This window comes from Flavobacterium fluvii (assembly GCF_900129545.1).
Lineage (GTDB): Bacteria > Bacteroidota > Bacteroidia > Flavobacteriales > Flavobacteriaceae > Flavobacterium > Flavobacterium fluvii.
Genome location: NZ_FQWB01000004.1, coordinates 346029 through 403699, shown reverse-complemented (window position 1 = coordinate 403699; position 57671 = coordinate 346029). Strand labels below are relative to the sequence as shown.

Annotated in this window: 50 protein-coding genes (2 of these 50 cut by a window edge); 44 read left to right on the top strand and 6 right to left on the bottom strand. The window is 36.7% G+C overall.

Annotated features, from left to right (window positions below):
- Positions 1–1189, bottom strand: partial view of a hybrid sensor histidine kinase/response regulator transcription factor gene (locus BUC16_RS11615; RefSeq protein WP_084546164.1) — the start only. Its footprint begins 3191 nt before the window's first position; only the first 1189 of its 4380 coding nucleotides appear in the window; it begins with the start codon at positions 1187–1189; its stop codon lies beyond the left edge, outside the window.
- Positions 1190–1761: 572 nt separating this feature from the next.
- Here BUC16_RS11615 and BUC16_RS11610 point away from each other — a divergent pair.
- The 40 genes from BUC16_RS11610 (at position 1762) to BUC16_RS11415 (ending at position 48253) form a co-directional block, all read left to right on the top strand.
- Positions 1762–2802: a pectinesterase family protein gene (locus BUC16_RS11610; protein WP_073370742.1), complete on the top strand. Its 1041-nt coding sequence runs from the start codon at positions 1762–1764 to the stop codon at positions 2800–2802.
- 88 nt (positions 2803–2890) lie between these two features.
- On the top strand, positions 2891–6031 hold the full coding sequence (locus BUC16_RS11605; RefSeq protein ID WP_073370740.1) for a pectinesterase family protein: 3141 nt from the start codon (positions 2891–2893) through the stop codon (positions 6029–6031).
- 66 nt (positions 6032–6097) lie between these two features.
- Positions 6098–6457 (top strand): hypothetical protein, encoded by a 360-nt coding sequence (locus tag BUC16_RS11600; protein ID WP_073370739.1) that lies wholly within the window; start codon positions 6098–6100, stop codon positions 6455–6457.
- Positions 6458–6917: 460 nt separating this feature from the next.
- Positions 6918–7958: a pectinesterase family protein gene (locus tag BUC16_RS11595; protein ID WP_073370737.1), complete on the top strand. Its 1041-nt coding sequence runs from the start codon at positions 6918–6920 to the stop codon at positions 7956–7958.
- 36 nt (positions 7959–7994) lie between these two features.
- A complete protein-coding gene (locus tag BUC16_RS11590; protein ID WP_073370735.1) occupies positions 7995–10526 on the top strand; it encodes a glycoside hydrolase family 95 protein in 2532 nt (843 codons plus the stop codon).
- A 94-nt stretch (positions 10527–10620) separates the two neighbouring features.
- Positions 10621–10899: a rhamnogalacturonan endolyase family protein gene (locus BUC16_RS17950; protein WP_073370733.1), complete on the top strand. Its 279-nt coding sequence runs from the start codon at positions 10621–10623 to the stop codon at positions 10897–10899.
- Positions 10899–11285, top strand: a complete 387-nt coding sequence (locus BUC16_RS11580; protein WP_073370730.1) for a T9SS type A sorting domain-containing protein — start codon at positions 10899–10901, stop codon at positions 11283–11285. The genes BUC16_RS17950 and BUC16_RS11580 overlap by 1 nt, the downstream gene beginning before the upstream one ends.
- 605 nt (positions 11286–11890) lie before the next feature.
- Positions 11891–15178, top strand: a complete 3288-nt coding sequence (locus BUC16_RS11570; RefSeq protein ID WP_073370781.1) for a SusC/RagA family TonB-linked outer membrane protein — start codon at positions 11891–11893, stop codon at positions 15176–15178.
- Positions 15179–15188: 10 nt separating this feature from the next.
- Positions 15189–17210 carry a RagB/SusD family nutrient uptake outer membrane protein gene (locus BUC16_RS11565; protein WP_073370727.1) on the top strand — a complete coding sequence of 674 codons (2022 nt, stop codon included), beginning with the start codon at positions 15189–15191 and terminating at the stop codon, positions 17208–17210.
- Positions 17211–17233: 23 nt separating this feature from the next.
- A complete protein-coding gene (locus BUC16_RS11560; protein WP_073370725.1) occupies positions 17234–18820 on the top strand; it encodes a DUF5123 domain-containing protein in 1587 nt (528 codons plus the stop codon).
- A gap of 442 nt (positions 18821–19262) precedes the next feature.
- Entirely contained in the window at positions 19263–20003 is a 741-nt protein-coding gene (locus BUC16_RS11555) for a sensor histidine kinase (protein ID WP_073370724.1), read from the top strand.
- The gene (locus tag BUC16_RS11550) at positions 19969–20688 is read left to right on the top strand and encodes a LytR/AlgR family response regulator transcription factor (protein ID WP_073370722.1); all 720 of its coding nucleotides are present in this window, start codon (positions 19969–19971) and stop codon (positions 20686–20688) included. Before BUC16_RS11555 ends, BUC16_RS11550 begins: the two co-directional genes overlap by 35 nt.
- A 269-nt stretch (positions 20689–20957) precedes the next feature.
- On the top strand, positions 20958–23228 hold the full coding sequence (locus BUC16_RS11545) for a cation:proton antiporter (RefSeq protein WP_073370721.1): 2271 nt from the start codon (positions 20958–20960) through the stop codon (positions 23226–23228).
- A gap of 335 nt (positions 23229–23563) precedes the next feature.
- Positions 23564–24037 carry a hypothetical protein gene (locus BUC16_RS11540; RefSeq protein ID WP_073370719.1) on the top strand — a complete coding sequence of 158 codons (474 nt, stop codon included), beginning with the start codon at positions 23564–23566 and terminating at the stop codon, positions 24035–24037.
- A 330-nt stretch (positions 24038–24367) separates the two neighbouring features.
- Positions 24368–24928, top strand: a complete 561-nt coding sequence (locus tag BUC16_RS11535; RefSeq protein ID WP_084546162.1) for a helix-turn-helix domain-containing protein — start codon at positions 24368–24370, stop codon at positions 24926–24928.
- A gap of 16 nt (positions 24929–24944) precedes the next feature.
- The gene (locus BUC16_RS11530; RefSeq protein ID WP_073370716.1) at positions 24945–28241 is read left to right on the top strand and encodes a PAS domain S-box protein; all 3297 of its coding nucleotides are present in this window, start codon (positions 24945–24947) and stop codon (positions 28239–28241) included.
- Entirely contained in the window at positions 28238–28672 is a 435-nt protein-coding gene (locus BUC16_RS11525; protein WP_073370714.1) for a response regulator, read from the top strand. The genes BUC16_RS11530 and BUC16_RS11525 overlap by 4 nt, the downstream gene beginning before the upstream one ends.
- Before the next feature lie 749 nt (positions 28673–29421).
- A complete protein-coding gene (locus BUC16_RS17615; protein WP_073370712.1) occupies positions 29422–30693 on the top strand; it encodes a DUF6600 domain-containing protein in 1272 nt (423 codons plus the stop codon).
- Between the two features lie 128 nt (positions 30694–30821).
- Positions 30822–31016 carry a hypothetical protein gene (locus tag BUC16_RS11515; protein WP_073370708.1) on the top strand — a complete coding sequence of 65 codons (195 nt, stop codon included), beginning with the start codon at positions 30822–30824 and terminating at the stop codon, positions 31014–31016.
- A 26-nt stretch (positions 31017–31042) separates the two neighbouring features.
- Positions 31043–32722: a L,D-transpeptidase family protein gene (locus BUC16_RS11510; RefSeq protein WP_073370707.1), complete on the top strand. Its 1680-nt coding sequence runs from the start codon at positions 31043–31045 to the stop codon at positions 32720–32722.
- Positions 32723–32943: 221 nt separating this feature from the next.
- Positions 32944–33303: a glycoside hydrolase family protein gene (locus tag BUC16_RS11505; protein WP_141226144.1), complete on the top strand. Its 360-nt coding sequence runs from the start codon at positions 32944–32946 to the stop codon at positions 33301–33303.
- A complete protein-coding gene (locus BUC16_RS11500; RefSeq protein WP_084546158.1) occupies positions 33303–33680 on the top strand; it encodes a glycoside hydrolase family 130 protein in 378 nt (125 codons plus the stop codon). The genes BUC16_RS11505 and BUC16_RS11500 overlap by 1 nt, the downstream gene beginning before the upstream one ends.
- A gap of 1 nt (position 33681) precedes the next feature.
- Entirely contained in the window at positions 33682–36081 is a 2400-nt protein-coding gene (locus BUC16_RS11495) for a glycosyltransferase (protein WP_073370702.1), read from the top strand.
- A gap of 217 nt (positions 36082–36298) precedes the next feature.
- Positions 36299–36772, top strand: a complete 474-nt coding sequence (locus tag BUC16_RS11490) for a Dps family protein (RefSeq protein ID WP_073370700.1) — start codon at positions 36299–36301, stop codon at positions 36770–36772.
- A 265-nt stretch (positions 36773–37037) separates the two neighbouring features.
- The gene (locus BUC16_RS11485; RefSeq protein WP_073370780.1) at positions 37038–37427 is read left to right on the top strand and encodes a hypothetical protein; all 390 of its coding nucleotides are present in this window, start codon (positions 37038–37040) and stop codon (positions 37425–37427) included.
- A gap of 39 nt (positions 37428–37466) precedes the next feature.
- Positions 37467–38225: an MlaE family ABC transporter permease gene (locus BUC16_RS11480; RefSeq protein WP_073370698.1), complete on the top strand. Its 759-nt coding sequence runs from the start codon at positions 37467–37469 to the stop codon at positions 38223–38225.
- 4 nt (positions 38226–38229) lie between these two features.
- Positions 38230–38964, top strand: a complete 735-nt coding sequence (locus BUC16_RS11475) for an ABC transporter ATP-binding protein (RefSeq protein WP_073370697.1) — start codon at positions 38230–38232, stop codon at positions 38962–38964.
- A 19-nt stretch (positions 38965–38983) separates the two neighbouring features.
- Complete coding sequence (locus tag BUC16_RS11470) at positions 38984–39832, top strand: MlaD family protein (protein WP_073370695.1); 849 nt, start codon at positions 38984–38986, stop codon at positions 39830–39832.
- Between the two features lie 4 nt (positions 39833–39836).
- Positions 39837–40064: a hypothetical protein gene (locus tag BUC16_RS11465; RefSeq protein WP_073370694.1), complete on the top strand. Its 228-nt coding sequence runs from the start codon at positions 39837–39839 to the stop codon at positions 40062–40064.
- Positions 40065–40205: 141 nt separating this feature from the next.
- Positions 40206–40439, top strand: coding sequence for a hypothetical protein (locus BUC16_RS11460; RefSeq protein WP_073370692.1), 234 nt, complete (start codon positions 40206–40208; stop codon positions 40437–40439).
- Between the two features lie 33 nt (positions 40440–40472).
- On the top strand, positions 40473–40691 hold the full coding sequence (locus BUC16_RS11455) for a hypothetical protein (RefSeq protein ID WP_073370690.1): 219 nt from the start codon (positions 40473–40475) through the stop codon (positions 40689–40691).
- Between the two features lie 2 nt (positions 40692–40693).
- Positions 40694–41113 (top strand): low affinity iron permease family protein, encoded by a 420-nt coding sequence (locus tag BUC16_RS11450; protein WP_073370689.1) that lies wholly within the window; start codon positions 40694–40696, stop codon positions 41111–41113.
- Between the two features lie 146 nt (positions 41114–41259).
- Entirely contained in the window at positions 41260–41445 is a 186-nt protein-coding gene (locus tag BUC16_RS11445) for a CsbD family protein (RefSeq protein ID WP_073370687.1), read from the top strand.
- Positions 41446–41494: 49 nt separating this feature from the next.
- Complete coding sequence (locus tag BUC16_RS11440) at positions 41495–41938, top strand: sll1863 family stress response protein (RefSeq protein WP_141226143.1); 444 nt, start codon at positions 41495–41497, stop codon at positions 41936–41938.
- Between the two features lie 18 nt (positions 41939–41956).
- Entirely contained in the window at positions 41957–42109 is a 153-nt protein-coding gene (locus tag BUC16_RS17610; RefSeq protein ID WP_141226142.1) for a lmo0937 family membrane protein, read from the top strand.
- Positions 42110–42135: 26 nt separating this feature from the next.
- The gene (locus BUC16_RS11435) at positions 42136–42414 is read left to right on the top strand and encodes a YtxH domain-containing protein (RefSeq protein WP_073370684.1); all 279 of its coding nucleotides are present in this window, start codon (positions 42136–42138) and stop codon (positions 42412–42414) included.
- 214 nt (positions 42415–42628) lie between these two features.
- Complete coding sequence (locus BUC16_RS17810; RefSeq protein ID WP_073370683.1) at positions 42629–43429, top strand: hypothetical protein; 801 nt, start codon at positions 42629–42631, stop codon at positions 43427–43429.
- Positions 43430–43739: 310 nt separating this feature from the next.
- Positions 43740–45200 (top strand): Ig-like domain-containing protein, encoded by a 1461-nt coding sequence (locus BUC16_RS11425; protein ID WP_073370681.1) that lies wholly within the window; start codon positions 43740–43742, stop codon positions 45198–45200.
- Between the two features lie 78 nt (positions 45201–45278).
- The gene (locus tag BUC16_RS11420; protein ID WP_073370680.1) at positions 45279–47312 is read left to right on the top strand and encodes an outer membrane beta-barrel protein; all 2034 of its coding nucleotides are present in this window, start codon (positions 45279–45281) and stop codon (positions 47310–47312) included.
- A 392-nt stretch (positions 47313–47704) separates the two neighbouring features.
- Positions 47705–48253, top strand: a complete 549-nt coding sequence (locus BUC16_RS11415) for a hypothetical protein (RefSeq protein ID WP_073370678.1) — start codon at positions 47705–47707, stop codon at positions 48251–48253.
- Between the two features lie 112 nt (positions 48254–48365).
- On the opposite strand, the gene BUC16_RS17745 is transcribed toward BUC16_RS11415, so the two are convergent.
- On the bottom strand, positions 48366–48518 hold the full coding sequence (locus BUC16_RS17745; RefSeq protein WP_170860868.1) for a hypothetical protein: 153 nt from the start codon (positions 48516–48518) through the stop codon (positions 48366–48368).
- A gap of 38 nt (positions 48519–48556) precedes the next feature.
- Here BUC16_RS17745 and era point away from each other — a divergent pair, with 38 nt between their 5' ends.
- Positions 48557–49438, top strand: a complete 882-nt coding sequence (gene era, locus BUC16_RS11405) for a GTPase Era (RefSeq protein WP_073370675.1) — start codon at positions 48557–48559, stop codon at positions 49436–49438.
- Between the two features lies 1 nt (position 49439).
- Here the strand turns inward: era and BUC16_RS11400 are convergent, their stop codons facing one another.
- Entirely contained in the window at positions 49440–49937 is a 498-nt protein-coding gene (locus BUC16_RS11400) for a hypothetical protein (RefSeq protein ID WP_073370779.1), read from the bottom strand.
- A 207-nt stretch (positions 49938–50144) separates the two neighbouring features.
- Here BUC16_RS11400 and der point away from each other — a divergent pair, with 207 nt between their 5' ends.
- Positions 50145–51455 (top strand): ribosome biogenesis GTPase Der, encoded by a 1311-nt coding sequence (gene der / locus BUC16_RS11395; RefSeq protein WP_073370674.1) that lies wholly within the window; start codon positions 50145–50147, stop codon positions 51453–51455.
- 103 nt (positions 51456–51558) lie between these two features.
- Here der and BUC16_RS11390 read toward each other — a convergent pair whose 3' ends face one another.
- Complete coding sequence (locus BUC16_RS11390) at positions 51559–51789, bottom strand: hypothetical protein (protein ID WP_073370672.1); 231 nt, start codon at positions 51787–51789, stop codon at positions 51559–51561.
- A 223-nt stretch (positions 51790–52012) separates the two neighbouring features.
- On the opposite strand from BUC16_RS11390, the gene BUC16_RS11385 reads away from it, so the two are divergent.
- Positions 52013–54796, top strand: coding sequence for an outer membrane beta-barrel protein (locus BUC16_RS11385; RefSeq protein ID WP_073370671.1), 2784 nt, complete (start codon positions 52013–52015; stop codon positions 54794–54796).
- A gap of 72 nt (positions 54797–54868) precedes the next feature.
- Positions 54869–55345 (top strand): DUF4890 domain-containing protein, encoded by a 477-nt coding sequence (locus BUC16_RS11380; RefSeq protein WP_073370669.1) that lies wholly within the window; start codon positions 54869–54871, stop codon positions 55343–55345.
- Between the two features lie 73 nt (positions 55346–55418).
- On the opposite strand, the gene BUC16_RS11375 is transcribed toward BUC16_RS11380, so the two are convergent.
- A complete protein-coding gene (locus tag BUC16_RS11375) occupies positions 55419–56159 on the bottom strand; it encodes a DUF2490 domain-containing protein (RefSeq protein ID WP_073370668.1) in 741 nt (246 codons plus the stop codon).
- 151 nt (positions 56160–56310) lie between these two features.
- Positions 56311–57671: the 3' portion of a TonB-dependent receptor gene (locus BUC16_RS11370; protein ID WP_073370666.1), read on the bottom strand. 1222 nt of this gene lie beyond the right edge of the window; the window shows 1361 of its 2583 coding nt (coding positions 1223–2583); its start codon lies off the right edge, out of view; its stop codon occupies positions 56311–56313.

The following is a 57671-nucleotide window of genomic DNA, read 5'->3' as shown; positions in this document are numbered from 1 at the left end:
GAGGAGGCGTAAAAGGAGTTAGTTGATGTTTGATTGGATCGTATTTTGAAAAATTGCCGCCATTGGGTTGAACCCAAATTTCCCCTTTTTTATTGGTAACCACCTGGGCTCTTGTCAGGACAGTGTTTTTTTCCGTGTTTTGGTAATTGGTATTGAAATAGAACAGTTTTTGTACCAAAAAATCAAAAAGATAGATTCCTTTTTCATTATTATTTACAAACCAAAATTGATTGTTTTTGGTAATGGTAATTGGAATAAGGTTAGTGGTTTTTAATTGTGGAAAGGACTTTGAATTATAAATTTGTATGTTACCGTTATAAATATTAATGGTACAGAAGCCTTGATGGTCTGTTATGGCAAGAATTGTATCCTCGTTTAGCTTTTCCAAACTAATTATATTGGAGTTCAATTCTAATTTTTGTGTTTTGAAGGTCTGATTTTCTTTTGAATATTTTGCAATTATTCCATTTGAACCACCGAACCAAATTTCATCACCAAGTTCAACAGCAGCGTAAAAAGATTTTTTTTGATGGTCTTGGTTAGTAAAATAGTTAATGGTTTTATCAAGGTTGTTTTTTTTTACCAAGGTTATACCGTTGTTTGTCAACAGCCATGAATTTTGTTTGTAATCTTCATATATGGCATAAACAGATGATGCATTAAGATTTTTATGTTTTTTATTATAAATTTTTGTCGAAAACAATAAATCGGTGACGAGAATACACCCTTGATCTTTAGATAATAACCAAACAAATCCCGATCTATTTATCTTTATTTTGCTTAAAGCAAATCCTTCTTTAGAAGAGTTTGACATTAAATCAGTACTCCAAAAAGTTTCGGTTTCAGGATTAAAGCAATAGGTGTTTGATTTATCAGAGTTGGTTTTAAACCAAATGCGACCATTTGAATCTTCAACAATTTGATTTATGCGTTTGTTTTTAATGAAAACTTTGTCGGAAGATGTTGGTTTGTAGTTCTTGAAAGAATAGCCATCATATTTGCTAATGCCATTATATGTTGCCAACCATATAAAACCCTTTTTGTCTTGGATGATTTGATTAATTATATTGTGCGGAAGACCATTTTCCACCAAGTAATGTTCGTAAGAATAATTTTGCTGAGCTCTTATTCCCATTAAGGGCTGAAGTGCCATGAAAAACAATAAATAATGTTTTGTAAGTAATTTCATTTAAAATGCGTTAATAATAGTTTTAGAATAATCTAAGTGATTTGAAAACTTTGTATTCTATTATATCTCTTCAAGCTAATTTGGATTTTTCCAAGGTGTTTTTTTTTTAGCTGATTAATTCAAAGATAAATGATTTTTACAAATATGGTTTACATGATTGTAATCCGTGCGGACTTTTAAATTTATGGGTTTTAGTGTTTCTTAAAAGTGCTTTTCATTCACGAATAGACTAAATAAATTGCTTTCTTTTTAATTAAAATGTGTTAATTGTTTGTTTATTAGTTGTTTGTGTTTTGTTTGGTGTTTTTTTTCATAAATTATTGAGAGACTTTTTTTTTAGTTAAATGGTCTTAAAAATTCCAATTTAATGGATTTGGATGTGAAATGCCCCCCCATAAAATGTGAATTGCCCATACTGTTGTTTGTTAATGCGGTTAGTTTTGTAACCCAATGTTTAAAATATAAAACCGATGTTGCGCAAAATTATTTTTTGTTATTACTGGCGTGCTTAACTGCTTCTTTTACTGTAGCTAAAATCAAAAAAAAAATACCTAAATCAATTATTATAATTTATGAAAACTATTTGCAAATTTATTTTGATAGCAATTATCGGAAGTTTAATTCCTTTATCCGTTTATGCTGGTCCAAGGCAAAAAAAAGTTGTTGCCCTTGATGGAAGTGGGGACTATAGAAGTATTCAAGCAGCTATTAATTCGGTTGCGGCCAACCAAGAAAAACAAACAGTCATTTATATCAAAAATGGATTGTATAATTCAGAGAAACTATTGATTCCAAGTGATAAAAAGAATATCACTTTTAAGGGCGAAAGCCGAGATAAGACAATCATAAGTTATCATATTTATGATTGTAAAGGCGGTTTAAACAATAAATGTCCGGCAGAAGATGTTGCAAAATGGACAGGGCAAGCCATTCGCACATCGGCAACGGTTTCCATTCAAGGCGATGGGTTTCGAGCAGAAAATATAACTTTTCAAAATACGGCGGGACCAGTAGGCCAGGCTTTGGCCATTTATGTCACTTCCGATAAAAATGTTTTCGTCAATTGTAATTTTTTGGGATATCAAGACACCGTTTTTTTGGCTACGGACAATACGAGAAGTTACTTTAAAAACTGTCTTGTTTTAGGAAGAACTGATTATATCTATGGAGGAGGCATTGGGTATTTTGATGCTTGTGAAATACGAAGTTTTGGAGGTGGTTGGATTACGGCACCCAGTACACCAAAAGGACAAGATTATGGTTTTGTTTTTTATAAATGCAAACTAACGTTTTCAGAAAAAAGCCCAAAGGAAAACGATAACCAGCAGTTGGTTAGCTTAGGTCGTCCTTGGCATAATTTTCCGAAAGTAGCATGGATTCAGTGTGAAATGGGAAAAGAGATTAATCCTGCAGGCTGGCCTACCATTTGGAACATGCAATACGCCTCGACAAGTGAAGATTTGCATTTGTTTGAATACAAAAATACCGGAGCTGGAGCCAATATGTCCCAACGAGCCAATTGGACAGGAATCCGTGAGCTTGGTTCGGAAGAAATTCATTTTTATTCAGTGAAAAATGTTCTTAAGGGACAGGACAATTGGCAGCCCCTTTAATTTGTAGATTAATAAAATTTATAAAAATGAACCTATATTATTAATGACTATTTAACCAAAAAACAAACCAAAAAACAAACCAAAAACCATGAAAAAATTATTAAAAAAAACAAACGGTAAAAAAGGATTACATATCCTCTTTTTTATGCTGTTAAACCTCTCCGCTTTTGCCCAATACGATAAAATTGTTGCAAAAGACGGGAGCGGTGATTTTACCAACGTTCAGGCCGCCATTGATGCAGCACCCACTGCGCGCACAACTCCCTATAAGATTTATGTTAAAGCCGGAAAGTATGTTGGACAGCTTAGCATACCTTCAACAAAACCTTTTATTGAATTAATTGGCGAAAGCCCTGCAAACACAATACTTAGTTATGGAGATGGTTTGGGCGGAACAACAACTTTTACCATCAATGCAAACGATTGTATGCTGATGGGGTTAACTCTTGAGAATACCCAGGGTTATTTATCGGACGGTCCCCAGTCTTTAGCGATAAAAACTAATGCCGACAGGGCAGTGTTTTATAATTGCAGGTTCATAAGCGGACAAGATACGGTTTATCATCCTGGAAACGGGAAACTCGTGTATTATAAAAACTGTTATATTGATGGCAATACCGATTTTATTTATGGCTCAGCGATTGCCGTTTTTGACTATTGCGTGATTTATGGAAGAGACCGAGTAGATGGAGGAAGTGGAGGAATTGTCACAGCATCCAACACACCACAGTCACAAGCTTATGGACAGATATTCAGGGATTGTATCATACCAGCCAACAATGGCGTTACTGTTTACAGCCTTGGACGACCATGGCAGAATGATGCCACTACTTTAGATGCAAATAGGGCAGGCAACAAGACCGTTTTCTTGAACACCAAGATGAGTACTTCTGTTGCTCCTACTGGGTGGTCTGTGTGGGATGCCGGAACGAATACCAGTGTTATCACTTATGCTGAATACAAGAGCGTGGGGTTTGATGGTTCACCGATAGATGTAAGTAAAAGATTATCGTGGTCAAAACAACTATCCGATGCAGAAGCTGCTCCTTATTACGTGAATTCAAATTTCTTTGGAAGCTGGAATCCCTATGCAGTTTGGGCAGATCTTCCTGCGGGAAACAACTTTACTCCCGTGATTGCCTTAACAAATTTCAGAGCCAAAAGAACGACATCTCAAGCATCATTTCTTTTCAACTTGGCTTGGCCAGTAAGCGGAGTTACCTACACTCTTTACAGAAGCACTGACAACAAGGCTTCATACGCTCCATTGAAAAGTTTTACAACAAATAACGATGTAACAATAGCCAATCAGTTTACAGATGCATTACCTCCAGTTGGAAGTGCCTATTACTATTATATTGAAGCATCCAAAGGGTCAGAGGTCAACAAAAGTGAAGTGGTGACAGTAGATCCTGCTATTCCTTTAAATGGTGATTATCGATCAAAAGGTTCGGGTATTTGGGCCAATAATATTACTTACTCTGTTGTCAAGGCAAGCAATGTGATAACAGGCATAACCGTAACAGGAAGTCCAGCAGGTTTTGATGATGCCAATCCGCCAAGTATAGTAATTAGTGGAGGCTCAGGCACGGGAGCTACTGCCACTGCTGTTGTTTCTGGGGGGAAAGTAACGGCTATTACTGTAACCAATGGTGGTACTGGTTATACCGGTAATCCGACGGTTGCTGTTGCGGTGAATGCCAATTATCCGTCATTGCCAGCATCTATCTGGGAAAAATTTAATTCTTCAAACAGTACTTGGGAAAATGTACCGTTCGGCACTTCACATTCCAATGCCAATGTTACCATTAAAAGTGGTCATACCGTTACAATTACGGCTCTTTCTAGCGTAAATGCATTGGTTGTTGAAGCAAATGCCGTATTGAACGCCACTGCAAATTCCAGTTTACGTTTTCTTTCCGATATTGTTAACAATGGAAGTATTGGTACCAATACAACAGACAGAATTAGTCTTACCTATTCAAATACTGCAGCGATCGCTTCAGCAACGATATCGGGTACCGGAACCTATTTGGTTAGCAGCTTAAATACACTTGCCGAGTTACAGAATGCCACCCTGACTATCGATCAGAATATGAATATTACGAACAATGTAAATGCCCTTTACGGTAATTCTGGCAATCAAGATGTCAATAATATTACTTTTATTATAAATGCCGGTAAAACTGTTGTCGCCAAGGCTCTGCATAGTTCAGGATCTACGGCTACTGCAGCTAATTATCCAAAATATGGTAAATATGCTTATGTAATTAATGGTACTTTAGATACAAGTGCAAGCACTAGTACCAGTGCTTTTATACCTTATGAAGCTACAGGATCTACAGACCCGACAGTAAGCTTGACTGTAAATGGAGCTTTAATACTAGGAACAGGAGGTCTTAAGGCCATAACTACAACCTCAGGTACTCCAGAAATAGGAAAAGTGTATCTAACGATTGGTGATGGCGGAATTGTGGATGCAACAAGAGCTACTACTTTTGATACGGGAAATAAATTTTTTGTTACCAATGGCAGCGGTGTTTTAAAACGAGTAGTAGGAGCTACAGATGTGAAATTTCCTGTTGGGTCAGCGGGTTCAACCGTTGCAAATCCAATAATTTTGAATAATTCAGGGGTAGCAGGAAATTTCTCTGTTTCGGTCAAAAACATACTGGATGTTCCTGTTAACAAGGCAATAAATAAGCAATGGACTGTCAATGCGGAAACTGCGGGAGCCAATCTTTCAGTGAAAACACAATGGCTTAGTGCAGACAATGGCACATTTAATGCTTCAGATGTCTCATTTTCTTTGATAAGCAAAACGGGAACTAATGCATGGGCAAGTAATACAGCGGTTTTAGGAGGAAGCGGAACACTTGCTAGTCCTTATACTGCAAGTGTATCGGGAATCACATCCTTTGGAACTTTCAGTGTGATGAGCGGAAATTCCATTACTCTGGATTTACTTTCGTTTAATTCCGATAAAAGAACACTTACAGTATTTCCAAACCCATCCATCAATGGAAAAATAATGGTTAATTATCCCATCTCCTTAAAAGGGGCAAGCTTGAGCATCAGCAGTTACGATGGTCGAATTCTTAAACAGGTATCTCCAGTTTCGGAATCCTTGCAGTCTGCCATCGATATTTCAGATTTGGCCGCTGGTTCGTATATTTTAATCTATCAAAACGGTGCAGATAAAAAAACGGTCAAATTTTTAAAACTTTAAATTTGAATTAGATGGGTCAATATCACTGGAATTTGCAGCCATATTGGTAATTGAAATTAAAAAAATATGAAAAACTCCTTATTACTATTTGTTTTCCTTTTTATTATGGCATGTCAAAAAGATGTTGAAAACATCACGATCAAAGGGATCGTTTTTGATAAATACACACACAAACCTATAAAAAACAAAATAATAGGTATTAAGATCGAATGTTGGAAATATGGCAATAGTCCTGACGAAAGCTATGCAGAACATGAAATAAAGCGTATTATAGTTGGCTCTAATGGAAATTATTCTGTAAGTTTTAACCAAGGTGCTTTTGTCACTTTTGATGTAGCAACAGATGGATATGGTAGATATATAAATAGTTTATATGTTAATAATAAAGAAGAAACTCATAATATTGACTTAATTCCACTTCATTAAAAGCGAAACCCCTGCTAAGCATATTTTTAATAGATTTGTGTTTGTCACAGGTAGGAAAGAACACTGTTTAAAATTTTATCTATCAATAGGTGACGGATAAAAAAAAAAAACGGTCAAATTTTTAAAACTATAAAATAATTTCGAGGTCAAATCTGCTGATATTTTTCATGAAACTAATTGTTTGAACTCCTGATCGTCCAAAAAACTTCTCAAGAAATTGAGAAGTTTTTTTTGCTGTAAACTGAGAATATAATAAAGTTAAGTCTTTAAAGAGTTGTGTCACGATTTATTGTTAAACTACCCCTTTATTAATGTAATAATACCCCTCTGGAATTGCGCTGGGTTTATAAATTAGCAATCTGAAATTAGCGACAAATTGATTTTGCTTTAATGATATTTTTTTAAAGCACTTTTATATTTCTGAAACTAAGTTTCATTAATACATTATTAAAAGCAAAAAATGAAAACCATTTACAGATTTATTCTATACTTATTTATAAGCAATTTTTTTACAATGGCAACAATGGCCCAATCTTCAAAAAACATTGTTGTCGCACTAGATGGCAGTGGAGATTATATGAAAATTCAAGATGCTGTCGACACTGTATTGCCAGGACAGAAGCATCGTACGGTTATTTATATTAAAAATGGATTATATAATACTGAAAAGATCTTGATACCAAGTGATAAAAAGAATATCACTTTTAAGGGTGAAAGCCGAGATAAGACAATCATAAGCTATCATATATATGATTGCAAAGGAGGGCTAAACAATAAATGTCCGGCAGAAGATGTTGCAAAATGGACAGGGCAAGCTATTCGCACATCGGCAACGGTTTCCATTCAAGGCGATGGGTTTCGAGCAGAAAATATAACTTTTCAAAACACGGCGGGACCTGTAGGCCAGGCTTTGGCCATTTATGTCACTTCCGATAAAAATGTTTTCGTCAATTGTAATTTTTTGGGATATCAAGACACCGTTTTTTTGGCTACGGACAATACCAGGAGTTATTTTAAAAACTGTCTTGTTTTAGGAAGAACAGATTATATATATGGAGGAGGCATAGGGTATTTTGATGCTTGTGAAATACGAAGTTTTGGCGGCGGTTGGATTACGGCACCCAGTACACCAAAAGGACAAGATTATGGTTTTGTTTTTTTTAAATGCAAACTAACGTTTTCCGAAAAAAGTCCAAAGGAAAACGATAACAAGCAGTTGGTTAGTTTAGGTCGTCCGTGGCATAATTTTCCGAAAGTAGCTTGGATTCAGTGTGAAATGGGGAAAGAAATTAATCCTGCAGGCTGGCCTACCATTTGGAATATGCAATACGCCTCGACAAGTGAAGATTTGCATTTGTATGAATATAAAAATACCGGAGCCGGAGCCAATATGTCCCAACGTGCCAATTGGACAGGAATACGTGAGCTTGGTTCGGAAGAAATTCATCTTTATTCTTTGAAAAGTGTTCTTAAGGGACAGGACAATTGGCAGCCCCTTTAATAATTAAAAAAAATATAAATTTTATAAAAAATAATCATGAAAAAACGAGTGTTGGTATTAATATGTTTTTTAGCATTTTTGGACACATTTGCACAAAAGGATTTAACTCTTTGGTACAATAAACCATCAAAAGCTTGGACAGATGCTTTACCACTAGGTAATGGTAGATTGGGCGCCATGGTTTATGGTGTGCCCCAGTGTGATACCATCCAAATTAATGAAGATACTTTTTGGTCTGGAAGTCCTTATCAAAACACTAATCCCAATGCAAAAAACAGTTTAAAAAAAATTCAAAAATATATTGAAGACGAGAATTATATAGATGCCCAGAAATTGACACTCAATGATATAATTGCAGATCGTAAAATTACATCTCACGGCCAAGCTTATCAGTCAATAGGAAATCTAATTTTAACTGTTCCAGGTCATGAGAAATTTACCGATTATTACAGGGAATTGGATTTGAAAACTGCTATCGTAAAAACCAAATATAAAGTTGATGGGGTTGAATATCAACGAGAAGTGTTTACTTCCTATCCTGACCAATTAATTATTATTCGCTTAACATCAAATCAAAAAGGAAAAATCAGCTTAAACACCTCTTTTGCCGGACCATTAAAAACACAAATGGTCAAAGTGATTACAGAGGTTCCTCTAGGACAAGATAAATTACTTGTAGTTAATGGAAAATGCACAAAAGATAAAGAGGAAAATATTCCCAATCTATTGAATTTTAATACGCAGGTCAAAGTTGAATCTAAAGGAGGTACTCGACTAACAGATTCAAAAAGTATTTCTATTAAAAATGCAGACGAGGTAATTATTTACGTTTCTGTGGCAACAAACTTCAAGAATTACAAGGATATTTCGGGTGATGCTGAAAAACAGGCAAAAGAGTATCTATCTAAATTTTCAAAAAAATACGAAAAGGCCAAAGCCGATCATATTTTTGCCTACCAAAAACAATTCAATAGAGTTCAATTTAATTTGGGACAGTCTGATCAAATATTGAAACCTACCGATCAACGAATTGCAGAATTTTCCAAAAATGATGACCCGGCATTAGCAGCAATGTATTTCCAGTTTGGGCGCTATTTATTGATTTCCTCTTCACAACCGGGAACCCAACCAGCCAACTTGCAGGGAATATGGAACCCCAATTCGGGTCAATATCCTGCTTGGGACAGTAAATACACAACCAATATAAATGTGGAAATGAACTATTGGCCTGCTGAAGTAACTAACTTGAGTGAATGTCATGATCCTTTCATCCAGTTAATTAAAGATGTAAGTGTTACGGGAAAACAATCGGCTTCCGAGATGTATGGCAGTAAGGGATGGACACTTCATCATAATACGGATTTGTGGCGCATGACAGGAGCAGTGGATAAAACTGCCGGGATATGGCCTACTTGTAATGCGTGGTTTTGTTCTCATTTATGGGAAAAATATCTTTTTTCAGGTGATATATCTTATCTAAAAGAGGTCTATCCGATTATGAAAAGTGCATGTGAATTTTATCAAGACTTTTTAATTAAAGATAAAAAGACCGGCTATCTTGTTGCTTCACCGTCAGTTTCTCCTGAACATACTCCAGGATTACATTCTTATGAAGATGTAAAAACTGATGGAACTATCGGTAAAGAAAGGTGTAATGTTTTTGCAGGCGTAACAATGGATAATCAAATGATTTTTGATTTGTTGTCCAACACCATTGATGCAGCCAAAATTTTAGGAATTGATGATAAATTTTCGGGAGAGTTAAAAGATATTCGTTCTCAATTACCCCCAATGCATATAGGGAAGTTTACCCAATTACAAGAATGGTTAGAAGATTGGGATAAAAAAAATGATGCTCATCGTCATGTATCACATCTTTGGGGTGTTTTTCCTGGTAGAGAAATTTCTCCAAACAAAACTCCTGAACTTTTTGAAGCTTCCAGGAATACACTTGTTGGAAAAGGTGATGCAAGTCGTGGTTGGTCCATGGGGTGGAAAGTTTGTTTATGGGCGCGTTATCTAGATGGTAATCATGCTTACCAATTGATTAAAAATCAACTTAATTTAAAGCCTGTAAACGCCACCATAAAAGACCCAGATGGTGGTACATACACCAATATGTTTGATGCTCATCCGCCATTTCAAATTGATGGTAATTTTGGATGTACTGCCGGAATCGCCGAAATGTTGTTGCAAAGCCATGATGGTGCGGTATTTTTATTGCCAGCACTGCCTGATGCTTGGTCAAATGGATCCATATCTGGCTTAAGAGCGCGGGGTGGTTTTGAAGTAGAAAATATGGAATGGAAGAATGGAAAAATAAAGTCCGTGACAATAAAATCAAATTTGGGAGGAAATCTTAGATTGAGAAGCTATACCAAATTAGGAGGGAATTCAATCTTGAAAGCGAAAGGGGAAAATCCTAATCATTTCTTTAAATTCCAACCCGTGGAAAAGCCCGTAATTTCTACACAGGCTGCTTTCAATGGAGTTAATGTTCCAAAAGTATTTGAATATGACGTTGATACAAAAGGAGGGAATTCATATGTTTTCACTTTGGCAGAATAATTTATTTTATGTTATTCATTCAAAAAAACTAAATATGTTAATCCATAAGGCATAAAAAACATAAAACAACCTGTTGACCAATAAACCAAAAAATATGTATTCAGAACTTAAAACACAAAATAAAACTAGAGCCAATTTATTCCAAAAAACAGCCATTTTGCTTTTGTTGTTATTCGGATTGTCTGTCCAAACATATGCCCAACGAACCGTTGAAAAACTGAATCGGGGTTTGGTCGCCATGCGCTTAAACGCCAGTCAAGTCTATGTTGGCTGGAGAATGCTGGGAACTGATCTTACTGACACAAGTTATAATTTGTATTGTGATGAAGTAAAACTGGCTGGAAGCCCTTTTACAACAAGCTATATACTTTAATGCACGATCCCCAATACAGAGTAGCAATTGCTTGGCAAAACTCGGCCTACAATCAGCCGTCACACCCAAGTTTCTATTTAGGTGTTGATATGGCTGCTCAAACACAACCAAATGTAGGAGCAACAAACTTTTCAACCAATGAGTTTTCAAATAATGGCTCTTCAGCCAATGCCATTCTTTATCCAAATCCAACAAGTCAAACTTTTACAATTATGGCAGAAGGAAAATTCACTTACTCAATTCACAACATTCTAGGACAAGAGTTGGGGTCGGGGAAAGGTGAAAATCAATTAGAAGTAGGGCAAATATCAGCTGCTTCAGGTGTTTTCATTATCACCGTGAAATCAGAAAAAGGAACATCATCAATCAAGTTGATTAAAGAATAAAGCAAATTTCAACATCAAGAGCCTCAAGATTTTTCTTGAGGCTTTTTTTATGTCTCGTCTTAAAAAAGTTGACTATAATTTGTCAACAGAAAGAACGGAATCAAAGCATTCATGGAAAAGAACAGCTTTTGCTTTTGCAATGATTGAATGCAAGATGATGTCTTCATCAGAATTTTTTAACTTCAGGAAAAAGCACAAAAAACAGTATCAATATTATGGTTTTGAAAAACGTAACTATTACAAGTTACAATTTATTTAACTGATTTTATGGGCTTAACAACCAGTAACGCCAAGGGTTTGTGATATACCCCCTCTTTTATTGTGTTTAGACCCTGTCCAAGTATAAGTCCAATCATAAATTTGTTTACTGAATAATTTTAATGGATATAATTAATAATAATATAAAAAAACAGATAGAAATATGATGATTTAATTAACCAACTAAAAATTAAGATCAAGTAAAATTATACTTGACTTTGAAAAAAACCAAAAAAAAACCAACTAAACTAAAATGTATGAAAAATTATTTGTCAAAGGATAACTTTGGCTTGTTTGAAGTGATAGAAAATATAATAAAAACTACAATTTTAATTTCTTTTGTATTTATGTTTTCACTCACCGTAGCAGGAAAAACTAAAGAAAGTAAGCAATCCGTTTTAGGGTCGTCAATTGCAAGTTCTGATTTGCAAAATTCTAAATCAATAAAAGCTAAAACATTATTAGTGCAAAACGAGATTACTGTTTCGGGAACTGTCGTCGATGAAAAGGGGCTTGGATTACCGGGAGTTTCCGTTATAGTGAAGGGGATGTCCCAAGGCTCATTGACCGACATGGACGGGAATTTTAAAATTTTTAAAGTGCCCTCAAATGCCACTTTGGTTTTCTCTTTTATAGGGATGAAGACACAGGAAATCGCCGTCAACGGCAAAAAAAACATCAGCGTCATAATGAAAGACGAATCTACGGATCTTGATGAAGTCGTGGTGATTGGTTATGGTACTTCCAAGCGAAAAGATTTGACAGGATCTGTGGCCTCGGTAAGTATGGAAGACTTAAAGGACATACCGGCCACATCTGCTTTGCAGGCCATAGCGGGACGCATGGCAGGAGTCAACGTGACCATTGCCGATGGTTCTCCCGATACGCCCATCAAGGTGCGCGTGAGAGGAGGAGGATCCATAACCCAGGACAACTCCCCGTTGTACATCGTGGATGGATTTCAAGTAAGCAATATAAACGATATTCCTCCGGGAGACATCGAGTCGATTGATGTTCTTAAAGACGCTTCTTCGACAGCTATTTATGGTGCACAGGGAGCAAATGGAGTTGTACTTATCACAACTAAATCAGGAAAAACCGGCAAGACCGAAATTAATGTTAATGCTTATACAGGTATCAAAAATACTTACAATTTGACTGAAGTATTGTCTCCATATGATTATGTGTATTTTCAAAAAGAGCTGGATCCAGGCGTAAGCACCACGAGTACTACCTTTTATAGTATGTATGGTTTATGGGAGGATGTCGATATTTATAAATCAAAGGTAGGTACCGATTGGCAGGAAAAACTGTATGGCAATACGGGAATCCAAAAACACTTTGACATTGGTTTGACAGGAGGCGAATCGAGTCTCAAGTACAAGGTCAATTATTCACGTGACGACGAAGATTACATCATGTTGAATTCGGCCTACAAAAGAGATTATCTCAGCTTTAGCTTGAATAAAAAAATAAGCCCCAAATTGACATTTGATTTTAATTCCAGAATTTCAAATACCGTCATTACGGGACCAAGCGTTTCGAGCGGAAGCAAACTCAGGGACGGAATCAAATATGCCCCGGTTTACAGTTTGACCAGCCAGCCCGGAAATGCATTGGGCGGGGCAGACGACATCACTTCGGCCGAGGCTTTGAGTACGTTGAACGACCCTGTTTACAACATCACCAATGAATATAAAAACCAGGAAAGGCTCAATGCAACAATCAATGCCGGATTAATTTGGAAACCCATAAAAAGCTTGACCGTTTCGTCCAAAGGCAGCTATGGTGCCAACAGGGATTATACCGACAATATCTGGTTGAACAAAACAGGGGAGGCCAGTGCCAATGGCGGACAACCCGTGGCCAGACGAATCGATTACAAAGGCTATTTGTGGACCATTCAAAACACGGTTTCGTACAATGCCGATTTTAAAAATAAAATTCATAGACTGGAATTGATGGCCGGACAGGAAATGTACAATTCCCAAGGATCGGAAATGCGCAGCGATTCCAAATTTTATCCCGTGGACTTTACGGCAAAAGACGTTTTGGCTATGTGGAATTATGGAACACCTCAACCTACTTACACCACTATAATGGAGCCATCCAGAACTTCTTCCTTTTTTGGACGTGCCAATTACACATTCTATGATCGCTATATTTTGACATTAACGGCCAGGTCTGATTCGAAAAACGTGTTTTCTCCAGAAAATCGTACAGGCTTCTTTCCAGGTGCGGCAATTGCATGGAGGGTATCTGATGAATCATTCATGAAGTCAACCAAGAACTGGTTGTCCAACGCCAAGTTTCGTTTGAGTTATGGAGAAGTAGGAAATGCTCGAGTAGGCTCTTATTGGAGACAAGAATATGGTTTTCAGTCCAACAGCAGAAGTTTGTATTATTTAAATGACCAACCACAAAGTGCCCTGGTTACTTCGAGTGTACTGAAAAATGAGAATTTAACATGGGAAACCACGGTGTCTGCCAATTTAGGACTTGATTTAGGCTTTTTTGATCAACGTCTAAAGGTAACAGTTGATGCATATCAAAATGACGTCAAAGATTTAATTTTAGGTGTTGCTTTACCTTCTAACTCAGGTTATGACACCCAATATCAAAATATAGGAAGAACTTCAAACAAAGGTTTGGAGATTACCGTATCAGGGGATATCATTAAAAATAATCGATTTTATTTATCTGGAAATTTCAATATCGCATTCAACAAGAATGTCGTGAAAGAATTGGATGGTTCCAGCGAAATGATTGCTGCCACTAACTGGGCACCAGCCGTGGGAAGAGATGATTTCAGGGCCATTGTGGGACAACCGGTTGGTTTAATGTACGGATATGTTTCGGATGGGTATTACACCTTTGACGACTTCACTTATGATAATACGCAAAAGAAATGGATTCTAAATTCTGGGGAGGTTGACGCGTCTAAAGTAATTACCACTTCAGGCAATTATTTTGGACCAGGTCATATCAAACTTAAAAAATTAACTGATGACGGCACTACAATAATTACCCCAGATAAAGACAGGAAAGTAATAGGAAGAGCACAACCCAAGCATATTGGAGGATTTTCCATAAGTACGGGGTATAAAGGTTTTGATTTGACAGCTATGTTCAATTGGTCTTACGGCAATGATATTTATAATGCCAACAAGATAGACAATACCACTTTCAGCGGTTCTAAAAGATATCAAAATATGAGCTCGGAAATGAGTATCGAAAATCGATTTACGACAATTGATCCTGCAACCGGATACAATATTATGTTTGGTGATAATGCAAATCCTCAATTATTGCAAGAAATCAATCAAGGGAAAAGTTTATGGCATCCTCTTTCCAATTCCACAATTTTAACTGATTGGGCCATTGAAGATGGTTCGTTTTTAAGATTTGGGAATTTAACACTGGGTTACACATTACCTGAAAGTGTAACAAATAGCAAGTTTGTGCAAAAAGTACGTTGTTATTTTGCCGGAAACAATTTAATGATTTGGACCAAATATACGGGTCAAGATCCAGAGGTAGATGGTATCCGCTCCACACCATTAACGCCAGGTGTAGATTGGTCTGCTTATCCAAAAGCAAAAACATTCCTTTTTGGAGTTAATGTAACATTTTAATAAAAAAGACATGAAAAAATTATTATACTATTCCAGTTTTATTTTTTTATTAGTGGGTATTTCTTGTGACAAAGAATTTTTGGACACCACATCACCATCCAAGTTGAGTTCAGAAACTGTTTTTAAAACTCCTTCAATGGCTAAAGCGGCATTGATGGGGGTATATGGAAAAATGACGGATACCAACATTTATGGACAAAAATTATCCGTAAACTGGCAAGGTTTTTCGGATATCGAGACCAATCAGGGATTTACTTCGTCATCCTATGATTCAACAACAAGTGATCAGGGAGCAGGGAATTTTTATGACGATCCGTATAATCAAACCACAAAATGGCAAGGATTGTTTCAATTGGCCGAATTGGCTTCGGCCTCGGTTGACGGTATCAGAAAATCTCCAATCCTGGAGTCTCAAGCTGCTAAAATGAAGCCAATGTTGGGTGAAGCACTGGTTCTTAGGTCATTGGCTTACTTTGAGTTGGTTCGCAATTGGGGTGATGTGCCTTACAAGGAAGGAACTTCTCAATCTGATTTATCCAATGTTTACATTGGTAAAGTGGACAGAGATATTATTTATGCAAGTTTGGTTAAAGATTTACAAGAAGCAGAAGGGTATTTGCCATGGCTAAAATCCAATGCAGAGTATGCAACTGTTGAACGTATTTCAAAAGGTTTTGCCAAGGGGCTTTTGGCAAGAGTGGCACTTTTTGCAGGTGGCTGGTCTTTACGAGACGGAAATTTGTTTCCTGAAAAAGATCTTGAACACAATACTTCAATACCTGAAACTGATGGTTACTACGTGGGAAGAGTTAAAAATTGGAGAGACTATTATCAAATAGCTTCCCAACAAACAGCTGAGTTGCTTGGAAATTCAGCAAATCCACATCGTTTAGATCTTGATTACGAGAATATTTGGAAATCAGTATGCGGATTACAACAAAATGCAAGCAATGAAAATTTATTTGAAGTTGCCTTTGGTCTTGGGAATAATGGAGACATCGGTTCTTTGATGGGATACGAAGTTGCCGGTAATTCTAAATATGGCGCTAACGGTTTTGGAGGTTCTTATGTTGGTTCCCAAGCCTATTATTTCTATTCCTTTACTCCTGAAGACAAGCGTCGTGATGTTACTCTTAGCTGGTTGAATTACACATCAAGTAACGTTGAAGGCGTGAAAAATGATCCGCTTAGCGTCAATTTTGCGAAATGGAGAATATATTGGATGTCAAGTTCCTATTTGGGATTGCATAAAACTGCCAATTCACGTGTGGCTACAGGTGTCAATTGGATATTAATGCGCTATTCGGATATTTATTTGATGTTTGCCGAAGCAGAAAGTACCCTAAATGGAACCGATGCCGTGAACCCGGTGGCAGGAATGTCGGCCAGACAAGCCTTGGAAAAGGTTCGTGAAAGGGCTTTTGGAGCAGGATCTCCTAAAATTAAAAGCTATGATGCCAATTTTTTCGAAGCAATTGTCAACGAACGTGCTTGGGAGTTTGGCTGCGAAGGCATTCGCAAGCAAGATTTGGTTCGTTGGGGTTTGTTGTATGACCGAATCGAAACCATGAAAAAAACACTGTGCCTAATGTTTGACAACAAACAACCAGTAAAGATTTTTGACAAAACTTACCAACCAACTGATTTCCCTAAAACGGTGTATTATAAATTTAAAGATGCTGAATACATAGACAAAAGTTCGCTTAATTATTATACAAATCTTTCTGCCAGTCCAGGTCCGGAGTACAAGAGCATAAGCTGGTTTCCCACAAATGCGGCAAAGCCACTTAGCGGTACAAATAAAAATTACGTAGACTGGCCCGTAAAAACGTTGTTGGCTGGTACAGGATTGTATAAAGATTATGATTATACTGGATTTTTAGCCACTATGAGCAATGGGACTGAAATTCAAAATAGTCTTGTCCAATATAAAAAGGGGAACGCAACCTGCAATTATAGACACTTTTTCTCTATATTTTATGAGGATGTTTTTGAGTCCAAGGGACAAATAAGCAATTCGTACGGATTTTAATCATTAATTTAATTTTATTTACAATGAAAAATATACTATCAATTTTTAGTGCTTTGCTGTTCCTTGTAGCCATAGCCAGTTGCGAAAAAGATTACAATCAATGGGAGGTAGATTCTAGTACAGACAGGCTTTTTAAATCCATTATTTTTGAAACATCGGTAATTAAGCCAACGTCAGTGGAACTGAAATTCACAAAATCAATTTTGGCTACAAAATATGTATTTGAGTTCAGCAAGGATTTAGAGTTTATGCAAATTTCAAAAAGGGTTGAGCTTTCGGCAGACAAATTAATTCCATTCGCAACTTCCGGCAATCAGGCCAAGGTAGAGTACCGCGAAATGTTTGATAATCTTGACGGCACAACGGCTTATTATGTGAGGATGAAAAGTATTGATGAAAAAACGGGCAAGGAATCCAATTACAATCAAATCAATTTTGTAACTCCTGCAGAACAGCTTTTTACTGGATATAAAGCTACATCTACCAGTATAAGTTTAAAATGGACTATTTCACCCAAGGTAACCAATGTAAGTATATATAGCGAAACTTCGGTGTTGATCAAGGATTTTGTATTGACCCAACAACAAAAAGATGCTGGGATGCTTACAATTGATAATTTGGCTTACGGTACAAATTATGTGGCCAAAATTTTTAATGAATCCAACAATCGTGGAAGCTTGAACGTAAAAACAACTGGTCTGTTTAATAGCACTATCTACAAAGTTTTACTGGCGGATACGGCATCTAGTATTGGAACGGCCTTACAAGGCCTTGTCGCTGGTGGAGCCAAAGATATAACTGTTGAGTTTGCTGCTGGGACAGTCTACACTATTGGAGGAGATATCACTATTCCTACAGGAATAAACAATATAGCTTTTGTAGGTTCTGTAAATGATACTGGTGTATTGTCCAATTTGAAGAATGCTACATTTAGACTGCAGGGTAATGTCAATAATATTATATTGCAAAATTTGGCTACGACTTCTGCGGACAGTTTCTTTATTGATTTGACAACTAGAACATTGAATGATATACAGATAGAAGGATGTGATATTTCCAAGATAAATTCTATTGTTAAACTTGGAGGAACTTGTGTTGTCAACAATATAAATGTCAACAATTGTTTGGTTTCACAAACTGGAGGTTATGGAATGATGAATGTAGGGACAGGAAGTACCGTCAAGTCGATTAATGTTACAAATTCTACACTTACTGAAATTAGTACCCGTTTTGCCGATGTCCGTATTAAAACAAATATTAACTTTAAGAATATTACTTGTGTGAACATTACAAGAGCGATGGGACATCTTTGGCTATTTGACAATAATAATCCTGTACAGGTGTCTGTCCAGAATTGTATCATTGCCGGACCAAATGGTGGAACCCAACTTAATAGCACTAATGGGACTTACAGCAATATTCCTATTTCGTATGCAGGTAATTACAAAACCAAGGATGTGCCTATTGGAACAAGACCTTTAACTGGTATTACAGATATTCCACTAACCATAGCAGACTTTTTTGTAGATCCTGCCAATGGAGATTTCCACGTTAAGCCAGGTATTGGTTTCGCAGGAACCGGAGTTGCTGGAGATCCTCGTTGGTTTTAAAAGTTTTGTAAAGAAAATATTGTTATATCAATTAGTTAGTTGATAGGAAGAGGGGGAGAATTCTTTGGAATTTGATCCCTCTTTTTTTTAATTTTCAACCTACATTTTCATTAAGTTAATTGGTCTAGCAATTTCAGCAATTTTTATCAAAAATGATTCTACTGTGCTGTCAGTGGTCTTGAGTATATTAATATTTCAATTACTTGTTAGCAACTCGCATCAATAAACTCCTAAAGAAATTTAGAGTTTTTTTTCGTATTCTGAAAATAAAAAAAAATCATATAAATCTAAAAGCAAATTGTTCGATATTTTACCTGAATAGTCTACAAAGTTCAAAACCTCTAAAGCAATTTAGAGGTTTTTTTATGCCTAAAAATAATGACTTTTAGTATTGTTCCCCTAAATTTGCAATTCAACAATAGCTAATTTAGTTCCTGTAATTATGATTGAAGCGTATGCCCTGGTTTTGGTTGTGTTACTATTGGTCTTGGGATTCCTGTCATGGCGTTTATGGCAATCCGAAAGAACCAAAAAAGAACTGCTCGAAAAATACACTGCTCTTGAAATGAAAGTGGATGGTATAAAACTGGACACCTTGGAGTCAAGGCTGAATCCCCATCTTTTCAAAAACATTCTCAATTCGGTGCAATCGCACGCTTATCAAACCTATTTTGCGTTGGATAAATTGGCCAATGTTTTGGACTATATTTTGTATGACAGCCAACAAAAATGGGTTTCGCCCAAAGAAGAAATCGCATTTGCGCTAAATCTCATCGAAATACATAAAATTAAAATAAGTCCGCTTTTTGAATTGAACGTGAAAACCAAAATCAGCGAAACCGAAAAGCTGTATGAAGAAGCCCTGTTGGCTCCGATGTTGTCTATCGATTTAATTGAAAACGCATTCAAACACGCCGATTTAGTGAGTCCGGATGCTTTTATCACCGTACTTTTTGAAGTGAAGAACAATTGTTTCATGCTGACGGTTTCCAATAAAGTGTCGGATAAAAAAGCCATGAAAAAAGGACGAAGCGGATTGGGAACGGCAACCTTGGAACAACGCCTCAAAGTTATTTACAAAAACCAATTTCAACTGGACAGAATAGTTGAAAACAACGTCTATACCGCTCAACTAAAAATCAATCTCCTTGACTACAAAACTCAGATGCATACTGCTGGATGATGAATTGCACGGCTTGACTTATTTGAAAATGCTTTGCGAACAAATCCCGGAGCTGGAAATAGTCAAAGTATTCAATTCCCCTGAAAAGTTGTTCGAAAAAACCAGTTCGATAGATTTTGATTTGTGCATCACCGATATCGAAATGCCCGGAATGGATGGATTGACACTGGCCAGCCGATTGCAGAACAAACTGGTTGTTTTTACCACGGCTTATAAAGAATATGCCTCGGAAGCTTTTAACATCGATGCCGTGGATTATATCACCAAACCCGTAACCAAAGAGCGATTGCACAAAGCGGTTCTCAAAGCCTTGGAAAGACATAAAAACACGATTCAAAACGCCTCGTTTATTACGTTGAATACCGATAAAGGAAAAGGAATCGTTTACATCAATCAATTGGTGCAAATTAAATCTGCGGAACAGGACAGCAGGGATAAAGAAGCACTTTTAACAGATGGAAGTGTGCTGGTTTTGAAAAATATTAATTTCGAAACCTTGCTGCAACAAATTCCCGAAATCCAATTTTGCAGGGTAAACAAGAAAGAAGTCATCGCCATTCCCCAAGTCAAACATTATACGCACAACGAAATTACGTTGAAACAAACCGATAAAAACGGAAGTTTCATTCGAGTATTGTTGAGTGAAACCTACCGTTCTGTCTTTATGAAACGGGTCGCTTTTTAACTTGTTAACCTAGATTAGTTTTAAGTTCCTGCAAGGTCTTTTTTGAGACCTTGTAGGTGTCTTATTAATAGTATTCAGACCTACAAGGTTGAAAAAAAACCTTGCAGGATATCCAATGAATGACAAATTGCTGAATAATCGAATTCAGGTTATTACAAAGTTTTTCCTTCTTGTTACAATACCCGAAAAAGGATGGGGTATTTGCTTTTTTTCTATCCAAACACTTTTCATATTTGTATCCAATTATTGTTAATAGAAATTCAAGAAGTATGAAAAATTTTAAAAGTTCATTGTTTTATATATTGATTATAGGCGGATTTTCGTCTTTAATCTATGCCATAATTATCAATGGAAAAAAATTGGAAGAAGGACAAAACATTGTTTCCAATACAAAAGCAAATGGTCATTGGGCCGATTTTGTTGCCTCGATGATGCATAATTTGCAAAGTCCATTGTCCATACTTTTGGTGCAAGTCATAACGATAATCCTGGTAGCCCGTTTTTTTGGATGGGTTTTCAAGAAAATAGGCCAGCCTTCGGTTGTGGGTGAAATCATTGCGGGAATCGTTTTGGGGCCTTCGTTGCTGGGAATGTTTTTTCCTGAATTTTCAGGAATGCTTTTCCCGAAAGAGTCCTTGGGCAATTTGCAATTCTTGAGCCAAATTGGATTGATTCTTTTCATGTTCGTCATCGGGATGGAATTGGATTTAAAAGCATTGCGAAATAAAGCCCACGATGCCGTGGTTATTAGTCACGCCAGTATCATTATTCCGTTTGCTTTGGGAATGGGTTTGGCTTTTTATATCTATAAATCATTTGCTCCGGCAGGAGTTGAATTTACTTCTTTTGGTTTGTTTCTGGGGATTTCCATGAGCATTACGGCTTTTCCTGTATTGGCCAGGATTGTCCAGGAAAGGAACATTCATAAAACAAAATTGGGAACCATAGTGATTACTTGCGCCGCCGCCGATGATGTTACGGCTTGGTGTATTTTGGCTGCAGTTATTGCCATTGTAAAAGCAGGTTCGTTTACCAGTTCCTTGTATGTTATTGGGTTGGCACTTTTGTACGTCTTGCTGATGCTGAAAGTGGTTCGGCCATTCCTGAAACGAGTGGCGGACATCAATCGTACCAAAGAAAGTTTGAACAAACCCATCGTTGCCATCTTCTTTTTGACCTTGTTGTTTTCTGCCTATGCTTCCGAGTTAATTGGGATTCACGCCTTGTTTGGTGCTTTTATGGCGGGAGCGATAATGCCTGAAAACACGAAATTCAGGACTATGTTCATCGAAAAAGTGGAAGATGTTTCCATTATCCTTTTGCTTCCTTTGTTTTTTGTGTTTACAGGTTTGCGAACCCAAATCGGATTGATTGACGATGCTTATTTATGGCAAATAACGGGTGTGATTATATTGGTGGGTGTGGGCGGCAAGTTTTTTGGGAGTGCCTTGGCCGCAAAATTTGTGGGGCATAATTGGAAAGACAGTCTTTCCATCGGCGCCTTGATGAACACCAGGGGACTTATGGAATTGGTGGTGCTGAACATTGGGTATGATTTGGGCGTATTGTCGGCCGAGATTTTTACGATGATGGTCATAATGGCTTTGGTTACCACTTTCATGACGGGACCGGCATTGGATTTAATCAATTATATTTTTAAAACGAAAACAACTTTTGTGCCTGAAACCATTGGAGACAAAAGCAAATACAAGGTGCTGCTTTCATTTGATTCCGCCGAGAAAGGAAAAACATTGCTTAAGGTGGCCAATAGTTTGGTCAAAAAACAAACGGAGAACACCATTGTGACTGCCATGCATTTGAGCAGGAGTTCCGAGTTGCATACTTTTGATGTAAAGGACCATGAAAAGGAAACTTTCCTGCCCATCATAAACGAATCCGAAACATTGAATCAAAAAGTTTATACCTTGTTTAAAGTGTCCAATGACGTCAATTCCGATTTGATTGACACGGCCAACCAAGGAGAATATGATTTATTGTTGGTCGGTTTGGGACAATCCATATTTGAAGGAAGCTTGCTTGGAAAAGTCTTGGGTTTTACCACCAGTATCATGAATCCAGATCGATTTATCGACAAGATAACCGGTAAAGAAGGCTTGTTTAAAAATTCCCCATTTGATGAAAACACCCGCCAGATTATAGCCAACAGCAAAATGTCGGTTGGAATTATTGTGGATAAAGGATTGGAACAAATCGAAAACGTGTTCATCCCGATATACAGCAAAGAAGATGCTTTCCTGCTGGAATATGCACAAAAACTCATTCATAACAATGGTTCCCAAATTGTGATTTCGAATGCTTTGGACGAGGTAAAAAACAACACGGTTATCCAGGAAAACATTCGCTCCATCGAGCAAGTGGCTCCCAATCATATTATGTTGACAAACGAGCGAGTGATTGGAAAAGAGTTGTTGGCGCAACAGGATCTAGTCATCATCAGTCTGGACAGTTGGAAAAAACAGGTTGATGCCCAAAGTGTTTGGCTCAACAATACGCCAACCATTTTAATTGTAAAACTTTAATGGAAAGCGGAACAGGGTAAGCGCATAATTCAAAAAAATGGTCGCAGATTGCTTCGCCTATTCGCTCTCGCTCGGGGCGCAGATTTTAATGTGAGTTTTTATTGTGAATTAGCCGCTTTCAACAGAATTTACGCAAATTATTTTCTATACAGTCAAAAGAAATCTTCAAATCTGCGGTGAAAAAAATCTTCTGCGTTTATCAAGGAAAAACAAGCTGTATAAATCCATCCTGAATTTTATACTTTAATCGGAAGTTGACCGTTACTAATAGTCATAAGTGTTTGGAGTTAGTTTTTTTATAATTCCAATTCTCTTTGAAATTAAAACGGTCTGTCATGAAAAATAAGGTTCTTGTTTTGTGTTTTTTTATTTTGTTGATAGGTTGTAAACCAAAACAGGTGGTTGTAAAGCCTGTCGTGGTTGAATATGCAAAAGTGCCTCTTGCAGAAGTCGGTGCCGATCAAAAGAAAAGAGCCTATGATTTGGGAAAAAGACTTTTAATGATTTGCAATACGTCCAAATTTATTCCTTTTAAAGAAAGCGAGGCGACACCATCGGTAATTCAAAATACGACTTTGGAAAAACATTCGAAAGTATGTTTGAAATTTAGGGAGAGATACGGCAGTTTTGTCGATCTCAAATTGATGGAAGTGTATAGAATCAGTCCGGGAAACGAAACCCTGTTTCGATATAAAGCTTTATACGAGCGTTCCAATGCCAATAAAGAACTTCGAGTGACACTCAATGCAGAAAACAAGGTTTCTTCCTTGAAAACGACCGAATGGACAGATACTTTCCTGAAAAAATAATTCCATTTTTTTTAATGTGTTATTGGTTATAAAAAGACAATTTTTTATTCATTAAGTTTTTTATAGTCAATGACATAATTACATTGTCGTGCTTTATTCGTATCTTACAAAAAAAAAGAGCCTTATTGGATTTAGGTGTTATAAAATAACCTTCATTTTCAACTTCCATCATTAGTATAAATTCCATATTTAAAAATCACTATCCCAAAGTGACAATGTGTGAATTATACAACTTTATTCCAAAGTTATATAAGTCTTTCCAAAGCGAATCGTTCGACTTTTACATAAACTTTTTAAAAATAGAATAACTTGAAATTATACATCAAATATATGGTCAGCAACCGTTGCAAAATGGCTGTAAAACAGGAGCTAAGAAACCTTGGCCTGCACTTTATCGTTGTTGATTTAGGCGAAGTCGAGATAATGGAAACCATATCGATGGCGAAACGAGAGGTGTTAAAAGCCAATTTGCTTCATTCGGGACTCGAATTGATGGACGACAAAAAAGCGATGCTGATTGAAAAAATCAAGAATGTAATTATCGAAATGGTACACCATTCCGACGAAATAATCAAGGTCAATTTTTCGGATTATTTAAGCGAAAAAATGAATCACGACTATACGTATTTGTCGAATTTGTTTTCGGAAGTGCAAGGAACGACCATCGAGCATTTCATAATTTCACATAAAACGGAGCGCATCAAAGAATTAATTATTTACGGAGAACACAATATCACTGAAATTGCTTGGAAAATGGGTTACAGCAGTGTGGCACATTTGTCGAGCCAGTTCAAGAAAGTGACAGGTCTTTCGCCGTCCCATTTCAAACAAATGAAAGATAAGAGACGCAGTCCGTTGGAAGAAATTGGCAATTTAAAAAGTAAAGATTAATTTTTGCAAAAGTAGTATGAAATTCATTTTAGGAAAAAAAACAACTCTTTTTTATATTCTTTCAGTTATTATACTGACCACGGTTTTATGGGTGTTTTATACCAACAGCCAAAAAGAGACAGCTTCCAGGGAAAGAATGATGCACGCCCAGAAAGTCATCAGCAAGAGTCAAGATGTTTTATTGGACGCCATAAACGTGGAAACAGGATTTAGGGGGTTTTTATTGTCCAGGGATGAAAGTTTTCTGGAACCATTTGCTGTTGGACAAACCAATATTCGCAATGATGTAGACACCTTGATTTCGCTAACAAACGACTCTCCAAATCATCAGATGCAGGTGGCTGCATTGAAAAAAGTGTCAGAGGAAAGAATAGTGTTTACAAAAAAATATATTGAAAAACAGCGACAAAATGAACTGGGTGATTTAGAAAAATCAGCAATTATTGAACAAGGAAAAGTGCTTACGGATAAAATCAGAAATTCCATTGCCAGTATCAATAAAGAAGAGCTAAAGATACTGAAGCTAAGAAAAGCGGAAAATGAAAACAGCAATCAATTTTCTGGACTACTCTTTTTTTTACTGCTTGTTTTTCTAGTGATTATCTTTATTCTGGTAATTCTTATCATAAAAAACAAAACAGAAATAAACAACAAGTTGGAAACCTACACTTCCGACCAAAAAATAGCTTCCCAATATGCTTTGAGTCTTATTGAAGCCAGTCTTGATCCATTGGTTACCATTAGTGTCAAAGGGAAAATAATGGACATGAACCAGGCAACGGTAAACATAACAGGTGTACCTCGCGAACAACTGATAGGGTCAGATTTCTTCGATTATTTTACCGAGCAACAAAGTGCAAGGGAAGTATATCAAGAAGTGTTCGAAAAAGGCTCGGTTGCCGATTCCCATCTTACCATTCGACACAAAGATGGAAAATTGACGGACGTTTTATTCAACGGTTCCGTTTTTAAAGATGAAAAGGGCAATATTCTAGGAGTAGTGATTGTGGCCAGGGACATTGCAGAACAAAAATGGGTTTTGGATTTACAAATTGCCAACAAAGAACTCGCTTTTCAAAATCAAGAGAAAGAAAAACGGGCAAATGAATTGGGCATTGCCAATGAAGAATTGGCGTATCAAAATGAAGAGAAAGAAAATCGGGCGGCAGAATTAATTATTGCCAACAAAGAACTTATTTTTCAAAATAAAGAAAAAATAAAAAGAGCCGATGAATTGGTTATTGCCGACATCGAACTTGACTTTCAAAACAAAGAAAAAGAAAAGCGTGAAATTGCAAATAAAGCACTCGAAGCACTTAGTTATTCCGCCAAATTGGCTTCTCAATATTCTTTGAGTTTAATTGAAGCCAGTCTCGATCCATTGGTTACCATCAGTACCGAAGGCAAGATAATGGACATGAATGAAGCAACAGTAAATATTGTTGGAATGCCGCGGAAAGCACTTATTGACTCCGACTTTTTCGATTATTTTACGGATCAGCAAAAGGCACGTGAAGTATATCAAGAAGTGTTTAAAAAAGGATCGGTTGCCGATGCACCGCTTACGCTCCGAAATGTAAACGGCAAATTGACCGATGTGTTGTTCAACGGATCGGTATATAAAGATGACAACGGAAATGTATTGGGTGTCGTGATTGTCGCCAGGGATGTTACCGACCAAAAAAGAATTGAAACAGAATTGATAGAAGCCCGAATATTTGCGGAACTAGCCACTGAAATTGCCGAAGAAGAAAAAAGAAATGCCCAAGCCGCCACATTGATTGCCGAAAATGCCGTAAAAGCAAAACAACAATTTTTGTCGAACATGAGCCACGAAATTCGGACACCCATGAATGCCATCATCGGATTTACCAAAGTGGTGTTGAAAACCGATTTGAGCGTCAAACAAAAAGAATATTTATCGGCCATAAAAATGAGTGGCGATGCATTGATTGTTCTTATTAATGATATTCTGGACTTGGCAAAAGTAGATGCGGGAAAAATGACATTTGAGCAGGTTCCGTTTAAATTATCGGCATCTATTTTGGCCATGCTGCATATTTTTGAAACCAAAATTCAGGAAAAAAACTTGGAATTAGTCACGGAATATGATTCCAATATTCCAAAAGTATTGCTTGGCGACCCAGTTCGTTTGCATCAAATTATTTTAAACTTGGTCAGCAACGCGATTAAATTTACCACAAAAGGGAAAATCACGGTAAGCGTTCTTTTATTGAATGAAGATGAAGAAAGTGCCACGGTTGAATTTGCCATTGCCGATACAGGAATAGGAATAGACGAGGGGAAAATTGATACTATTTTTGACGATTTTCAGCAGGCAACCAGTGGAACTTCAAGATTATATGGTGGAACCGGATTGGGATTGGCCATCGTAAAACAATTGGTGGAACCACAAGGAGGCACTGTTAGCGTGAAAAGCAAAATTAAAGAAGGGAGTACTTTTAGTTTTGTATTGCGATTTTTGAAAACCAACGTGGATGCCGAATTGGAAACCGAAATTGTAACATTGGAAACCCAAATCAGGAACATAAAAGTATTGGTTGTAGAGGATATGCCGCTGAACCAATTATTGATGAAGACCCTTTTGGACGATTTTGGTTTTGAAAGAGAGATTGCCGAAAACGGAAAGATTGCCATCGAAAAACTCCAAAACGAATCCTATGATGTTGTTCTAATGGATCTGCAAATGCCAGTCATGAACGGATTTGATGCCACAGAATACATACGGAACACAATGAATTCAGATATCCCGATTATTGCCCTGACGGCCGATGTGACCACGGTTGATTTGGCAAAATGCAAAGCCGTGGGAATGAACGATTATATTGCAAAACCTGTTGACGAGCGTTTGTTGTACAGCAAAATTGTTGGTATCGTAAAAAATAAGAGAACTCCAAAAGGAACAAAAAATTCAACTAAAAAGATAAAAACAAAATGCACCAATTTGGATTACTTAAGCATCAGAACCAAATCCAATCCTAAATTGATGATGGAAATGATTTCAATATATATGGAACAAACGCCTCCATTAATCGATGCAATGAAGCAGAGTGTCCAGGATAAAGATTGGGATTTATTGGGCGCTGCCGTACATAAAATCATTCCGTCTTTCTCCATAATGGGCATGAGTCCAGAGTTGGAAGATGTGTCAAAAAAAATACAGGATGCTGTAAAAGCAAATCAATTTACCGAGGAAACAGCCCAAATGGTTGTCCAATTGGAAACTGTTTGCAAGCAAGCTTGCGAAGAATTAGAAATAGAATTTAATTTAATTAAAAATACTAAATCGTGAAAGACGAAAATAAAATAAAACTGTTCCTGGTAGATGATGATGCCTTGTTCCTTAAATCCTTGGAAATTGAATTTATGGAACACGCCGATTTTTCTATTGAAACCTATGCGACTGGAGAACTTTGTGTTGCGAATTTATCAAAAAATCCAGATGCCATTATTTTGGACTATCAACTCGATGGTGTCGATAAAACGGCAATGAACGGTATCGAGACATTGGACAAAATAAAAGATTTCAATCCCGACATTCCAGTGGTGATGCTGTCTTCACAAGACAAAATTGAAGTTGCCATAAAGTGCATGCACCATAAAGCTTTTGATTATGTGGTGAAAAGCGAAACGGCTTTTATGCGTTTGCAAAAAATCATTCCCACCATTTTCAGGTATAAAAAAATGGAAAAAGAATTGAGTTGGTATATGGACAGGATGTAGTTGTTTCAATAGTATTCGACCTAGTTGTTTAGCCTCAAAACGATGCATTTTCTTTAGAAATTGCATCGTTTTTTTTTTATAATTATTTCTTGATTTTTAGGGACAAGAAACTAAAATTGCCCCTTTTTTTTAATCTTGGAATGTGTGAATGATGCAACTCTTTTGCAGAATTGTGTAATAGATTTTATGAAAAACATTGCCAACTTTGTATTGTTGATATTAATCAATGTTAATTGAAAAATAGGCAGGAAAAAGAATCTAAATGGTAGTCTTTCCAGTAACGAATAAAATCGATAAGGATGAACGCCATTAGAGTATAAAAACTCGAATCAACAATTTATTTAAAAAATAATATCATGAAAAAGAGCCTTTTTTTATCAGTATAATGGCAATACTGTCATTCTTTAATTCCTGTTCTGTGGGTTATGTTTCGGAAGAAACCGTTTATCAAATCCTACAACAGGCCGTAATGTCCAAGCAACGATTATATTTGGATAGAGTACCCAATCTCGATCCTATACACAAGTATATGTAACTTGGGAAAGACACGATCAAAGTCGTAAATACAAAAAAAAGCCACTGGGAAAGAAATGAACTTGGTTCAAGATGGGTGCAAAACAGACGATTTTTGTATGGAATTTAAACGACCTTTTTGCTTCAAATTTAAAATCTAATTACTTCTAAAAACACCAAACCTAAGCTAATTTTTAGCAGTATTTTTTAGATAAAAACAATTAAAAACGAATATCATGAAAACGATAAGCAAAACATTTTTTCTAATCTTTTTTCTAAATGCAATGCTGTGGATGACACCACAAAAAGCATCTGCACAAATATCCGTCAACTTTCAAATTTTCTATGATAATTTAAGTCCTTATGGGGACTGGGTGTACAATCCAAATTACGGATATGTTTGGATTCCTGATGTGGGTTATGGATTTACGCCTTATCGCACAGATGGATATTGGGCATTTACCAATGCAGGCTGGACATGGATTTCAGATTTTCCATGGGGATGGGCGCCTTTTCATTATGGGCGCTGGATGTATGACAATTATTATGGATGGTCATGGGTGCCGGGAAGCGAATGGGGTCCGGGATGGGTTAGTTGGAGAAGATCCGAAGGATATTATGGATGGGCACCAATAGGTCCAGGTATCAGTATTACTTTCGCTTACAGCAGTGGTTATAGACTGCCCAACAATCAATGGACGTTTGTCAGGGATAGGGATTTTGGAAGAACGAACATTAATAATTATTATGTAAACTCTTCCGTCAATACAACAATCATTAGAAATTCAACGGTAATAAACAATATCCAGATTGATAATTCAACCCGCGTGAAATACAATTCAGGACCCAATAGAACTGAGGTTCAAAAACGAACCGGTAGATCAATTGCTCCAGTTGCAATGCGAGAAAGAAGAGATCCAGGGCAAAATGTAGACAAGGGAGAACTCCAAATATACAGGCCAAGAGTGGCCAAGAATAACTCAAATGGACAGAAACCTGTGCCCAATAAAGTGGCCAAAAAAGAAGACGTGCAGCCGGTAACTCAAAGAAATAAAAATACTCAATCGCAGAGAGGAAATCAGCAGCTTAATAATCAGCAAAACAATAATCAACAAGCTGGACGTCAGCAGGAACAGCAACGTAATAATGAGCAAGCCAAACAACAGCAAGTTCAACAGGATAACAACAATCAAAAGGCTAAACAGCAGCAACAACGCAATAATCAGCAAGCCCAACAGCAGCAAGAGCAGCAACAGCGTAATAACCAACAAGCCAAGCAGCAGCAAGAACAACAACAACGCAACAATCAGCAAGCCAGGCAGCAGCAAGAGCAACAAGAAAGGAATAACGAACAAGCCAGGCAACAGCAAGTAGAGCAGCAAAAGAATAACGAGCAAGCGAAACAACAACAAGTGGAGCAACAAAAGAATAACGAACAAGCCAAGCAACAGCAACAGCAGCAACAGCAAGGTAAAAATAGACCACCAAAGCAGGAAAAGAATAACTAGTCCAGCTTTGACAAACTAGAATAATCAAAATACAAAATATATGGATAATGCTGCTTTTTTTAAATAATTAAGGCAGCATCCATATTAAATCTGTTTTCCAAAACAATAAACCATTAAAATTAAACATCATGAATTTAAAAAGATTTTTTGGAGCATTGCTCACAGCCCTTGGAATTGGTGGCCTTATCTACACTGCAGTAGTTTTTTCCGATACTTCAGGCGGTACAAAAGACGTAAAAGAACTTATTATTTACGGCATACTCGGCATCGTGTTTTTCGTTTCCGGTATCAGCCTTGTGCGTACCACAAAAGACGAATCATAAATAGTATTCTAAAAAAATAAATAATTATGTATTGCATCTCCAATAGTTTCTCCATTTTTAAGACAGGATTTAACAGCAAAATCATTTTGGTATGGCTTGTTGTAATGCAGCTTACATTGGGATGCAACAATAAAAAAGGAAACGTGGGCTTTGAGTCGGGCATTTATACGGCACAAAATTATTCTGATTTGGTATTGGACGAAACGGAGTTGGATAATTATTTCAAGGCTTTTCCAGAAAGCGACACCATAAAAAAAGAAGTATATCAATTTTATGAAAATCGGGAATATCAATTTGCCTGGTTCAATAAAAAAGGGATGACGATAGCCGTTCCTATTCTTTACAACAAAATACGAAATTTTAGCGTTGATTTTGACAACAACAGTCTCATCAATACCCGTTTGGATTCCTTGATTGCGCTGACGACTACAGATGCAAAACCTTCTCTTGCCAGGGAAAATCGCAAGAAAGAATTAGAGTTGTTGCTTACCACCACTTTTTTCAAGTATTCGAAAAAGGTTTATGGCGGAATAGTCAAAAATCCTCACGAACTGGATTGGTACATCCCTCGAAAAAAGAAAAATTACCAAGCGCTGCTCGACTCCTTGGTGGTTTTGAACAAGGGCGAAAACATCTCGGAACCGGTCAACCAGTATTACATACGATTAAAAACAAAGCTCAGGGAATATCGCAAAATTGCCAAAAAGGGAGGATTTCCTAAAATTGTCACCACAAAAACAGTCTTGTCAATCACGGAAAATGATTCTTGTTTATTGGCCGTAAAACAGCATTTGTTTTTGACGGGAGATTTAGCGACCAATGACAAAACCATTGTTTTCACGAATCAATTGGCCAAGGCGGTTAGCAGTTTTCAACATCGAATGGGTTTAGTCGAAAATGGAAAGATAAATGCTCCAACCCTTGTTGAATTAAACCAATCGGTTGATTTCAGGATCAAGCAAATGATGATCAATCTGGAGCGATTGCGATGGGTTCCAGTCGAAATGGAAAAAGAATATTTGCTGGTCAATATTCCGGAATATAAACTACACGTCATTGAAGACGACAAATTGGTTTGGACGACCAATGTCGTGGTGGGAAAAGACGTGAATCCGTCCACCATTTTCACGGGAAATATTTCACGGATCATGCTTAATCCGTATTGGAATATTCCCAACAGCATCATAAGAAATGAAATAATTCCCAATATCAAAAAGAACTCCAATTATTTGGAAGAAAACAATATGGAAGTGCTTTCGGGCGATAAAGTAGTCAATTCTTCCACCATAGATTGGTATAAATACAAAGGAGACGTTCCTTTCATCATTCGGCAAAAACCGGGCGGGGAAAATGCATTGGGAAAAATGAAGTTTTTATTTCCCAATAATTACAATATTTATCTGCACGACACGCCTTCAAAAGGACTTTTCAAGGCTTCGAAACGAGCTTTCAGTCACGGTTGCATCCGGGTTGAAAATCCCAATAAATTGCTGATGTATCTCCTTCGAAAAGATAAAAACTGGAATCAAGAAAGGGTGGACACGATTTTGAAAACAAACAAAGAATATGGCATTCAAATTAAGCCAACTGTTCCGGTATATATCGTTTATTTTACTTCCTGGGTTGACAGTAAGGGACAATTGAATTTCAGAAATGATATTTATGATTTAGACCAACAACTGTCAAACGAAATTTTTGGAGAATAATATTTTTTGGTTTTTGTTTGGGGGGCTTTCTATTGCGGACAGCCCCTTTTTTTATCTCCAATTTTCGAATAGTTTTTTTAAGACAAAGAGTGGTGAATAATATAACTTTTTTGTTTGTATAAAATAGATGTTTGCAATTCATGGTTGTTAAAAGTGTTATGGAATTGAGGGTCCAAAAATTGTAAAAATCGAAAATTTATATTATCTTAGCTACACTGCTTATGATGTGTGTAAATGCCTCAGGAGCGCTAACCACTTCCAAATATTTCCTTCATTTTGACAAAAAAGGAATTATTGTTCCCCAAATCACGTATGAAGAATTTGACGATTTTGTAAATGCAAATGATGTAACCGACGGAAAATACTATCGTTATAACCAGCGCAATCATATTGTTGAAAAAGAGGGATTTAAAATATTGTTATGGGACAAAAGTCTTGTTTTCTTTTCAAGAAAAATTAATGACAAATTCTGTTTTCTTCATCGTATTAAACCTGAAATACAAGTAGTAACCGGAATTGAATCATTAGAGGATTTGTCCGAAGAGTTTTGGCGAAATTATTTAATCAATTTTAAGGATTAATCCTGTTTTCGCCAAAACATGACCATGAAATAAGTTATATCGGTGGAGGTTGTCTGCCAATAGAAACGGAATTGGGTTGGCTTATTATTTATCACGGTGTTCATGTTTCAATCAATGGCTATGTTTATTCTGCTTGTACAGCATTACTTGAATTAGAAAATCCCCAGATAGAAATTGCCAGATTACCATATCCATTGTTCCAACCCGAGGAAGTCTGGGAATTGAAAGGTGAAGTAAATAACGTGTGCTGTCCTACAGGCACAGTAGTTTTTGATGATGTTTTATATGTTTATTATGGTGCCGCCGACGAAAGAATTGGTTGTGCATCAATGAGTTTGTCCCAATTGTTAAAGGAATTAATGCATAATAAAAAATAAAATGAGAAATAAAATCACAATCCCCCCAAATAACTTGGCTTCAATAAAAAAGCAGTTTAAAAATAGTTTGGACAACAAATTAGATTTAATGCATAGCGAAACCAAGCTGCCTGAAATTTTGTTTATCACCACTTTTCCGCCCCGAGAATGTGGCATTGCAACTTATTCACAAGATTTAATTTTTGCAATAAACAACAAATTTACAAAATCGTTTGCCATAAAAATTGTAGCATTGGAATCAGGAAATGAAAAGCACATTTATGCAGATAAACTATATGCCGTCCTGAAAACGGACAATCCCAAAATGTATGTGGAATTAGCCGAGCATATTGATGAAAATTCAAACATTGAAATTGTTTTGATTCAACACGAGTTTGGTTTGTTCAGAAACAACGAAGCCGACTTTATATCCTTTTTAAAATTGATTCACAAACCGATAATCGTGGCTTTTCACACGGTTTTGCCTAATCCAAATGACCAGCTTAAAAAGCAGGTTCAAGAAATCAATGCTATTGTAGATTCTTTTATCGTGATGACTAATTCATCGGCAAAAATACTGGAAAATAATTACGGTGTTTTACCTGAAAAAATCACGATTATTCCCCACGGAACGCATTTGGTGGAGCATTCGAACAAGGAAGTCCTCAAGAGAAAATATGAATTGTCGGGACGAAAAATTATTTCAACTTTTGGATTATTGAGTTCCGGAAAATCCATCGAAACGTCGATCGATGCTTTGCAAGCCATTGTCAAAGAACAACCGCAAGTGTTGTTTCTCATCATCGGTAAAACGCATCCAACTGTTTTTAAAAATGAAGGTGAAAAATACAGGAATTCGTTGGAAGCCAAAATTGAGGCTTTGGGATTGCAAAACAACGTGAAATTCATCAATCAATATTTGCCCTTGAATGAGCTGTTGGAATATTTGCAACTGACCGATATTTATCTTTTTACGTCCAAAGACAGGAACCAAGCCGTGAGTGGTACGTTTGCCTACGCCATAAGTTGTGGTTGTCCCATTATTTCGACCCCAATTCCGCACGCCATGGAAGTATTGGAAAACGGAACAGGAATTATTGTAGATTTTGAAAATCCAAAACAGTTGGCCGAACAAGTCATTCTTTTATTGGGAGATGAGCAGTTGCGCAAAAACATAGCCGCAAACGGCATTCATAAATTGGCTCCAACCGCTTGGGAAAATTCTGCAATAGCACACGCCAACATGTTTGAAAAAATATCGGATGGAAATATAAAGTTGCAGTATAAAATTCCTGAAGTCAACCTCAATCATTTCAAAAACCTGACCACTCCATTTGGAATGATTCAGTTTTCAATAATCAATCAACCTGATTTAGAGTCAGGTTATACTCTAGACGACAATGCTCGAGCTTTGGTGGCCATGTGCCAACATTTTGAATTGACAAACGATGAAGGAGATTTAGAATACATCAACCAGTATTTCAACTTTATAAAATTCTGTTTTCAAGATGACGGCACTTTCTTGAATTATGTCGACAAAGAGAAAAAGTTTACCAAACAAAACAACGAAAATCTGGATGATGCCAATGGAAGAGCGATTTGGGCTTTGGGACACCTCATTTCTTTGGGTGAAATTTTGCCAACAGGATTGTATAAAAACGCTGTGTTGACCATGGAACTGGCATTGAAAAATGTTAGTGAAATGAATTCCACACGAGCTGTCGCTTTCATTATAAAAGGAATTTATTATAGTAATTTGAAACACCATTCTATTCAAAACGTGCTTTTAATGCAACATCTAGCCAACAAGTTGGTACAGATGTACAAACACGAAGCCAAAGACGACTGGCAATGGTTCGAGAGTTATCTTACTTATGCCAACAGTATCTTGCCAGAGGCCATATTGTGTGCTTATTTGACGACAGGCGAGACAATTTATAGAGAAATTGCAGAAAAATCTTTTGATTTCTTGTTGTCAAAAATATACAGAAACAACAGCATAAGAGTCATATCAAATAAAGGTTGGCACACCAATGACGAAGAATTGAATCTGGAAAAAATAGGTGGCGAACAGCCCATTGACATTGCTTACACCATTCTTGCCTTGAGCAAATTTTACAATGTTTTCAAGGACGAAAAGTATTTAGAAAAAATGGAAATTGGTTTCAGCTGGTTTTTGGGAAACAATCATTTACACCAAATCATTTACAATCCTTGTACGGGAGGTTGCTATGACGGATTGGAGGACAAGTACATTAATTTGAATCAAGGTGCCGAATCGACGGTAAGTTATTTAATGGCGAGGCTTGCCATACAAAAACAGTTGAACCAGAAGGATGGGTCTGAAAACATTGGTAAAATAATTGTTTCCAGAAAAAGTAAATTGAAATCAAGTGCCAGAATCGAGAGTGGTGAATTATAAAAGCAAGGAATTACACAGCTTTTCCAAAAAGTTGTGTAACGATTTAATGTTCAGTTTTTTGAATTTTACAATATAGAATTAATGTAAATTGAATTCTGGATAAAAACAATCAATGTCGTTTAGTCAAGAGAAGAAGAATCTCACCACAAAAAATTGCGGTACTAACAGATGATTTTGATGGTTTTTAATTATTTCAAAACATAAATACAAAAATAACATGATACCAAAAATTGGAATTAGCGAAAATCATTTGCAAAAAATAAACAACTTGCTTTCCGTTATTTTGTCGGACGAGATGATGCTTTACATCAAAACCAGAAAATTCCATTGGAATGTGGCAGGCGAAAGTTTTATGGAACTGCACAAATTATTTGAATCGCAATACGCAGAATTGGAAGTTGTTATAGATGCAGTAGCGGAACGAATTGGTAAATTGGGAGGTAAAACCATTGGAACGATGAACGAGTTTTCATTGCTTTCGCGAATTGTGGAGCATCCAAACGAATATCCTGTTCGAAAGTCAATGCTTTCGGAATTGCTATCCGATCACGAAATGATGATAGCCGAATTGCGTAAAGATATTGATTTGTGCATCAATGATTATCATGATGCCGGAACGGCCGATTTGCTTACGGGAATCCTGCAACAACACGAAACCATCGCCTGGATTATGAGAAGGTATTTAGGTTAATGGCATAATTAAAACCAAAACAAAGAAATATCTTTTGGTGAAGAAAAATTTGAGAAATTTTTTTGGTTTGAGGCTGTCTTTTGGAGACAGCCTTTTTTTATGTCCAATTTTAAGTGTAAAACAGTTTGTTCAAAAAAGAGTGAATAATACAACTTATAACAAAAGTTGTATAACAATTTACAGTATTAATAGGCTCATCTTTACCTTATTATAAATGAGATTGTTTCAATTGCAACTATCGAATCAACCTCAAAAAAACAATGATATGAAAGCAGTAAAAAAATTGGGAGTATGGATGGATCATTCCATCGCTTATTTAATAGAATTTACGTTTGATTCTTTCGAAAGAATAACCATCGAATCAGAATTTACACATCAAGAAGAAACGCAGGCTTTGGCCAAAAGCGAAAACCTGATGCATAACAAGGAGCAACAACAATTATCCAGCTATTACAAAAAACTGGTTGAGGTAATCAAGGATTATGGCGAAGTGGTACTCTTTGGTCCAACCAATGCCAAAGCCGAATTGTTGGCTATTTTAAACAAAGTGGAGGGTTTCGGAAAAATGAAAATTGAAGTAAAAAACACCGATACAATGACCGAGAATCAAAAAATAGCTTTTGTGAAGGCTTACTTTTCGGAAGCAGGAGTTTAGTTTGAAAAGAATTTCATAAAAATATAAAACCGAACTATTTTGACTGTATATATAAAAAATATTTTTGAAGAAGCGGGTGACATGACCCAATTTACCTTGAGGTTTTTCAAGGAACTTCTCAAGCCCGTTTTTCAATGGAGGGAGTTTAGCAGGCAATGTTTCGCCGTTGGATACAAAACCTTGCCCTTGATAACCATCACGGGATTTATAATGGGTTTGGTTTTAACCATTCAATCCCGACCTACATTATTGAAATTTGGGGCTGAATCCTGGTTGCCCAGCATGGTTTCCTTGTCCTTGATTCGAGAAATTGCCCCAGTAATTACCGCCTTAATTTGCGCTGGAAAAATTGCTTCTGGAATTGGTGCCGAATTGGGTTCGATGAAAGTAACGGAACAAATAGACGCCATGGAAGTTTCGGCAGTGAATCCCTATAAATATTTAGTGGTTACCCGAATTTTGGCCACCACTCTCATGGTGCCTCTCTTGGTGATTTATGCCGATTTTGTCGGAATTTATGGAGGCTATATTGGTTACAACATCCACGGAAACATGACCTTGTTTCGCTATTTCTCCGACGTGTTGGAACATCTGGAGTTTTTGGATTTATTTCCAGCCATCATCAAGACTTTTTTCTTCGGTTTTTTTATTGGATTAATAGGTTGTTACAAGGGTTTTAATGCTTCAAACGGGACGGCAAGTGTAGGTATTGCTGCAAATGAAGCCGTGGTTGCCGCTTCGCTTTCCATTTTTATTATTGATATGCTGGCCGTTCAACTAACCGATTTATTTTTCTAGAATTATGGAAACACAACCAGTTATTGTTATAAAGGATTTGTATAAAACTTTCGGGGAAAACGAAGTTTTGAAAGGAATTAATCTTTCGGTAAACAAGGGAGAAAATTTGGTTATTCTGGGGCGTTCTGGTTCCGGAAAATCAGTGACCATCAAATGTTTGGTGGGATTAGTTAAAGCCGACAAAGGAGAAATTAAAATTTTTGACGAAGAAGTAAGCGCATTAAACGACGATGATCTTAATAATATGCGGGTCAATATTGGTTTTATGTTTCAAAATGGCGCCTTGTATGATTCGATGTCGGTAAGGCAAAACTTGAAATTTGCGTTAAAACACCATACTCGAAATTTAGCCGAGCCAGAAATTGAAAGTAAAATTATGGAAGCATTGGAAAATGTTGGGTTGGCAGAATCCATAGACAAAATGCCTTCGGAATTGTCTGGCGGGATGAAAAAAAGAATCGCATTGGCAAGAGCCATCATCATCAAGCCAAAAATTATTTTATATGACGAACCCACTTCGGGTTTGGACACCATTACCTCGAGGGAAATCAGTGAATTGATATTGTCTGTTCAAGAAAAATACAAAGCAAGTTCCATCATAATTACACACGACATGGCTTGTGCAAAAACAACGGGAAATAGAATATTGATTCTTAATGAAGGCGAAATTACTGCCGAAGGTAGTTATGAAGAACTGGAAAAAAGCAAGGACGAATGGGTACACTCATTTTTCATTTAAACAATAAATAATATAAATCATGAATAAAGATACCGGATCAAATTGGAAATTAGGAATGTTTGTGGTCATTGGACTAGTACTGTTTGTCATCACTATTTATTTTGTTGGAAAACAGCAAAATTTGTTTGGGGACACTTTCAATTTGAAGTCACAATTCAAAACGGTTAGTGGTTTGAAAGTGGGAAACAATGTGCGTTTTTCGGGAATCAATGTGGGAACTGTCAGCGAAATAGAATTGATAAATGATTCTACCGTAGTCGTGAGTTTGTTGATGGAAGAAGACGTTCAAAAATACATTAAAAAGGATGCCACGGCCAGTATAGGCTCTGATGGATTGATGGGAGACAAAGTTTTGACAGTTTCACCCGGAACTATTTCCCAAGTGGTAGTCAAGGACAACGACTTTATTAAGTCGAAAAGTGCCATTGAAATGGAAGACTTGATGAAAAGCGTGAAAACGACTTTGGACAATGCGGGAATTATTACGGCCGAACTGGCCCAATTTAGCTCCAGCATGAATAATGGAAATGGCACTTTGTCCAAGCTGATGAACGACAAAGAATTCGCCAACAGTTTGCAAAACACATTGGCCAATCTAGAAATAAGTACCAAAGAGTTTTCCAAATTCACCACCAGCATGAACAACGGAAAAGGAATGCTTTCAAAACTGGTCAAAGACGAACAACTAGGCATAAAACTAGATTCGACGATGTCGAATCTGGAAGCGGGAACAAAAGGATTGAGCGAAAATATGGAAGCCGCCAAGGACAATTTTCTGCTGAAAGGCTATTTCAACAAAAAGAAAAAAGCCGAAGCAAAGAAACAGGAAGAGTTAGCAAAAGAAGAAAAAGAGAAGAATAAAAAATAGAAAAATGGACACAAAAATTCTTGGGGTAGTATTTATCATGATGGGAATCATAATGACGGTTTGCACGGGTTTTAATTATGTAACCGACGAACAATTGGCGGAAATGGGATCGACCAGCATAAGCAATGAACAAGATAACCCCGTGCAATGGGAGCCCGTTATTGGGTTGATGATAATCGTTGGCGGTTTCATTGTCATTGAAGAAAGCAATAGAAAGAAGAGGAGTGCCTGATTTGTAAATTTCTAAAATTCAAGTCATTCAATATGTGAATTATGCAACTTTGGGATAAAGTTGTGTAACACTTTTTTTCGGAAAGCGCTTCATCTTTGTGAAGTCGAGAAAACTCATTTTCGACAAAACAAAATCATGATAATGACCGTAATTAACGACCTAATTAAAGCAGTTCAATCTTTGGATATTTTAGCCGAAAATCAAGATTTGATTGGTTTTTATGCCAGCAATGCAAAATGTAATCTTGAGGTGGCAATGTCTTATAATGAAGTCACCAATCAGCAAGAACAAAGATATTACAATAAAGCTAGCGGATGTTCTGTAAGGGCTCAGGAAGACAATCTATTTGATTATAAATCTTGGTTGAAAAAATAACATTGTTCCAGTAATTGATTAATACAATTTATCATGAAAACTGAAAAAGAACTCGACACTGCCATTCTCAAAATCACCATGAAAATAAGGGAACAATATCCTGAATTGTCGAAATACATTTCAGAGATGCCCGACACGATTCCTAATATGGAAAATCCCAAAATGAATACTAAAACCTTGCAGGGTTATTATGACTCATTGGATGTTTTATTAAAAGATTACATCAAGAATCAGCATTCGCCAACAAAATAAAAATGAAAAAAATAAGAAACATATACGGCTTCACCGAAAAGATTTTCGAAAAATTGGTTTCTTTGGCGACCATCATTCTTGGAGATTCCATCACGTTTATTTTGGCTTTTTGTTTGGTGCTGTTCTGGTGGATTAATCTTTTGTTTACCAGCCAGGATATTCATCAAATTATTGGGGATGTCATATTGGGACTTACTTTTTTGAGTTTGTTTATTATTCAAAAATCATTCAACAAGTTTTCGGGTTCCCTGCATTTGAAAGTAAATGAACTGGTGTCATCTCACGAACCGGCAAAAAATTCGGTTATTAATGCCGAAGAAAAAACCGAACGAGAAGTTACGGAACTTTCCAAGGAATATTTAGAACTGGCTGAACAAGTGAAAGAGATGGAGAAAGAAATAGATAAAAAAGAAGTGGATTGAATTTTTATTGCCCAACAATAAAGCTAAAACATTCAAAATGTGTGAATGATGTAACTTCTTTCTAAAGTTATGTAACACTTTCGAGGTATGATGACACGACCTTTGTATAGTTGTGAAAACACATTCACAAATAAATTCAAAAAAAAATGAGCACTATAGAACTTACTGGAAACTGGGAAGAACAAAAAAGCAAATTGAAACAAAAATTTGCAGCCTTGACAGACAATGATTTGCTATTTGTAAAAGGCAAAAAAGAAGAAATGTTGGGGAAGCTTCAAAAAAAACTAGGAAAAACCAAGGAGGAATTGTTCAAAATAATAGGAGCACTTTAACCGTCTTTTTACAAGACAACGTTTCATCAATTCAAAAAACATCAAAAAAATGAGAAAAATAATTTTTGCAGTAACCGTTATGATGTTTTTGACAGCAATAACAGTAGTGAGTTGCAAACCTGCCACCAAAGAAGAAAAAGAAGCCACAGAAAAGGTGAAAGATGCCAATAAGGAATTTATAGACGCCAAGAAAGAGGCAACTGCAGAAGAATGGAAAGCGTTCAAGAATTCTGGAGATTCCATCATCATCAAAAATGAGGAACGAATCGCTGAATTGAAGCTCAAAATAAAAAACACGGGAAGCGCAATCGACGCCAAATATGAAAAAAATATTGAAATCCTGGAACAAAAAAACAAAGACCTTAAAGTCAAAATGGAAACGCATAAAAACGGCGCAAATGAAGATTGGCAATCTTTTAAACGCGAATTCAATCACGATATGCACGAATTAGGCCAGAGCCTGAAAGATTTAACCGTTGACAATAAAAAATAATTTTAAAAAAAAGAAATCATGAGCAATCTACTTTACACCTTGGCAATCATTCTAATCATTTTATGGGCCATAGGATTCTTCGCTTACAGTGTGGGATCAATCATCCACATTCTTCTTGTTATAGCAATTGTTGCGGTCTTGTTGAGACTTATTCAAGGCAGAAGATTATAAATAAATTAAACATAAAAACATAAATTATGAATTCAAGTAAATTATTATTGGGAGTTTTGGGCGGTGTTGCCGCAGGTGCATTGATGGGTGTTTTGTTTGCGCCTGAAAAAGGATCAAAAACAAGAAAAAGAATCATGAATAAAGCCAATGATGGCGTAGATGTCTTGAAAGACAAATTCGATTCTTTGTTGGAATCGATGAATGATAAATACGAGAACATTTGGCACGCAAAAGAAGAATTAATTTCTGATGGAGAAGCAAGGTTGAATTCCGTGAAAAAAGAATTGAAAAATATGGAGGTTTAAATTCGAAACCTAATATAATTAAGCAACAAACAATAGAACTTTTTTTCAAAACATAGATTTAAATACGACACCTTCAGGATTGCCAATGTTTAACACATTAGGCTAAACCGTTGGTGTTTTGTTTTCTTATTTTTGGAAATGACAATCTCTGTTTTAGTTGGCATATTGTTTAAAATGCTGGTTGGGATTTTGTTGCCATAATAAATCAAAAGATATGGAAGCGATTGATGAAAATGATGTTTTGAAAGAATCCATCGCAATGATGGAAGAAAAACTTGCTCGAAAATTATTTTTGGTCAATAAAAAAGAGGTTCGTAAAAATGCAGAGATTGAAAAAAAGGCCAACGAATCCATTAAGGCAAATAATGAACTTCGTTTTCAATACAGGGAAAAAGTAAATCTTGCTGCCGAGTTAATCTTGGCAAATAAAGAATTGGCTTTTCAATATGAAGAAAAGGAAAAACGTGCTGCCGAGTTGGCCATTGCCAATATTGAACTTGCTTTTCAAAACAGTGAAAAAGAAAAACGGGCTTCGGAGTTGGTTATTGCAAAAAGCGAACTTGTGTTTCAAAATAAAGAGAAAGAAAAACGAGCCGTAGAATTGATTATTGCCAATAAGGAACTCGCCTTTCAAAAACTGGAAAAAACCATAAGGGAATCGGAGTTGGTTATTGCCAATAAAAAATTGATTTATAAAACCCAGGAGCGGCAAATAAAAACTGCGGAACTGAATATTGCCAACAGGAATCTCAAAATAGCCAAAGACAAACAAAGGGAATATGTAAAAGGATTGGAGGAAATGATGTTTATTACTTCGCACAAAGTAAGACAGCCCATTGCCAATATTTTGGGTTTTTCGAACATGTTGGAACAAGCGACAAGCTCTCCAGGGGAATTAAAGCAGTTTGTGGCTTGCATAAAAGAATCTGCAATTACTTTGGATATTTTAACAAGAGAAATGTCTGCATTCATTTGCAAATTAAGACATAATGAGAAAAATAAAAACGAAGAGTGACGAAAGTTGTTAAATCTGATACACCTTAAAAAATCGAGAAATTCAATCTCGATTTTTTTTTTTTGGACTTTTTTGAAAACGGGCAGTTGTGTTAAAAATCCATAAATGGTTTGAAAGGAATAATTTGGGGGATTTTTTCATTTTTGTAGCGGTACGGTTGAATAAAATTTATTGTATTGGTCTTTTTGATTTTAAAACCTGTGAATAATACAACTCTTGTCTTTAATAGTACAACACTTTATGACTATAACAGACCAATCTTTGCATTGTGAAATGTTTAACATTTTAAAATTAATAAAACCCCCAGAAAATGAAAACTAAAAAATTACTATTGACTATCGCAATACTGTTTATTGCGTTAATTTCGGGCTGTGCAAATGATGATTTCGAAGAAGTCGTTGGTGTATGTCCAGTTGTATCAACAACGAACCCCATTGATGGCGCTGTTGGAGTGCCCTTGAACCAGATAATTACTGCGACCTTCAACGAAGCGATGAATCCAGCAACTATCGATCAATCTTCATTTGTTTTAACAGTAGGAGGAATCCCAGTTTCAGGAACGGTTACACTTTCTGGTGCAGTCGCGACATTTACCCCAAACAGCCTTCTTGCTCCAAACACAGTTTATGCAGCCAGAATCAAAACATCGGCCAAAGACTTGACAGGTAATGCATTGCAGGCTGATTATGTTTGGACATTTACTACTGGTATTGCTCCAATTATAGTTTCAACTGATCCTGCGAACAATGCTACTGGAGTTGCGCTAAATAAAATTATTTCGGCGACCTTTAATATGCCAATGAACCCATTGACATTAGACGGTACAACGTTTACCGTTAAGGAAGGTTCAAATGCGGTTTTAGGAGCCATTACCTATTCCGGATCAACGGTTTCTTTTGCACCGTCTTTGCCATTATTAGCAAACAAAGTATATACGGTTACTATTACTAATGGTGCTAAAAATGTTGCCGGTACTCCAATGGCAAGTAATTATGTTTGGAGTTTTACAACGGTAATTCCTGTAATTGTTACGCCTCCGCCTACAAGCACAAGCGGTTTGTTCTTTGGTGTTTTCGGAGGAAATGCCGGAATAACCAATCAAGGATTATTTACCGTGGTTAATGGAAATATAGGAACAACTGCTGCTTCAACTTTGATGACAGGTTTCCAAGAAGTATTGACAGGTGATGTTTATACTATAACTCCTCTTAATAAAGGACTTGTTACCGGTGAAATATTCGCAGCTGCACCAGCACCGGGAAATGCTACCAAAGCAGCAACTGCTTTAATAGGATTGAATGCCGCCAGAGCTGCATATTTAAGTATTTCTCCAGCTTCGATGCCGGGTGGTATTGATCCAGGAGCAGGACAACTTGGAGGATTAACACTGGCTCCGGGTGTTTACAAATCGAATAGTGGAACTTTTGACATCACTAATGGCGACCTTACATTGGATGCCAAAGGAGATCCGAATGCCGTGTTCGTTTTTCAAACGGCTTCTGCTTTGACAGTTGGTAATTCATTACCAAGAAGCGTGAAATTGATTGGTGGTGCCTTGGCTAAAAATGTTTACTGGTATGTGGGTAGTTCAGCAGTTATTAATTACGCCGGAGGTGGAGTGATGACCGGAAATATTATCGCTAATTCTGGAGTGACTTTGTCTTCTCCTGCCAATAGTACAAATGCCAGTGTGACTACATTAAACGGTAGAGCGATTTCGCTGGTGTCTTCAGTTACCATGGTCAATACCGTAATTAATGTTCCTAACTAAGAGCCTGATTTAAAATATAAAAAAAAACACATCCCGTCTTAGGGCGGGATTTATTTTAACAAAATAAAAAAATAAAAAATGAAAGCAAAAGCTAATTTTAAAGAGGGTTTGTATAGTACATTGACCCCAAATAAACCGACACTCAAAAGCATTTTGATAGTTGCTTTGGTTTGGTTCAGTGTCCAAGCGCCAGTACAAGCACAGGAATTGCAATACACAAAACCGTCTTGGTGGTTTGGTGTGGCAGCGGGTGCCAATTTTAATTTCTATGAAGGTTCAACTTATAAATTGAATTCTGATTTTACTCCTCCGGCTACTTTTCACGAAGGTAAAGGTGTTGGATTGTTCGTGGCTCCTCTTTTGGAATACCACCGTCCTGACACAAGATTGGGTTTTATGTTGCAAGCCGGATACGACAACCGCAAAGCCAAGTTTGATCAAGTGGTAACACCTTGTGACTGTCCTGCCGATTTAAAAACGAATATTAGTTACATCACGGTAGAACCTAGTTTGCGTGTTGCTCCTTTTAAATCTAATTTCTATTTGTTCGGTGGGCCACGTTTGGCTTTCAATTTGGACAAATCATTCACTTACCAACTGGGAATCAATCCTGCTTATCCTAATCAAGAGGCAAGTCCAGCAGTGAAAGGCGATTTAAGCGATGTCAAAAAAACCATCATTTCGATGCAAATCGGATTGGGATATGATATTCCGCTTTCATCACAAAACAGCAAAACACAATTTGTTCTTTCTCCTTTTGCCTCATTTCATCCCTACTTTGGACAAGATCCGCGTTCTATTGAAACATTGAACATAACAACGATAAGAGCCGGTGTGGCACTTAAGTTTGGTCAAGGACGTCTTATTTCAGTGCCGGACGATAATGCAAAAGCAACGGTGATAGCAGATCCAGAAGTTCAGTTTTCTGTTAATGCTCCTGCCAATGTTCCTACACAGCGACGTGTTAGAGAAGTTTTTCCATTACGCAACTATGTGTTCTTTAATTTAGGTTCATCCGAAATCCCAAGTCGTTACAAACTGCTTAAAAAAGAAGAAGTGAAAGACTTCAGGGAAGATCAACTGGAAATGATAACGCCAATAAACCAATCTGGTCGTTCTGAACGACAAATGAATGTATATTATAATGTCATCAATATTTTGGGAGACCGTATGATAAAAAACCCATCAACAACCATTACGTTGGTTGGGTCTTCAGAGCAAGGAGCAAAAGACGGTAAAGAAATGGCGGAATCAGTTAAATTCTATTTGGTAAATACTTTCGGAATCAGTGCTTCAAGAATCACTACCAAAGGACAGTTGAAACCAAATCTTCCTTCAGTACAACCAGGAGGAACACTGGAATTGGATTTGCTTCGTGAAGGCGATAGAAGGGTTTCCATCGAAAGCAGTTCTCCAGTATTATTGATGGAATTTCAAAGCGGACCTGATGTTAGAGTATCAGAAACTGCTGCCATGCAAGAAGCACCAGCCGAAAGTTATGTGGTTTTTGACGTAAAAGGAGCCAACGAAGCTTTCTCTGTATGGTCTGTGCAAGCTACGGATGAAAGCGGAAAAGTTCAATCTTTTGGTCCATATACCCAAGAAAGCGTGAGCATACCGACCAAAACTATTTTGGGAGACAAACCTGAAGGAGATTATAAAATCACGATGACGGGCCAAACCAAAAGTGGTAAAGCGGTAAGCAAAGAAACAAAGGCACACATCGTACTTTGGACACCAGCCAAAATAGATGAAGGTTTAAGATATAGCGTTATTTATGAATTCAACGAATCGAAAGCCATCACTATCTATGATAAATACCTAACAGATGTTGTAGCACCTAAAATACCGATGAATGGAACGGTCATTATCCAGGGTCATGCAGATATTATTGGAAATGATGTCCATAATTTGAGTTTGTCCCAAGCTCGTGCCAACGATGTGAAAAACATTCTTGGAAGTGCTTTGGCCAAATCGGGTAGAACCGACGTGAAATTTGAAGTAAACGGTTATGGCGAAGATACAAGCCATTCTCCTTTCAACAACAATTTTCCGGAGGAACGTTTTTATAACCGTACCGTAATTATTGATATTTTCAATTCGGGTAAATAAAATTCAAATAATTTCAAACAGATTGCAAAAGGACAGGGATTCAAAACCCTGTCTTTTTTTTTATGGAATAAGCAAGCTATTTGCTAAATGTGTGAATTTTGTAATTAATGCCGGTAAATGTATAACAGAACAAGCTTGAATGTTCCCCACCTTTACATTATAAATAATTCAGCAATTAAAAATAAAAATAAGATAAAAAAAGCACCTCTTTATTTAATGTTGGTGTCATTATCATAATTTTATTGGTTCTTGTTATGTGTTGATTATAAGTAATTTAAAAAATAACAATAGCCAATATATGTTAATTTCAGATTATTGGCACAGTTGTTGGCTTTTAAGAAAATGTTGAACAACAAATACAAATAAATAATACTAATTAAATACAAACAAAAATGAAAACTTTAAAATTAATGACCCTGGGAATAATGATGTTTTTTGCATCAAATTCAATGAATGCACAAGTATCCATAAACGTAAATTTAGGATTGCAGCCGTCATGGGGACCAGTAGGATATTCTTCGGTAAACTATTATTATTTGCCGGATGTTCAAGCTTATTATGATATAAGAGCCACACAATTTATTTTTCTAAGCAACGGAGCTTGGATTAGATCAAGCTATTTGCCTAGACAGTATAGAAACTATGATTTGAATAGAGGCTATAAAGTTGTTTTAAACGATTACCACGGTTCAAGACCTTATACCAATTATAGATATGATAAAGTAAAATATTATAAAGGATATAAAGGTAGACCACAACAATCTATAGGATACAAAAATGGGAATAAAAACCATGGCTATAGAAATGACAATGACAACCATGGCAATAATGGTAATTACAACAACCATGGCAACAACGGAAATGGCAACAATGGTAATCATAACAACGGAAACGGAAACGGAAATGGTAACCATGGAAAAGGAAATAAACACGGGAAATAAATTTTAAAAGTGTTTAAGTTTAAATAATCAGGGTTGACTTTTTAATTAAAGTCAACCCTTTTTTATGTCTTAAAAATGCGTCGTTTATCAAATTGAAAATTGCTGAACCAATTTATCCGTTTGCCGCGGTTCTAAAAAAGTCGGTAATTCTTGCTGAAGATACTGGATTCAATCGTACCTTTGTGCCCGAAACATCGAGAAATAAAGGAGTTGGCGAAATTGCATTTTTTTTATGCATTCGAAAATTAAAAAGAATTCCAATCATCGAACAAAGATTTGACACTTCATTTGAATACACATATTATGACACATAAAGCAGGTTTTGTAAATATCATCGGAAATCCAAACGTGGGGAAATCAACCCTGATGAATGCCTTCGTTGGCGAAAGATTGTCCATCATCACGTCCAAAGCGCAAACTACCCGTCATAGAATTTTGGGAATCGTGAACGGAGAAGATTTTCAATTGATTTTGTCCGATACGCCTGGAATCATCAAGCCGGCTTACGAAATGCAGGAATCGATGATGAACTTCGTGAAATCCGCTTTTGAAGATGCCGACATCTTGATTTATATGGTCGAAATTGGTGAACAAGAATTGAAAGACGAAGCTTTTTTCAATAAAATCATCCATTCGAAAATCCCGGTTTTGTTGTTGTTGAACAAAATTGACAATTCCAATCAAGAACAATTGGAAACCCAAGTGGCTTTTTGGACGGAAAAAGTTCCCAATGCAGAAATTTATCCCATATCTGCTTTGCAAAACTTCAATGTTCCCGAAGTTTTCCAAAGAATTATTTCATTGTTGCCGGAGTCACCAGCTTATTATCCAAAAGACCAATTGACGGACAAGCCGGAGCGTTTCTTCGTAAATGAAACCATCCGCGAAAAAATATTGTTGAATTACAGCAAAGAAATTCCGTATGCTGTCGAAATCGTGACCGAAGAATTCTTCGAAGACGAAAACATCATCCGCATTCGTTCCCTGATTATGGTGGAACGCGAAACCCAAAAAGGAATCATCATTGGCCACAAAGGTGCTGCCCTGAAACAAGTGGGAATGGAAGCCCGTGCCGACTTGGAGAAATTTTTCGGAAAGCAAATCCACATCGAATTGTACGTGAAAGTCAATAAAAACTGGAGAAGTAACGCCAATATGTTGAAAAGGTTTGGGTATAATCAGTAGTTTACGATTCCAAAATCTCCAAGAACTTCCCTTCCAATTCATTCATCTGTCCATTGCCTTTAAAGCGTATTTGTTTGGCGATGAAGTAGAGCAAAAACCAAACGATAACCATCAGCAACATCACGATTAAATCCATTGTGGTCGGCTGTTTCAATACATAGTTGGAGTAGGCGATGGCACTGAAAACCACAAAAATTCCCGCCACCATAAAATGTAGAAACATAAAAAGCGTCCATAAAGTGGGTTCTGGACCAAACAATCCACGGATGTGGGTTTCGTTGTTGTCTTTGGGTTCCAGTTCTAAATGCAAATGGGGCGACCAATATTCACGTTTGGCATCGGGCATATTCATCCAGATGTGGTTGTGCTTGATTTTTAGATGACAATCTTCGGTGCAATTTGCTTTATAATTTTCGAATTTTTGACGGACGGATTCCAAGTTTTCTGGCACATCTTTGTAAAAACGCAAGCGAAGTCTGATTTCGGTATCGGCATCCATAAGGACAGTTTTTGGGTTCGAAATTATTAATAACATTGCAAAATAGTAAAAAAATTGATAGTATGGGATTTAACACTACCTTTGCAAAAAATTAAAATACTGCATTTTGGATTTATAAGTAATAGAAATTTAGGAAACTAGATTCTAAAATCTGAAATTTGACCCGAGCGTCAGCGAACTGGCGAAGCAAATCTAAAATTTACAAAAATGAATAATATTGTTGCGATAGTAGGAAGACCTAATGTAGGGAAATCAACCCTTTTTAATAGGCTGATACAAAGAAGAGAGGCTATTGTAGATTCAGTTTCTGGAGTTACCAGAGATCGAAACTACGGTAAAAGCGAGTGGAACGGAAAAGAATTCTCGGTAATTGACACTGGTGGTTATGTTCGTGGATCCGACGATGTTTTTGAAGGTGAAATCCGCAAACAAGTGGAATTGGCCATTGACGAAGCTGACGTAATCATTTTTGTGGTAGATGTCGAAGAAGGTATTACGCCAATGGATGATGCCGTTGCCAAAATGTTGCGCAAGATTACAAAACCAGTTTTATTGGCGGTAAACAAGGTGGATAACGCGATGCGTGAAAAAGACGCCATCGAATTTTACAACCTTGGATTAGGAGAATATTTTACGTTTGCCAGTATTTCGGGAAGCGGAACGGGAGATTTATTGGATGCTTTAATTGAGGCTTTTCCAGTAAAACCAGAACCAGTTCAGGAAGAAGTGGTGTTGCCACGTTTTGCAGTCGTGGGACGTCCTAACGCTGGAAAATCAAGTTTCATCAACGCATTGATTGGTAAAGACAGGTTTATGGTTACGGACATTGCGGGAACAACCCGTGATGCCATTGATACCAAATTCGACCGTTTTGGTTTCGAATTCAACTTGGTGGATACTGCCGGAATTCGTCGTAAAGCGAAAGTAAAGGAAGATTTAGAGTTTTACTCGGTAATGCGTTCGGTTCGTGCGATAGAACATGCTGATATTTGTATTTTGGTAATTGATGCCACCCGTGGATTTGAAGGGCAGGACCAAAGTATTTTTTGGTTGGCCGAGAAAAACAGAAAAGGGGTTGTTATCTTGGTAAACAAATGGGATTTGGTCGAAAAAGACACTATGTCAACCCGTGATTACGAAGAAAAAATTAAAAAAGAATTGATGCCGTTTACCGATGTGCCGATTCTTTTTGTTTCGGCATTAACCAAACAACGTTTGTTGAAAGCATTGGAAGCAACGGTTCAAGTTTATGAAAACAGGCAACAACGTATTGCGACTTCAAAATTCAACGAATTTATGTTGAAAGTAATCGAAGCTTATCCGCCGCCAGCAACCAAAGGGAAATACGTGAAAATTAAATATTGCATGCAGTTGCCAACAGCAACGCCACAATTCGTGTTTTTTGCCAATATGCCGCAATATGTGAAGGAACCTTACAAACGTTACCTCGAAAACAAGATTAGGGAAAACTGGGACTTCTCGGGAGTGCCAATCGATATTTATATCAGGGAGAAATAGTCTTTTTGATCTTAAGAATTATAAAAAGTTTATCAGTTTGCAAAAACTCGATAAACTTTTTTTTTGAAAAAAAATTCGTCTTCAAAGTGAAAATACAGTGCTATTACTCTTCGTCCAATGTTTCGGTGGGATTGTCTTCGTACCAATCTTTGAAAGTTTTAAAAGTGGTATAATCATCAGTCAAAACTTTGTAAACCATAAACGGAACTAAAAAACTTCCTATGAGAAACAAACTCATTAATAGGGTTAATGGCGTTTTGACTTGACATAAACCGGTAAAAATAAAAACAAATCCAGTGGCAAACCACACCAGTTTAATCACAAAATTTTTCATGGCTACTTTTTTTATGTGTATTTTAAAGTTACGATTAAAACACAAAAAATTTAGTTAACTGCTTATTAATCAATTATTAAAAAAATGATGTAGAGATGATTTTGAAACACGATAGACGAATGACTAATCAGGGGAAACAAGATCTTTTGATTAATAAATGAAACACTCATTAAACCTTTTCCGTGTTTTTTTGTCTTATCTACTTTCTATAATAAAACGCTTTATGTCTAAAATCTATTCTTCTTTACTGCTTTTGTTTTTCGTTTTTTCTGCCAATGCCCAAAATGACATTGTGATTAAAGGTACTGTCTATGATATTAATACACAGGTTCCGTTGGAATTGGCGACGGTTTATTTTTCCAATGTCAAAGATTCTACCGTTATAGAATATGCCAATACCGATAAAAATGGGGCTTTTAAAATTGCCACCAAAAAATACGAGAAACCTATTTTTTTGAAGGTCAATTATATGGGCTATCAAACTTATGTTGAAGAACAAAATGGGCTTTTGGAAAGCAAGGATTTCGGGAAATTATACTTGATGCAGAATACAAACGCATTGAACGAGGTTGTTATAAAAAGTGAAGCACCACCCATCAAAATAAAAAAAGATACCATAGAGTTTAATGCGGCTTCTTTCAAGGTGCGTCCAGATGCCAATGTCGAAGTTTTGTTGAAACAATTGCCAGGATTTGAAGTTGACAGTGACGGAAAAATAACCGTAAACGGAAAAGAAGTAACCCAGTTCTTGGTAAACGGGAAAACTTTCTTTGATAAAGACGGAGCCATTGCCCTAAAAAACTTGCCGGCAGAAATCATCAGCAAGGTTCAAGTGTCTGATTTTAAAACCAAAAAAGAGGAATTGTCCAAGCAAGAATCCACATCGGATTATTCCAGCATCAATCTGACCATTGACGAAAAGAAAAACAAAGGCTACTTTGGAAAATTCTTGGCAGGATATGGTACCGATGACCGGTATGAAGCCAGTTTTATCATAAACCATTTTAATAATAAGCAAAAAATAAGCCTGTTGGCTTCGGCCAATAATATTAATGCTCCAGGGTTTGCGCAGGACGAAGTCTTTGACAGTATGAGTGGAGGTCGAAATTCCGGACAACAGGGAGGTAGGACTACCGGAGGTGGAAGAGGTATTACCGAATCTAGTATGGTGGGGCTTAATTATAACGATGAATGGTCGAAAAACTTGCTGGCCATGGGAAGCTATAATTTTTCGAATTCGGTCAATAAAAACGAAAGCAAGTCCAATCAAGTTGAATTATCCTCTACGGGCAACATTTTTACGGGAGCTGGATCTGAAACTAGAAGCGAAAATACCGGAAACAAGGCGAATTTTGAATTTGAATATAAATTAGATCCAACTACGCGAATCGTGGTTACGCCAGCAGTTAATCAATCTCGCAACAATAGCTCTTCCAAATCTTTTAGCACTTCTATTGATGAAGCGGATGCACTTTTAAACGAAAGTGCCTCAAAATCCAGTAGAGAAGGCAGCTCAACTAGTTTTGGAAACACGATAAACTTTAATAAAGCTTTCGAAAAAAAAGCTCGTAATTTGAGTTTTGTTTTCAGCAACAATAATTCGGATAGTGATTCAGAGTCGCTAAGTATGTCTAAAACTATTTTCCATCAAGGGACTAAAGAAGACATCAACAGAGACCAAAACGGCAAGAGTACCAATGTAAGTGATTCTTATTCGTTAGATTTTGAATACACGGAGCCGATTACAGATTCTTTGCGAATTCGAGTAGGTTCAGATTTTCAATGGGATAATCAAATAAACGACTTGAAAACATACGATTTCGATGACGATTCCCATTTGTCTTCCACTCTTAACGAAGCACAGTCCAATTATACCACTTCCAGACAAAATTCCATCACTCCAAAAGTGGGGATTAGTTTTGAAAAGAGCGATTTTACTTTTAATTTGAATTCGAGTACTGCCATTATTGACTATGACAATCACTCATTATATCTGAACAAAGCTACCGATTTGAATCAAAAATATGTTTTGCCATTCGGAAGAGCACAAATCAGGTATAAATTGGATCGATCAAAATTTATTACTTTGAGATATGATTATTCCAATAGTCTTCCCACATACAATCAGTTGATGCCAGTGGCAAATTTGGCTAATCCCTTGAATACGATAATAGGAAATCCATTTTTGGATCCAAACGAAAGAAACAGCTTGAACATCAATTACAGGAATTTTGATATGAGAACTCGCTCGGGGTACACCTTTTTTGCCAGAGGAGATTATTTCAACAGCAAAGTGGTTACCATTGCGCGTTTTGGCGACGGTGGTCAAAAAATAACGGAATACAAAAACGTTTCAGGAACTTATGCCACTTCTATTGGAGGAAATTGGAATCAGACCCTAAAAAGAGATGCTCATGTACTACGATATGGTTTCGGAATAAACGGAAATTATTCCTTGGACAAAGGATATACCAATGGCGTTTTATTTGATGCGATATCATTGGGAATTAGCCCAAGAGTGAACTTCTCTTATGATTACGGGGAGTTGTTGACCGTAGCTCCAACCTATAGTTTGTCTTACAACGAAACCAAATATGAAAGGAATGGGACATCCAATTCGAGTGTGGTTCATAGAATCAATATTCAAACTACCAACTATTGGCCAAAGAATTGGATTTTCGGAAATGATTTTGGATATACCTACAATTCAAATCTTTCGGGAAATTTCAAAAAAGATTTTTATTTATGGAACACGAGTTTGTCGTATGGCTTTTTTGATAAAAAAATGACCTTGAAAGTAAAAGTCTATGACGTTTTGAATCAAAACCAAAGTGCCGCAAGATCGATATCGGCAACGATAATTCGCGATGAAGAAAACACTGTTTTAAAACGTTACGCCATGCTTTCTCTAGCCTATAAATTGGGAAGTTTTTCAGGAAAAGAAAAACGCACTAGAGGAGGTGGAGGCAGAAACAGAGAAATGGGCGGTGGTGACGGCATGGATTAATTATTTTATTGCCATTAAACCATTTCGCTATATTATTGTCTTATATACCTATAACCTTAAAAATAAAATAAAATGAAAAAATTAATTATCGCTGCATTATTGGTGGTTAGTATTTCGTCTTTTGCACAAGACCAAACCAAACCAGAGAAAAAAGGTCAACAAAGAGAGAGACAAACTCCAGAACAAAGGACTCAAACTCAATTGGATAAATTGACAACTGATTTGAAATTGGATGTCAAACAACAAGAACAAATAAAACCGATTCTTGCAGAGCAAAATGCTAAAATGGAAGCAATTAGAGCTCAACGAAGTGGAGGCAATGCCAAAGAAATGACTAGTGAGGAAAGAGATGCGTTTAGAGCCAAAAGGCAAGAAGACAAAAAAGCAACAGATGCTAAATTACAAGCAATTTTGACTCCAGACCAATTCAAAAAAATGAAAGACATTGAAAAAGCCAATATGGAAAAAATGAGAGAAGGCAGAGGAAACAGGCAAGGCGGTGGTGAAGGCAGGGATAACGGAGGAAACCAAGCGCAGCCACAAGATTAGTGTCGTTTGTAACCCAGTCAGTCCAATAAAAAAAGTCCCAAACACAACGCTTTGTGTTTGGGACTTTTTATTTTTACTTCTTTTTGTGAAGGTTTATTTTGTGAAAAAGGGTAAAGCGAATAATGTCTCTGTCAAAATAATCGTCACCGCTCAAACGTTGTTGGAAACTCTTCAAATAACCCAATTCCAATGCAATATTTTTGTTGACTCCGTATTGCAAACCAGCGTAAATCCTGTTTTGGTCAAAAGTGTTGTTGACAACGTTTTTTCCGGCATTAACCATCAATTCGTCATACACAATGGCTTTTAGATACTGGTTTTCTTTTTTCCAACAGGAATATTCCCCTTGAAGACGGTATCTGAATCTCCAATTAAAAGTAGTCCCCGGTTGCAAGCCCTCGTCGTTGATATTGCGAAAAAAACGCTCTTCCACTTGAAATCGATGGTTCAATGTTATGCTGTTATATTCTTGTCTCCAGCTGATGTCTTGTTGTCCTCGGTATTCCGGTGTCCAAAAATCTTTACTGTTTCCAGGAACTTGTGTGGCTACAGAGAAATAGGAAACCCCGGCACCCAAATCCACATTGTTGTTGATTTTGTATCGTCCGTGCATACGTACCAGAAATAAATTTTCCTCTAAAGGGCTTATAAAAACCCTATTGTCAAATTCAGTATGTATAGACCATTTGTCGTTTAGGGCCAATAGGTTGTAATAACGTGTCCAAAGTAAACTTTGTTGATCTACATTTTTTTTAGTTTGGGCTTTGGAAACAAAGCATACTAACAAAAGACATAGGATTCGGATGGTTTTCATAAAGCAATTTCAATTTGCGGCAAATGTACACAAACTCTATTACTCAAATGGAATTTATTTTTTAGGACTGTTTTATAGAACAAAAAAACCATCAAAAATTAATTTGATGGTTTTAGTATTTTAAAAAAAATGTTTTTGACAGATTTATGGGTTACAAAGCATATTTCAAAGTAACTCCATAAGTAATCTGGTCTCCTAATACTCCAGCATAGTGTCCAGCATTTCCACCAGCAGGCAATAATTGCTCATAGTAATCTTTGTTTAAAAGGTTACGTCCCCAAATGTGGATAGACAACCCTTCAGATGCACGGAAACCTAGACGACCATTAAAGATAGTATAACCAGGAACTACTAAATAAGTCGAAGCTGAAGGGCTTGACGAGAATTCAGAACGTCCATAACCATCAAGTGCAAAGAAAAATTTACCTGTATTTCCGAAGAATTTTGCATCTTTAGTATATTCAGCTCCTAAGTTTCCAGCCCATTTTGAAACACCTGGTAAAGCAGTTCCAGAAACATCTTTATAAGCTACCTGAACTCCATTGACAGTAGTTCCTGTTTCTTCTAATGGAAGCGGTGCATTTGTAAATTTAACGTATTCACCATCAGTATAAGTTGCAGCTCCGAAAACGCTAAAGTGTTTGTTAATTACAAAACTTGCATCTAATTCTAATCCGCTTACACGTACATGATCGGCATTAGCAAGGTATCCACGGTTTACACCCAATTCAGCAGCCTGAACGTTGGTTTGGAAATCTTTAATATCTGTTCTAAATGCTGTCAGGTTTAAAATTGAGTTTCTAATTGGAGAAGTTTTTATACCAGCTTCATAATGATTTACGTCTTCCGGCTTAACTGTTGCAAGATCACCTAAACTCTGACCAGCAGGAGGAGTAGGAAGTCCAGCTACGTTCACTCCAATTGGTTTGTAGCTTTTTGCATAAGTTGCATAAGTATTAATTTTGTCAGAAACTTTATAGTTTACTGTTAAGTTTCCTGAAAAATCGGTGTTGTCGTTATCAGACGAGAAATTTTGATTAGTATAAACTTTGTTTTTCAACGCTATTAATGCTGGATCACTTGTTTGAAGACCTCCATATGTTTGACGGTCATAATCTGCATCTTTCTTGTCGTAGTTGTAACGTAAACCAGGCAATACGTGTAAACGTTCTGTAATCGCCCAGTCTAATTGACCGAAAACGGCAGCACTTGTTGAATGTATTTTAGCATTGGTTTTTATTCCATATCCTTCAAAAAGACCTGGGGTTTTCCATAATGCAGTATTTGCTGGAGTAAATGAGTCCTGGGAAAATCTCCATTGTGCGCTACCGGATTCCTCTGTACCTTTTGTTTTTGATGTTTGGTCAATAAAGAACACACCGGCAACACCGCTTAATTTAGATGTAAGTTTACCTGCATAACGAATCTCCTGAGTTACTTGCCACTGTCTTGAAGGGTTTTGTGATTTTGCAAGCTGTTGTAAACCTGTAAAGTCTCTGTCATTAGATGGAT

What these genes read in the sequence shown, in the direction of transcription:
- BUC16_RS11610 (WP_073370742.1), top strand. Translation starts at nt 1,762, where the DNA reads ATGAAAACTATTTGCAAATTTATTTTGATAGCAATTATCGGAAGTTTA.
- BUC16_RS11605 (WP_073370740.1), top strand. Translation starts at nt 2,891, where the DNA reads ATGAAAAAATTATTAAAAAAAACAAACGGTAAAAAAGGATTACATATC.
- BUC16_RS11600 (WP_073370739.1), top strand. Translation starts at nt 6,098, where the DNA reads ATGAAAAACTCCTTATTACTATTTGTTTTCCTTTTTATTATGGCATGT.
- BUC16_RS11595 (WP_073370737.1), top strand. Translation starts at nt 6,918, where the DNA reads ATGAAAACCATTTACAGATTTATTCTATACTTATTTATAAGCAATTTT.
- BUC16_RS11590 (WP_073370735.1), top strand. Translation starts at nt 7,995, where the DNA reads ATGAAAAAACGAGTGTTGGTATTAATATGTTTTTTAGCATTTTTGGAC.
- BUC16_RS17950 (WP_073370733.1), top strand. Translation starts at nt 10,621, where the DNA reads ATGTATTCAGAACTTAAAACACAAAATAAAACTAGAGCCAATTTATTC.
- BUC16_RS11580 (WP_073370730.1), top strand. Translation starts at nt 10,899, where the DNA reads ATGCACGATCCCCAATACAGAGTAGCAATTGCTTGGCAAAACTCGGCC.
- BUC16_RS11570 (WP_073370781.1), top strand. Translation starts at nt 11,891, where the DNA reads ATGTTTTCACTCACCGTAGCAGGAAAAACTAAAGAAAGTAAGCAATCC.
- BUC16_RS11565 (WP_073370727.1), top strand. Translation starts at nt 15,189, where the DNA reads ATGAAAAAATTATTATACTATTCCAGTTTTATTTTTTTATTAGTGGGT.
- BUC16_RS11560 (WP_073370725.1), top strand. Translation starts at nt 17,234, where the DNA reads ATGAAAAATATACTATCAATTTTTAGTGCTTTGCTGTTCCTTGTAGCC.
- BUC16_RS11555 (WP_073370724.1), top strand. Translation starts at nt 19,263, where the DNA reads ATGATTGAAGCGTATGCCCTGGTTTTGGTTGTGTTACTATTGGTCTTG.
- BUC16_RS11545 (WP_073370721.1), top strand. Translation starts at nt 20,958, where the DNA reads ATGAAAAATTTTAAAAGTTCATTGTTTTATATATTGATTATAGGCGGA.
- BUC16_RS11540 (WP_073370719.1), top strand. Translation starts at nt 23,564, where the DNA reads ATGAAAAATAAGGTTCTTGTTTTGTGTTTTTTTATTTTGTTGATAGGT.
- BUC16_RS11535 (WP_084546162.1), top strand. Translation starts at nt 24,368, where the DNA reads ATGGTCAGCAACCGTTGCAAAATGGCTGTAAAACAGGAGCTAAGAAAC.
- BUC16_RS11530 (WP_073370716.1), top strand. Translation starts at nt 24,945, where the DNA reads ATGAAATTCATTTTAGGAAAAAAAACAACTCTTTTTTATATTCTTTCA.
- BUC16_RS17615 (WP_073370712.1), top strand. Translation starts at nt 29,422, where the DNA reads ATGAAAACGATAAGCAAAACATTTTTTCTAATCTTTTTTCTAAATGCA.
- BUC16_RS11515 (WP_073370708.1), top strand. Translation starts at nt 30,822, where the DNA reads ATGAATTTAAAAAGATTTTTTGGAGCATTGCTCACAGCCCTTGGAATT.
- BUC16_RS11510 (WP_073370707.1), top strand. Translation starts at nt 31,043, where the DNA reads ATGTATTGCATCTCCAATAGTTTCTCCATTTTTAAGACAGGATTTAAC.
- BUC16_RS11505 (WP_141226144.1), top strand. Translation starts at nt 32,944, where the DNA reads ATGATGTGTGTAAATGCCTCAGGAGCGCTAACCACTTCCAAATATTTC.
- BUC16_RS11495 (WP_073370702.1), top strand. Translation starts at nt 33,682, where the DNA reads ATGAGAAATAAAATCACAATCCCCCCAAATAACTTGGCTTCAATAAAA.
- BUC16_RS11490 (WP_073370700.1), top strand. Translation starts at nt 36,299, where the DNA reads ATGATACCAAAAATTGGAATTAGCGAAAATCATTTGCAAAAAATAAAC.
- BUC16_RS11485 (WP_073370780.1), top strand. Translation starts at nt 37,038, where the DNA reads ATGAAAGCAGTAAAAAAATTGGGAGTATGGATGGATCATTCCATCGCT.
- BUC16_RS11475 (WP_073370697.1), top strand. Translation starts at nt 38,230, where the DNA reads ATGGAAACACAACCAGTTATTGTTATAAAGGATTTGTATAAAACTTTC.
- BUC16_RS11470 (WP_073370695.1), top strand. Translation starts at nt 38,984, where the DNA reads ATGAATAAAGATACCGGATCAAATTGGAAATTAGGAATGTTTGTGGTC.
- BUC16_RS11465 (WP_073370694.1), top strand. Translation starts at nt 39,837, where the DNA reads ATGGACACAAAAATTCTTGGGGTAGTATTTATCATGATGGGAATCATA.
- BUC16_RS11460 (WP_073370692.1), top strand. Translation starts at nt 40,206, where the DNA reads ATGACCGTAATTAACGACCTAATTAAAGCAGTTCAATCTTTGGATATT.
- BUC16_RS11455 (WP_073370690.1), top strand. Translation starts at nt 40,473, where the DNA reads ATGAAAACTGAAAAAGAACTCGACACTGCCATTCTCAAAATCACCATG.
- BUC16_RS11450 (WP_073370689.1), top strand. Translation starts at nt 40,694, where the DNA reads ATGAAAAAAATAAGAAACATATACGGCTTCACCGAAAAGATTTTCGAA.
- BUC16_RS11445 (WP_073370687.1), top strand. Translation starts at nt 41,260, where the DNA reads ATGAGCACTATAGAACTTACTGGAAACTGGGAAGAACAAAAAAGCAAA.
- BUC16_RS11440 (WP_141226143.1), top strand. Translation starts at nt 41,495, where the DNA reads ATGAGAAAAATAATTTTTGCAGTAACCGTTATGATGTTTTTGACAGCA.
- BUC16_RS17610 (WP_141226142.1), top strand. Translation starts at nt 41,957, where the DNA reads ATGAGCAATCTACTTTACACCTTGGCAATCATTCTAATCATTTTATGG.
- BUC16_RS11435 (WP_073370684.1), top strand. Translation starts at nt 42,136, where the DNA reads ATGAATTCAAGTAAATTATTATTGGGAGTTTTGGGCGGTGTTGCCGCA.
- BUC16_RS17810 (WP_073370683.1), top strand. Translation starts at nt 42,629, where the DNA reads ATGGAAGCGATTGATGAAAATGATGTTTTGAAAGAATCCATCGCAATG.
- BUC16_RS11425 (WP_073370681.1), top strand. Translation starts at nt 43,740, where the DNA reads ATGAAAACTAAAAAATTACTATTGACTATCGCAATACTGTTTATTGCG.
- BUC16_RS11420 (WP_073370680.1), top strand. Translation starts at nt 45,279, where the DNA reads ATGAAAGCAAAAGCTAATTTTAAAGAGGGTTTGTATAGTACATTGACC.
- BUC16_RS11415 (WP_073370678.1), top strand. Translation starts at nt 47,705, where the DNA reads ATGAAAACTTTAAAATTAATGACCCTGGGAATAATGATGTTTTTTGCA.
- BUC16_RS17745 (WP_170860868.1), bottom strand. Translation starts at nt 48,518, where the DNA reads ATGATTGGAATTCTTTTTAATTTTCGAATGCATAAAAAAAATGCAATT.
- era (WP_073370675.1), top strand. Translation starts at nt 48,557, where the DNA reads ATGACACATAAAGCAGGTTTTGTAAATATCATCGGAAATCCAAACGTG.
- BUC16_RS11400 (WP_073370779.1), bottom strand. Translation starts at nt 49,937, where the DNA reads ATGGATGCCGATACCGAAATCAGACTTCGCTTGCGTTTTTACAAAGAT.
- der (WP_073370674.1), top strand. Translation starts at nt 50,145, where the DNA reads ATGAATAATATTGTTGCGATAGTAGGAAGACCTAATGTAGGGAAATCA.
- BUC16_RS11390 (WP_073370672.1), bottom strand. Translation starts at nt 51,789, where the DNA reads ATGAAAAATTTTGTGATTAAACTGGTGTGGTTTGCCACTGGATTTGTT.
- BUC16_RS11385 (WP_073370671.1), top strand. Translation starts at nt 52,013, where the DNA reads ATGTCTAAAATCTATTCTTCTTTACTGCTTTTGTTTTTCGTTTTTTCT.
- BUC16_RS11380 (WP_073370669.1), top strand. Translation starts at nt 54,869, where the DNA reads ATGAAAAAATTAATTATCGCTGCATTATTGGTGGTTAGTATTTCGTCT.
- BUC16_RS11375 (WP_073370668.1), bottom strand. Translation starts at nt 56,159, where the DNA reads ATGAAAACCATCCGAATCCTATGTCTTTTGTTAGTATGCTTTGTTTCC.